At 33.6% G+C, this 57,671-nt stretch carries 43 protein-coding genes and 1 other RNA gene (1 of these 44 only partly in view); 32 read left to right on the forward strand and 12 right to left on the reverse strand.

Annotation, left to right across the window (positions count from 1 at the left end; genetic code table 11):
• Positions 1–364 precede the first annotated feature (364 nt).
• Positions 365–838, reverse strand: a complete 474-nt coding sequence (rnhA, locus tag TERY_RS07345; protein ID WP_011611240.1) for a ribonuclease HI — start codon at positions 836–838, stop codon at positions 365–367.
• An 857-nt stretch (positions 839–1,695) separates the two neighbouring features.
• Between rnhA and TERY_RS32640 the strand changes: the two genes are divergently transcribed.
• Both TERY_RS32640 and TERY_RS07350 read left to right on the forward strand, forming a co-directional pair.
• Positions 1,696–1,848 carry a hypothetical protein gene (locus TERY_RS32640; RefSeq protein WP_155994354.1) on the forward strand — a complete coding sequence of 51 codons (153 nt, stop codon included), beginning with the start codon at positions 1,696–1,698 and terminating at the stop codon, positions 1,846–1,848.
• Position 1,849: 1 nt separating this feature from the next.
• Complete coding sequence (locus TERY_RS07350; protein ID WP_011611241.1) at positions 1,850–2,194, forward strand: hypothetical protein; 345 nt, start codon at positions 1,850–1,852, stop codon at positions 2,192–2,194.
• 338 nt (positions 2,195–2,532) lie between these two features.
• Here the strand turns inward: TERY_RS07350 and TERY_RS07355 are convergent, their stop codons facing one another.
• From TERY_RS07355 to TERY_RS34745, 3 genes are all read right to left on the reverse strand, one after another.
• On the reverse strand, positions 2,533–5,667 hold the full coding sequence (locus TERY_RS07355; RefSeq protein ID WP_011611242.1) for a tetratricopeptide repeat protein: 3,135 nt from the start codon (positions 5,665–5,667) through the stop codon (positions 2,533–2,535).
• A gap of 11 nt (positions 5,668–5,678) precedes the next feature.
• On the reverse strand, positions 5,679–6,059 hold the full coding sequence (locus TERY_RS07360) for a hypothetical protein (protein ID WP_011611243.1): 381 nt from the start codon (positions 6,057–6,059) through the stop codon (positions 5,679–5,681).
• A gap of 602 nt (positions 6,060–6,661) precedes the next feature.
• Positions 6,662–6,808, reverse strand: coding sequence for a hypothetical protein (locus tag TERY_RS34745; RefSeq protein WP_196797241.1), 147 nt, complete (start codon positions 6,806–6,808; stop codon positions 6,662–6,664).
• On the opposite strand from TERY_RS34745, the gene fni reads away from it, so the two are divergent.
• Complete coding sequence (gene fni, locus TERY_RS07365) at positions 6,799–7,836, forward strand: type 2 isopentenyl-diphosphate Delta-isomerase (protein WP_011611244.1); 1,038 nt, start codon at positions 6,799–6,801, stop codon at positions 7,834–7,836. The two genes, TERY_RS34745 and fni, sit on opposite strands and share 10 nt — an antisense overlap.
• 294 nt (positions 7,837–8,130) lie before the next feature.
• A complete protein-coding gene (sppA, locus tag TERY_RS07370; RefSeq protein WP_011611245.1) occupies positions 8,131–9,957 on the forward strand; it encodes a signal peptide peptidase SppA in 1,827 nt (608 codons plus the stop codon).
• A 365-nt stretch (positions 9,958–10,322) separates the two neighbouring features.
• On the opposite strand, the gene TERY_RS07375 is transcribed toward sppA, so the two are convergent.
• Together TERY_RS07375 and TERY_RS07380 are read right to left on the reverse strand one after the other, a co-directional pair.
• On the reverse strand, positions 10,323–11,030 hold the full coding sequence (locus TERY_RS07375) for a GDYXXLXY domain-containing protein (protein ID WP_011611246.1): 708 nt from the start codon (positions 11,028–11,030) through the stop codon (positions 10,323–10,325).
• Positions 11,031–11,365: 335 nt separating this feature from the next.
• Positions 11,366–11,962 (reverse strand): hypothetical protein, encoded by a 597-nt coding sequence (locus tag TERY_RS07380; protein ID WP_011611247.1) that lies wholly within the window; start codon positions 11,960–11,962, stop codon positions 11,366–11,368.
• Positions 11,963–12,210: 248 nt separating this feature from the next.
• On the opposite strand from TERY_RS07380, the gene TERY_RS24975 reads away from it, so the two are divergent.
• The gene (locus TERY_RS24975; RefSeq protein ID WP_011611248.1) at positions 12,211–14,106 is read left to right on the forward strand and encodes an HlyD family efflux transporter periplasmic adaptor subunit; all 1,896 of its coding nucleotides are present in this window, start codon (positions 12,211–12,213) and stop codon (positions 14,104–14,106) included.
• A gap of 518 nt (positions 14,107–14,624) precedes the next feature.
• Positions 14,625–17,738, forward strand: coding sequence for an efflux RND transporter permease subunit (locus TERY_RS07395; protein WP_011611249.1), 3,114 nt, complete (start codon positions 14,625–14,627; stop codon positions 17,736–17,738).
• A gap of 247 nt (positions 17,739–17,985) precedes the next feature.
• Here the strand turns inward: TERY_RS07395 and TERY_RS07400 are convergent, their stop codons facing one another.
• Positions 17,986–19,371, reverse strand: a complete 1,386-nt coding sequence (locus TERY_RS07400; protein WP_011611250.1) for a DUF2157 domain-containing protein — start codon at positions 19,369–19,371, stop codon at positions 17,986–17,988.
• An 888-nt stretch (positions 19,372–20,259) separates the two neighbouring features.
• Between TERY_RS07400 and TERY_RS07405 the strand changes: the two genes are divergently transcribed.
• Positions 20,260–20,694, forward strand: coding sequence for a hypothetical protein (locus TERY_RS07405; RefSeq protein WP_011611251.1), 435 nt, complete (start codon positions 20,260–20,262; stop codon positions 20,692–20,694).
• A gap of 10 nt (positions 20,695–20,704) precedes the next feature.
• Complete coding sequence (locus TERY_RS07410; protein WP_011611252.1) at positions 20,705–23,434, forward strand: P-loop ATPase, Sll1717 family; 2,730 nt, start codon at positions 20,705–20,707, stop codon at positions 23,432–23,434.
• 877 nt (positions 23,435–24,311) lie between these two features.
• Here the strand turns inward: TERY_RS07410 and TERY_RS07415 are convergent.
• On the reverse strand, positions 24,312–24,872 hold the full coding sequence (locus tag TERY_RS07415; RefSeq protein ID WP_011611253.1) for a 2'-5' RNA ligase family protein: 561 nt from the start codon (positions 24,870–24,872) through the stop codon (positions 24,312–24,314).
• Positions 24,873–24,889: 17 nt separating this feature from the next.
• On the opposite strand from TERY_RS07415, the gene TERY_RS07420 reads away from it, so the two are divergent.
• The 6 genes from TERY_RS07420 (at position 24,890) to TERY_RS07440 (ending at position 29,077) form a co-directional block, all read left to right on the forward strand.
• The gene (locus tag TERY_RS07420; RefSeq protein ID WP_011611254.1) at positions 24,890–25,156 is read left to right on the forward strand and encodes a YciI family protein; all 267 of its coding nucleotides are present in this window, start codon (positions 24,890–24,892) and stop codon (positions 25,154–25,156) included.
• A gap of 23 nt (positions 25,157–25,179) precedes the next feature.
• Positions 25,180–25,276, forward strand: an RNA gene (gene ffs / locus TERY_RS26205) — signal recognition particle sRNA small type.
• A gap of 36 nt (positions 25,277–25,312) precedes the next feature.
• A complete protein-coding gene (locus TERY_RS07425; RefSeq protein WP_011611255.1) occupies positions 25,313–25,684 on the forward strand; it encodes a hypothetical protein in 372 nt (123 codons plus the stop codon).
• A 68-nt stretch (positions 25,685–25,752) separates the two neighbouring features.
• Positions 25,753–26,169 carry a hypothetical protein gene (locus TERY_RS07430; RefSeq protein WP_011611256.1) on the forward strand — a complete coding sequence of 139 codons (417 nt, stop codon included), beginning with the start codon at positions 25,753–25,755 and terminating at the stop codon, positions 26,167–26,169.
• 365 nt (positions 26,170–26,534) lie between these two features.
• Entirely contained in the window at positions 26,535–27,374 is an 840-nt protein-coding gene (gene rsmI, locus TERY_RS07435; RefSeq protein WP_011611257.1) for a 16S rRNA (cytidine(1402)-2'-O)-methyltransferase, read from the forward strand.
• Between the two features lie 440 nt (positions 27,375–27,814).
• Positions 27,815–29,077, forward strand: coding sequence for a Mur ligase family protein (locus TERY_RS07440; protein ID WP_011611258.1), 1,263 nt, complete (start codon positions 27,815–27,817; stop codon positions 29,075–29,077).
• A 187-nt stretch (positions 29,078–29,264) separates the two neighbouring features.
• Here the strand turns inward: TERY_RS07440 and TERY_RS07445 are convergent, their stop codons facing one another.
• Positions 29,265–30,542 carry an extracellular solute-binding protein gene (locus tag TERY_RS07445; RefSeq protein WP_011611259.1) on the reverse strand — a complete coding sequence of 426 codons (1,278 nt, stop codon included), beginning with the start codon at positions 30,540–30,542 and terminating at the stop codon, positions 29,265–29,267.
• 118 nt (positions 30,543–30,660) lie between these two features.
• On the opposite strand from TERY_RS07445, the gene pilM reads away from it, so the two are divergent.
• The 3 genes from pilM to TERY_RS07460 are packed head-to-tail and all read left to right on the forward strand — an operon-like array spanning position 30,661 to position 33,377.
• On the forward strand, positions 30,661–31,758 hold the full coding sequence (gene pilM, locus TERY_RS07450; RefSeq protein WP_011611260.1) for a type IV pilus assembly protein PilM: 1,098 nt from the start codon (positions 30,661–30,663) through the stop codon (positions 31,756–31,758).
• A 6-nt stretch (positions 31,759–31,764) separates the two neighbouring features.
• On the forward strand, positions 31,765–32,580 hold the full coding sequence (locus TERY_RS07455; RefSeq protein ID WP_011611261.1) for a PilN domain-containing protein: 816 nt from the start codon (positions 31,765–31,767) through the stop codon (positions 32,578–32,580).
• A 2-nt stretch (positions 32,581–32,582) separates the two neighbouring features.
• A complete protein-coding gene (locus TERY_RS07460) occupies positions 32,583–33,377 on the forward strand; it encodes a hypothetical protein (RefSeq protein WP_011611262.1) in 795 nt (264 codons plus the stop codon).
• Positions 33,378–34,117: 740 nt separating this feature from the next.
• On the opposite strand, the gene TERY_RS07465 is transcribed toward TERY_RS07460, so the two are convergent.
• Complete coding sequence (locus TERY_RS07465) at positions 34,118–35,155, reverse strand: IS630 family transposase (protein ID WP_011610086.1); 1,038 nt, start codon at positions 35,153–35,155, stop codon at positions 34,118–34,120.
• Positions 35,156–39,362: 4,207 nt separating this feature from the next.
• Here TERY_RS07465 and TERY_RS07470 point away from each other — a divergent pair.
• From TERY_RS07470 to TERY_RS07525, 12 genes are all read left to right on the forward strand, one after another.
• On the forward strand, positions 39,363–41,768 hold the full coding sequence (locus TERY_RS07470; protein WP_011611263.1) for an AMIN domain-containing protein: 2,406 nt from the start codon (positions 39,363–39,365) through the stop codon (positions 41,766–41,768).
• Between the two features lie 1,042 nt (positions 41,769–42,810).
• Positions 42,811–43,098, forward strand: a complete 288-nt coding sequence (locus TERY_RS07475) for an HU family DNA-binding protein (RefSeq protein WP_011611264.1) — start codon at positions 42,811–42,813, stop codon at positions 43,096–43,098.
• Positions 43,099–43,111: 13 nt separating this feature from the next.
• Complete coding sequence (gene cobD / locus TERY_RS07480; protein WP_044137258.1) at positions 43,112–44,182, forward strand: threonine-phosphate decarboxylase CobD; 1,071 nt, start codon at positions 43,112–43,114, stop codon at positions 44,180–44,182.
• A gap of 252 nt (positions 44,183–44,434) precedes the next feature.
• Positions 44,435–45,904: an FAD-dependent oxidoreductase gene (locus tag TERY_RS07485; protein WP_011611266.1), complete on the forward strand. Its 1,470-nt coding sequence runs from the start codon at positions 44,435–44,437 to the stop codon at positions 45,902–45,904.
• 203 nt (positions 45,905–46,107) lie between these two features.
• On the forward strand, positions 46,108–46,941 hold the full coding sequence (locus tag TERY_RS07490) for a metallophosphoesterase (RefSeq protein ID WP_011611267.1): 834 nt from the start codon (positions 46,108–46,110) through the stop codon (positions 46,939–46,941).
• A gap of 707 nt (positions 46,942–47,648) precedes the next feature.
• Entirely contained in the window at positions 47,649–47,993 is a 345-nt protein-coding gene (locus TERY_RS07495; RefSeq protein WP_011611268.1) for an NADH-quinone oxidoreductase subunit K, read from the forward strand.
• A gap of 359 nt (positions 47,994–48,352) precedes the next feature.
• Complete coding sequence (locus tag TERY_RS07500) at positions 48,353–49,810, forward strand: proton-conducting transporter membrane subunit (RefSeq protein ID WP_011611269.1); 1,458 nt, start codon at positions 48,353–48,355, stop codon at positions 49,808–49,810.
• The gene (locus TERY_RS07505) at positions 49,783–50,178 is read left to right on the forward strand and encodes a hypothetical protein (protein WP_011611270.1); all 396 of its coding nucleotides are present in this window, start codon (positions 49,783–49,785) and stop codon (positions 50,176–50,178) included. Before TERY_RS07500 ends, TERY_RS07505 begins: the two co-directional genes overlap by 28 nt.
• The gene (locus tag TERY_RS07510) at positions 50,175–50,426 is read left to right on the forward strand and encodes a hypothetical protein (protein WP_011611271.1); all 252 of its coding nucleotides are present in this window, start codon (positions 50,175–50,177) and stop codon (positions 50,424–50,426) included. Before TERY_RS07505 ends, TERY_RS07510 begins: the two co-directional genes overlap by 4 nt.
• Positions 50,423–50,704 (forward strand): monovalent cation/H(+) antiporter subunit G, encoded by a 282-nt coding sequence (locus TERY_RS07515; protein WP_011611272.1) that lies wholly within the window; start codon positions 50,423–50,425, stop codon positions 50,702–50,704. Before TERY_RS07510 ends, TERY_RS07515 begins: the two co-directional genes overlap by 4 nt.
• Before the next feature lie 175 nt (positions 50,705–50,879).
• Complete coding sequence (locus tag TERY_RS07520) at positions 50,880–51,452, forward strand: hydrogenase subunit MbhD domain-containing protein (RefSeq protein WP_011611273.1); 573 nt, start codon at positions 50,880–50,882, stop codon at positions 51,450–51,452.
• Entirely contained in the window at positions 51,452–52,114 is a 663-nt protein-coding gene (locus TERY_RS07525; RefSeq protein WP_011611274.1) for an MnhB domain-containing protein, read from the forward strand. The genes TERY_RS07520 and TERY_RS07525 overlap by 1 nt, the downstream gene beginning before the upstream one ends.
• A gap of 1,217 nt (positions 52,115–53,331) precedes the next feature.
• On the opposite strand, the gene TERY_RS07530 is transcribed toward TERY_RS07525, so the two are convergent.
• Entirely contained in the window at positions 53,332–53,955 is a 624-nt protein-coding gene (locus TERY_RS07530) for a ribonuclease H-like domain-containing protein (RefSeq protein WP_011611275.1), read from the reverse strand.
• A gap of 433 nt (positions 53,956–54,388) precedes the next feature.
• Here TERY_RS07530 and TERY_RS07535 point away from each other — a divergent pair, with 433 nt between their 5' ends.
• The 3 genes from TERY_RS07535 (at position 54,389) to TERY_RS07540 (ending at position 55,170) form a co-directional block, all read left to right on the forward strand.
• Positions 54,389–54,619 (forward strand): hypothetical protein, encoded by a 231-nt coding sequence (locus tag TERY_RS07535; protein WP_044136559.1) that lies wholly within the window; start codon positions 54,389–54,391, stop codon positions 54,617–54,619.
• A 114-nt stretch (positions 54,620–54,733) separates the two neighbouring features.
• Entirely contained in the window at positions 54,734–54,877 is a 144-nt protein-coding gene (locus tag TERY_RS32645) for a hypothetical protein (protein ID WP_155994355.1), read from the forward strand.
• Between the two features lie 89 nt (positions 54,878–54,966).
• Positions 54,967–55,170 carry a hypothetical protein gene (locus TERY_RS07540; RefSeq protein WP_044136560.1) on the forward strand — a complete coding sequence of 68 codons (204 nt, stop codon included), beginning with the start codon at positions 54,967–54,969 and terminating at the stop codon, positions 55,168–55,170.
• A gap of 878 nt (positions 55,171–56,048) precedes the next feature.
• Here TERY_RS07540 and TERY_RS24980 read toward each other — a convergent pair.
• Positions 56,049–57,671 carry the 3' portion of a calcium-binding protein gene (locus TERY_RS24980; RefSeq protein WP_011611276.1) on the reverse strand. 219 nt of this gene lie beyond the right edge of the window, so only the last 1,623 of its 1,842 coding nucleotides appear in the window; its start codon lies off the right edge, out of view; the stop codon is at positions 56,049–56,051.

Consider the following 57,671-nt stretch of genomic DNA (forward strand, 5'->3'; position numbering starts at 1 on the left):
TTAGTTGAAAAAATTTTTTATACCCTCTTTTTTTTGATAAATTTTTAATTACAATTATAGCTAAAGTTTGATTTTGCTGATATCTCTTGATGGCTTTTCTCAAAAACGAGTTAGCAAATGTGATAAGTATTAGTAGTGCTTAAGGTAAATCATGCTTTAACTATTTGAATTTATCAAGACTTATACCACTTTTAAATAATACTGTTACAGTACTAAGTTATTTTGCAGTTGAGTGTTGAGATTAATACTGTAGCTACCTTTTTTGAATTTGGTATTTTTCAATAATAATCAATAGGGTTATTGCTATAATTCAATTTTTTTATAGAAACAAAGTTTTATTTAATTATAACTCCCATAATTTGATTTATTGATAACCAAGGTCTGAGGGTAAATCAAGTTTTTGAGAAGCTTTGACCGCTAATTTATCACAGCGTTCATTTTCTATATTTCCAGAATGACCCCGTACCCAAGAAAATTCAACTTGATGTTTACTGCATAAATCTAATAATTTTCCCCATAGATCGGGGTTCATTGCTTTATCTTTTTTATTCCGTTTCCAACTGTTAGCTCGCCAACGTTTTGCCCAACCTTTTGTAACAGCATCAACTATATATTTAGAGTCAGTATATAAATTGACAATTGATGGAATTTCTAGTTGTTCTAATCCTACTATTACTGCCATTAATTCCATACGATTATTAGTGGTTAATTTATAACCTCCAGATAATTCTTGGCGTTTTTTCTCAGATAAAATAATTATACCATAACCACCAGGGCCGGGATTTCCACTACAAGCACCATCAGTATAGATAGTAATTTCGGTTCTTTTTTCTGTCATTTTAGTTACTTATTATTACGGTAAGTTTCTTCTAAAGAAGAAGGGAGTAATATAGTATTTAAGCACGTAAAGGAAAAGATGACAAATTATTTCAGAAAAAGCAGCATTAAGGAATATATTTAATAGGCTCTATTCTGACGAGAGGTTATCGTCTAGGAATAGTCTTAATTAATTCGGGCTATGGCAATAATACAAGATTTTTGAAAAAACTCGAAGACGGAAAGTTAAAATATGCGCGGAGGTATGGCTAAAAATCGAAAAATAGTAGTTAAATAAAAATCATCTCCAGAAATAAAAACTAGAATAGATGAAGCTGGCTAAAACTTTACCAACAGAATACTTTTAGCTAGTCATCTTAATTTTATAAAAACCAAAAAAAGTTTGACTCACTACATTTAAAGGTTCAATTTCACGGCTTTAAGGAGAAAGAATTTTCCCTATGGCTATGAATGCTGGTTCTATAGAGTAGGCGACATAAATTGATTATTTTATTACTAATTTTTAGAGGTTAAAGGTAACATCTCAATGGATGGTAAATACCTAAGTTAAACAGAAACTGGATAGAGGTTTTTTACTGAAAATTGCTCATTATGGTTGGGGTTAAAAGAATATCAAGTAAGAGATAAATGGAGTCTAGAATGACATTTTATCTTAGTATTTTTTGCTTAGATTTTTATCACTTGGTATAAGCTAACTGGAGGATTACAAAGGCAATGGGGGAATAAACTTTTGAAGATATTTACTGTGGACGCGCCAGCGGCTTCTCGAAGAGTAGCTTTAGAAGCTTTTTTGTAGGGCTATATAATTGGTGTCTAGTTGCCCCTAAAGTAGAGGTTTTTTCTGGTGAGGTGAGAGGGGTGTTAGTTAGCTTAATTAATATTAATTGTTCTAAAGAAGAGACTATTAAATTAGTTTTTGGTTGTGCTAAGTCTGGTAAGTCTAAATCGTGGAAGGTGGCTTCTTATTGGTATGAGGAATTAAAGCACAAATACGATGATTTAGGAAGGTAAAATGGCTATGGATATAAAGAAGAAAAGACTATTTAAATTAGATGGATTTATTAAGCTATTAAAATTTATTAGTTTTGGGGTTGGAGTTTTTGCGATCGCAGGAATAGCAATCTATCCTTTAATAGGCAATAAACCTGTAGATGAAGTCAAGGATAAAACAGAAGAAACTACTAGTGTTTTACCTCCTGCTAACTATACAATTATTATGGGTAAACAGGAGAATGAAGTAGTTATAAAGTTCCACAAACAAGCTTCAGAATTACACCTAAAGAATATATCTACTAAAGAGTCTAATTGCTTGCTCAATGGCGGCAGATTAAATTGTGTTTTAGCTACAGCTTACTAACCTAAATCAGAAGCAACTGAAAAGCAAGTTAAAACTACTCCTAAAGATGAATTTAAACACCAATTCTATAAGATTCCAGATATAGAAATTAGTAGTGATATGATGGAGAATATTATGGTTTTTGGTGGTGTAGTTCTAGGTATTTTAGTTATCAGCAGATTCCGTTCCAAATGATTTCTATCTCTAAAAGTTACATCGCTCTACAACTTAATTCTAGGGTGATTTTTTTATAATGACGAAGAAGGATAATTATGGGATAAGGCTAGAGTTAACTATTATCTGATAAAAAAAGATTTTTGATTTTCTTTTGCATATATTTCTGGCACAAAGCATAAAAACTAATATTTATCTTGATTTTGTTTTGATTCATTTTTCTCATTTAAAAATATTTGATAGTTTTTCAGAACTGTTTGAGTGTTGGGATGTTCTTCACCTAATGATTGTGTAAATATTTCAATAGCTTGTAGGTACAAAGGTTCAGCTGCTTCGTATTTTCCTTGTTCACGATATAATTCTGCCAGGTTGTTGAGGTCTCTTGCAAGAGATGGATGATTTTCAGGGAGGGCGATTTTGTCGATTTCTATTGTTTGTAGATACAATTGTTCTGCAGCTTCGTATTTTCCTTGTGCATGATATAATCCTGCCAGGTTGTTGAGGTGTGTGGCTAATTGTGGATGATTTTCTGGGAGGGCGATTTTGTCGATTTCTATTGCTTGTAGAAACAAAGGTTCTGCAGCTTCGTATTTTCCTTGTGAATGATATAATAATGCCAGGTTGTTGAGGTCTGTGGCAAGAGATGGATGATTTTCAGGGAGGGCGATTTTGTCGATTTCTATTGCTTGTAGGAACAAAGGTTCTGCAGCTTCGTATTTTCCTTGTTCACGATATAATTCTGCCAGGTTGTTGAGGTCTCTTGCAAGAGATGGATGATTTTCAGGGAGGGCGATTTTGTCGATTTCTATTGCTTGTAGGAACAAAGGTTCTGCAGCTTCGTATTTTCCTTGTAACTTATATAATGCTGCCAGGTTGTTGAGGCCGCTGGCTATATTTGGATGATTTTCAGGGAGGGCGATTTTGTGGATTTCTATTACTTGTAGGAACAAAGGTTCTGCTGCTTCGTATTTTCCTTGTACACGATATAAATTTGCCAGGTTGTTGAGGTGTGTGGCAATACCTGGATGATTTTCAGGGAGGGCGATTTTGTGGATTTCTATTGCTTGTAGGTACAAAGGTTCTGCTGCTTCGTATTTTCCTTGTGCACGATATAAATTTGCCAGGTTGTTGAGGTGTGTGGCACGTTGTGGATGATTTTCAGGGAGGGCGATTTTGTCGATTTCTATTGCTTGTAGGTACAAAGGTTCTGCAGCTTCGTATTTTCCTTGTAACTTATATAATGCTGCCAGGTTGTTGAGGCCGCTGGCTATATTTGGATGATTTTCAGGGAGGGCGATTTTGTCGATTTCTATTGCTTGTAGGAACAAAGGTTCTGCAGCTTCGTATTTTCCTTGTGAATGATATAATAATGCCAGGTTGTTGAGGTCTGTGGCAAGAGATGGATGATTTTCAGGGAGGGCGATTTTGTCGATTTCTATTGCTTGTAGGAACAAAGGTTCTGCAGCTTCGTATTTTCCTTGTAACTTATATAATGCTGCCAGGTTGTTGAGGCCGCTGGCTATATTTGGATGATTTTCAGGGAGGGCGATTTTGTGGATTTCTATTACTTGTAGGAACAAAGGTTCTGCTGCTTCGTATTTTCCTTGTACACGATATAAATTTGCCAGGTTGTTGAGGTGTGTGGCAATACCTGGATGATTTTCAGGGAGGGCAATTTTGTGGATTTCTATTGCTTGTAGGTACAATTGTTCAGCTGCTTCGTATTTTCCTTGTGCACGATATAATGATGCCAGGTTGTTGTAAATAGCTGCAATATCAGAATTATTTTTATCTAAACGTTTTTCAGCTATTTCTTTACCTTTCTCTAACCAAGGTTGTGCCAGTGGGTACAATCCTTGACCTTGATAAAATGAGCCTAAGCTTGTAAAAGGTATAATCAAATCATCATCGCTCAAATATTCAGCCAAATTGTCTGCTATTTCTGTAATATGAGGTATATCAATCTCAACTTCTTTAACTTGTTCTACTGTAATGTCATTGTTATAAGGAATTTTCTCTGCCGCACCTACAATTACCCGACAAAACTGAGACTTCAACTGTTCTACTTCCTTCATTGCATTCAACTTATCTTGAAAATATCGACGTACTAATTGATGCAATTCATAAGTTCCCTGTGTTGTCTTTTGAATTAAATTTAAATCTAACAAAGTATCTTCCCTAATATCTTCCCAAGTTCTTGAATCTAATACATCAACTTTTTTTGGAGGCATCAATAATAACCATAAACGTGAAAAAGTAGGAAACCACCTTTGTATAATTCCTTTCTCCTGACTTTCATCTTTAGACAAACATTTTTCCACCAAATTCCAAGGTATAGGAGCCAATGCAAAAAGACTCAACAAACAGCCCAAATACCTTCCCCTTTCATCTAATTCATTCCAACTCAATTCAAAAGCAGCGGCTACTCCACGCTGTGCTGTCATTTCTCCCTGTGGTGGGTTCTGTAGCACCGAGAAATTTAAAGCTTGTTTTTCCAACTCTTGTATCATTCTTTCCAATGTCCATTCAGACCGCCTCTTCAGAAATCGCCCCACCAACTCTAATCCCAAGGGTAAATATCCCAACCATTCACAAAGTTGCTTTGCTTCCTCTATTTGTGTCCCTAAACGAGAATTGCCAATTAAGACCTCTAATAATTCTAAAGCAGAATCTTCATCCAAAACCTCCAAACGTAACTGTGAAAAAGATTCTGACAACCAATATTTACGAGTAGTAATTAATAATTTAAAACGTTGTTTTTGTGGAGGTAAATACTGCTCAATTTCTTCATATTTATTAACATCATCTAGAACAATTAAAACATCTCCAGGTGGTTGCCAATTTGACCAACAAAAGCTAATTCTTTCTTCTAAACTCCAATCTTCAGCCGGAAATAATCCTAATTGAGTTTGAGCAAAGCTTAATAACTGTTCTCCCACACTTCTTTCCCTAACATTTATCCAACAAATACCACCAGGATAATTCAACTCCTTTTCAGATAAAAGAGAATATTGAAGTGCTAATTCTGTTTTCCCAACGCCTGCCATACCTGTAACTACTGCTGTAATAGATACACGCTCTTTTTCCTGAAGTTGTTCATGTAAATTTTCGATATCTTTATCTCGACCAACAAATTTAACAGCACCAGTTCGTAATATATTTAAATTATTAGGAAACTCTGCTGGCTCACCCTTCCATGAAACATTTTTTGTGTCATTAATAATTGTCTTAGCAAAAGTTGAATTTACAATATTGCCTGAATTAACACCAACACCATGAGTCTCCTTAATATCAACTTTATCCTCAAAATTATCTGACATATTAACCTTGTTTATGATTTGGATTTTTGCCAATCTTCCAAAGCTGCAATAACAAAGCTACTAGCAGGATGATTAAGTAATTGTTCAACAGCAGCAACTCCACCAGCTTTTATAGCGCTAAATATTTTTTGTGCCTTAGTCGGATGATTATCAATATGTGTAATTACCTCTGTAGCAATTTTCATTCTGTCCATTGTTGTTTCTGACGGATAAGTTTTTTCTAGTTGCTCTAGTAATTCTTGAATATCTCTTGCTGCTTCTGTCAAGTTTTGTTGTTGAGATTCATAAATTGTCATTGTCTTAGCAAATTTTGAGGTATTAATATTTCCCTTGTTAATACCTACACCATAAACTTCTTGAATAGAAACTTTATCCCCGGAATTTTCTGACATATTTGTACCTAATTTAGAATTTGATATTTAATGGGCTTTTTAACTCTCCCACATATTAACTTAAAAAAGGAATAGCGATCGCCACCAAAGCAAACTCAACAGACTCCATTTTAAACTTCCCTAGCTAATATAGTTGTCCAAACATTATACGAAGCTACAAGGAAGTTAACAAAAACCAACAAAATACTCACTTAAATTTTTCAACATCTATGCAACGAACCCAACAATTTAGTAATCACAAATACATCCCAATATTGCCAGAGAAAACGGGAATATTGACCGAAATGGGTCAAAAGCAGTATTCAGTAAATTTATTTAATATATATAAAAATATTATCTATAGGTAAATCCTGTCCAGTTATCCGAAATGCCAATGCCCAACCTACTAACTACAATACATATAGCAGTCCGTTGGGGGTTGCGACAAATCAAAAAGTAAATAAAACCTTTAAAACTCTTACCTATTCTCTGTTCCCTCTTCCCTGTTCCCTAAAAAGCAGTAGGATTTTTGCCATGAACACTCATAGGATTGCTATAGTAGAGTTGTTTAGAAATAAAAATTTAAAATCCTCAAAAGTTTACTCTATAAAGTATTCATAATTTTAGGCATCAATAACACTATAAACCTTGACTGATAATCGTTCCAGCCATTTTTTGGCCTGAATTCCCCACAACTCTAGTATATTGAGATAAACAAGTTTTTGATAAACTTCTGTGTGAATCTGTAATAATAAAACTGATGAACTCAATATCACAAACTCAATCCCGCAAAGCAGATCATCTAAGAGTTTGCTTAGAATCAGATGTCCAATTTAACAACAAGACCAATGGATTAGACAAATACCGTTTTACTCACTGCTGTTTACCAGAACTAAACCGCAGTGAAATAGATACTAAAACTACATTTCTTGGGAAGCAACTGGGCGCGCCATTATTAATATCTTCGATGACAGGTGGCACTGAGCAAGCTAAAATGATTAATTATCGGTTAGCCAAAGTTGCCCAACACTATAAAATAGCCATGGGAGTTGGTTCCGAACGAGTTGCGGTAGAAAATTCCCAAGTGGCTGATACTTTTGCTGTGCGATCGCTTGCTCCTGATATTCTATTGTTTGCCAACCTAGGAGCTGTCCAACTCAACTATAATTATGGCATTGACCAGTGCCAACGAGCGATTGATATTTTAGAAGCAGATGCCCTCATTTTACATCTCAATCCTCTTCAAGAGTGCATTCAGACTGAAGGTGATACTAATTTCCGAGGTATCCTTGACAAAATATCAAAATTGTGCTATTCGCTGTCAGTGCCAGTAATTGCTAAAGAAGTAGGTAATGGGATTTCCGGTTCAATGGCCAAAAAGTTAATTGATGCTGGAGTAGGAGCGATTGACGTTGCAGGAGCTGGAGGGACTTCTTGGGCAAAAATTGAAGGGGAGCGGGGGAAAGACCCACTTCAGCGTCGGTTAGGAAATACTTTTGGGAATTGGGGTTTACCTACTGCAGAATGTATTAGCGCTATCCGCACCCTGAATTCAGACATTCCTCTAATTGCTTCTGGAGGGTTACGAAATGGGTTAGAAGTAGCAAAGGCGATCGCTCTTGGTGCAGATCTAAGTGGATTAGCTTGGCCATTTCTTCAAGCAGCAGTCAAATCAGAAGAATCTCTCAATTTATTAGTAGATATATTAATAGCAGAAATAACGACAGTTCTATTTTGTACAGGCAATGCCAATTTATTAGAACTGAAAAAATCTCAGGCTTTAGAAAAATTAACATAAAAACAAAGTATTAGTCATGGCATCAATTCAACAATTAAAAGTGCTTTGTTGCCATAATTAATTTCAAACCATAGTATAAATTTAAATTGCGACTAGTAAATACTGTTGAGTTATCGTTTCTAAAAAATATTTTTTTCAACTCAACTTGTAAATTGATTCTTTTTCCCAAAATCTATTTCACAGCTTTAGTTGAGACAGTTCACTACAGTTTCAAACTTAGCAAATTCAAATAGTAGGTGATAATTAACTAATACCAAATAATTAACTTCCTAAAAAGGAACTCCCACTAGAAACATGAAAGACTTTTTCAAATACACCTTTGCCAGCCTAATTGGCAGCATACTAGGAATTACTTTAATAATCGGTGTCGGATTTGGCGGATTAATATTTTTTGTCGTTTCCATAGCCAGTCAAACCAAAGATCTAGGTCCACAAGTTGAAGACAAATCAATCTTAGTTTTCGACCTTGCTACAAGTATTACAGATAGTCGACCCATTTCCTCAACTGGGGAAGCACTCCAAGAAGCCCTATCTAGCGACCAAGCTACAACCATAACCCTCCGAAAAGCAATTAATACTCTCAATGCTGCTGCCAAAGATAAAAAAATAATCGGCATTTACATTAAAGGTAGTAATGCTCCAGGGGTAACAGGACTAGCAAACCTACAAGAAATAAGACAAGCACTTCAACGGTTCCGAGAAACAGGCAAAACTATTATTGCTTATGATATGGACTGGACAGAAAGAGAATATTACCTAAGTTCAGTAGCAGATGAAATTGCAATTAATCCTTTGGGTGTTTTAGAGTTCAATGGTTTAAGTTCTGAAACTATGTTCTTGAGTGGTGCATTAGATAAATTTGGTATCGGGGTTCAGGTAACAAAAGTTGGTAAATATAAATCTGCCACTGAACCTTTTCTCCGAGAAAAAATGAGTCCGGAGAACCGACAGCAAACTCTTCAATTGTTACAAGATATTTGGGGTCAATATCTGCAAACAGTTGCTACAAGTCGAAAGTCTACAACAGAGCAGTTACAGGCGATCGCTGATAATCAGGGAATTTTGATGGCGAATAATGCTTTACAGAGTAAGTTAGTAGATAGAGTTGTCTACTACGATGAAGTTCTGAAAAAACTTAAAGAACTAACAGGTATTGAAGAGGACGATAAAAGTTTCACACAAATTAGTCTGAACAACTATAGCAAAGTACCAAGAGTTGCAAAAACTCTTAGTAAGAATATTAAAAGCAACAATAAAATTGCTGTAGTCTACGCTCAAGGAGAAGTAGTTAATGGTAGTGGTACTTCTAGACAAATAGGGGGCGATCGCCTAGCAAAGAAATTACGACAACTACGACTTGATGAAAAAGTGAAAGCTGTGGTTTTACGAGTTAATAGTCCAGGGGGGAGTGCTTCAGCATCTGAAGTTATTAGTAGGGAAGTAAAACTTATGAGTGAGGAAAAACCTGTAATTGTATCTATGGGTAATATAGCTGCTTCTGGAGGGTATTGGATTTCTATGAATGCAGATCGGATCGTTGCTGAAGTCAATACTATTACAGGTTCTATAGGAGTTTTTGGTGTGTTGTTCAATATTCAAGAAATAGCTAATCAAAATGGAATTACTTGGGATGTGGTTAAAATTGGTAAGTTTGCAGATTTGAATACTACTTCTCGCCCTAAGACTGAAGATGAGTTAGTTTTGATTCAAAAGATGGTAGATTCAATTTACGAGCGGTTTATTAAAAATGTAGCGACAGCCCGTAATTTAGCACCCGAAAAAGTAGAGGAAATTGCTCAAGGTCGAGTTTGGTCTGGTGCCAACGCTCAAAAGTTAGGTTTAGTTGATGAAATTGGTGGGATAGAAACTGCTATTAAAGTTGCTGCAGAAAAAGCTGAACTGGGAGATAGTTGGAAAATTGAGGAGTATCCTAAGTCTCGTAGTTTGGAGCAACAGATTTTTCGTAGTCTTTCTGGTATGGAAGTTGATATACCTACTATGCCTTTAGATCCGTTAGCGACAGAATTTAAAAAGTTGCAAGAGGAGTTAGCTAGTTTGAGAGCGATGAATGATCCTTATGGGGTTTATACTCGTTTGCCGTTCAACTTGAGAATAGATTAATTTAGGAGTCATAACTCATAGTTCATCTATTTCTAAAACCTAAAATTTTATAAGTCTTCCCAAATCTTTTTTGAGATGAGAATTAAGGGATATGAGCAAAAATTGAATTGATAAATAAATAAAAAAACAACTGGTTTGCTATCAAGAAGTTTATTAGGGTTTGAGGGAGTAAATTGGCGATCGCCAACTTACTCCATATTTTTAAGAATTACAAGTTTGCTGAACAGCTTAATTAACATTTGTAGTCAGCATTCTACCCAACCAAAGTTCCCTTAAAACCAATGAGTCCTTAAGCAAGATAAGTTTCGATTTTCAAGTTAACTTGTGATAATATTAGGGCTAAAACTTCATGAAAAATAAGAATATTAAAACATATAATTACGCTCTCTAACCCACAAACTCACAGGTACAGCCTTACCTTGAGAATTGACTTTTGCTTCTATAACAAAAGGTATGTCTTCTTCTGAATTAACACTATCTTGTACTTCCTGAATATCTTGATTAATTTTTTCTCGTCTATCCTCTGGCATAAAATAAGTTTCTAAGCCATATTTAACTCTCCCACCATCAAATTTTCCTTGAATAGCTATTTGGTTATCTGGCAAATTTTCTGGCATTTTTGAACTTATACCTATAGGTTGCCAAGCTTTAGGTATTTGTGAATTTTTTATTTTTTCAGGTTCAGCTAAAATTACATAAATATTAGTTTTATTTTCCCCATCAAATCTGCCTGAAGTTTCAAAATCAAATTGATGCCAACCCGGAAGTTTACTCAAGTTATCTTTGCGGGAAATATCATAACTTAAAACTTGATAATAACCGCGCAAAAAATCATAGGGGTCTACAGGTGCAGTTTGTAAAATAACTGTTCTACCTGTAATGTGAGTATAAATAGCTTGGGCAGAAACTGATAAAATTAATGCTAATTGCAAAGTTAAAGGCAAAACAAACCGCCAAATAGGTATTTGCTTTGTCAAAGATTTATTTTGATTAATAAGTAAACTAATGTCTTCAGTCTTATCATGATTTTTATCAGACAACTTTTTTTGAATAAAAGGCTTATAAAATTTCATTTTATCTCTCCATTTATTAATATTTTTATGGCAAAAATTTTGGTACTAAAGTAATTTAGTTAAATTATTTTATATCTATAGTTTTAAGGGTAAATATTCAGAGGTATTAGCCTCCAAAAATAATTAAAATTCTGACAGAAAAAAGATATTCAGCTTTACTTCATATTTTTGCAGATTATGACCAAGAAAAAGAGCTATATCTGACTCCTAAAGTGCTTAATTTTTACATCTAAACTTTTTCTGAATATTTATTTTTATAGTTTTTTTTATTTATAAAATTGGTATTTTGTGAATTAAATTATAATCTTCATATATTTCATAAATTATTGATTATACTAACTAACAAAACTAATTAAAACTCCTAAAAGTTTCGGTAAATTTTTGAGGGAATATTCCTCTAAATCTAATACTACATTTTCACCTTCTAACTCTAAAAATTGCCAAGCAGTTCCAGTGGTAATAGCACCATAAATTTGAGAAATTTGATTCCCTTTATTTTTGTTAAAAATTTGAGCTGCAACCATTTCCGCCAGACATTGACCAAAACCAGATTTTATATTATCATTTTTCGCCTCTACTAAGGTAACTACTGGTGCTTTAATTATGGTTTGTAGGCTAGAAAGACTAATAATAAAATCGCAAAAACCACTTAATCCTAATTCAATATTGACATTAAATTCTATACCAGAAAATAAACTTATTTGTTTGTTTAAATGTTTTCTAACTGCCACTAAAATTGGCGATACTATTAATTCTGAACGAGCTTTTTCAGTACCAATCGCTACTGCTAATGGTATATTGTCTTCTAAGGTTTCTTCTAACAGTTTACTAGGAGCTACGTCTGGTAAATTATTAAATTTCCCTAAGTTTTCGACTAAAGTTAAATTGAACTTAGTTAAAACTTCTTCTAAAGTGAATTTACTGTACGGCATTATGTAAATTTTTGAGCAATTTTTGAGCAATTTTTGAGCAATTTTTGAGCAATTTTTGAGCAAATAAAGAACTTTAAAATATCATACCACTTTATAGCTAATTATCCTTGAAATCCAAGTAAAATCAATCAACGCCTTTGGTTAACTGAAAAAATGACTGACCAAATGGAGCAGCCTATAGGGCGACGCAGTAGAAGCAGGAAGTAAATCTGATAACATTACTAATTATAACATTTTATATCGGTTTTATGAAGCAGAAAAAATTGTTAGACTCTAAATCTGATCAAACAAATGGTACAGTAGAAACCTTAACTGATAAGATAGAAGCTGTATCAATTCAATCTGAGACAGCTTTGTTCAAGTCGAAAGGCAAAAAAAAGAAATTGACCTGGGTTGGTCTCCTAGTAGTTATTTTAGCAACAACTTTTGGCAGCCTAAAATTTCTCATCTATCGAAAGACTTCTCTCAAGCGAACCTCAGAAAGTTCTCTAGCGAATATCCTCTCTGTTCAAGCTACCCCCATAAAATTAGTCAACTCCTACTCAGTTTCCCAAAGTTATACAGGAGTTGTAGAAGCCAAAAGAACAAGTGAACTTGGTTTTGAGCAATCAGGTTTACTTAAATTCATATATGTAGAAGAGGGTAAAAAAGTAGGCAAAGGAGAAGCGATCGCTCAACTGGATACCAGTCAAACCCAAGCCCAAAAGTCAGTATTAATAGCTCAGAAAGAAAGAGCGATCGCCACCCTCAAAGAACTGCAAACAGGACCCAGAGTAGAAGTCATTGCAGCCACCCGAGCATCCCTAGCTCAAGAAAAAGCAAAATTACAAGAATTGCAAACAGGACCCAGGGTAGAAGTAATTGCAGCCACCCGTGCATCCCTTACTCAAGAACAAGCCAAATTACAAGAACTACAAACAGGACCCAGAGTAGAAGTAATTGCAGCCACCCGTGCATCCCTTACTCAAGAACAAGCCAAATTACAAGAACTGCAAACGGGAACCCGCACCGAAGATATTGAAGCAGCTCGTTCAGTAGTTCTAGACTTAGAGGAACAAGTAGAATTAGCTCAACTTCGAGAAAAAAGACGTGAAGAACTTTATAAACAGGGAGCAATTTCTCAAGAACAACTAGATGTTGCTTCTACTGAGACCGATACTCTCAATGCCAGACTGAAAAGAGGGCGGAGTGAACTAGAAAAATTACAAACAGGAACTCGCCGCGAACAAATAGAAGCTCAAAAAGCTAGAGTTCGTCAAGTGCAAAGTCAATTAGATGAACTGATAGCCGGAACTCGCCGCGAACAAATAGAAGTTCAAAAAGCTAGAGTTCGTCAAGTGCAAAGTCAGTTAGATGAACTGATAGCCGGAACTCGCCGCGAACAAATAGAAGCTCAAAAAGCTAGAGTCCGTCAAGTGCAAAGTCAATTAGATGAACTTATTGCCGGAACTCGCTCCGAACAAATAGAAGCTCAAAAAGCAGAAGTTAAACGTTTCGAGGCACAAATTTCTGAAATTGATGTTGTTCTGAGAAAAAGTATTCTCTATGCGCCTTTTACTGGCACTATTTCTGTTCGCCATTTAGACGAGGGAGTTGTCGTTAATGCAACTCAAGCTGTTGTGCGTTTAGTCGAGGATGGTGAAAGGAAAGTTCGGGTTGGGGTGCCGCCGACTCAAGCTAGTCGTTTGAGAATAGGTAGTTTGGAGGAAGTGAGGATAGCACAGAAAACTTTAAGTGCACAAGTGCTGTCAATTTTACCAGAGGTAGATTCTATGACTCGGACTCAAAGTGTAATTTTGGCACTACCTCAAGCTATAGCTCCAGGTACTATTGTCAAGTTAGAACTTAATCAAATTGAAACAGTGACAGGATATTGGTTGCCGACTTCTGCTTTGGTTTGGGGAGAGCGGGGGTTGTTGGCTTGTTTTGCTCTTGTCTCTCCTCAGAAATCAGATTTGGTGATACCTCCCTTAACTTATCAGACTGAAAAACGAATGGTTGAAGTTTTGCATACGGAGGGAGACCGGAGTCTGGTGCGAGGACTCTTAAAACCAGGAGAATTGGTTGTCACAACTGGAACTAACCAATTAGTTCCTGGTCAGTTAGTTCGCTATAGATTTTTTGGGCAGGAGAAAAACCAATAACTAATAATATTGATGTCTGGATAATAAGTCAACACGGTTTAGATAATACCAAAAATATTATGATATGGAACCATTAAATGAGCTTTTCAGATTACAGAAGCACAAAAACAATACTTAACGGATCATAAGTCATATTTTTTTTGTAGTAGGAATTGAGGGTCATCTCTTCTTAGGTTTTATAACAATTCCCATGTATTAATTCTATCCCTGTGTCAATCTTTAGTTATTAAATAATTAACATAAAGGGAATAAATTTCTTACTTTTTTTAACTTAATCAATATGAATTATTATTATCTTTGAGATAGTTTATAATGCAAATATACTAAATCCACTGCTATAATATTCTAATTTTCTAATCAAAAAAACTTGAAAAATTTTTGATAAATAGCATTAATAATATTCCCTAAATATGAAGTTTAGTGATAACTATTAAAATAGACATAATCTAAATTATAACTGATAACTCATAATTAGTAAATTATAAATTATAAATCATAACTCATAATTCATCTTTAAAATGACTACTTTATTTTATCGAAACTTTCGATTATTAATACTAGCAATACTAATAATTGTAGCCTGGGGAATATCATCATGTTTCACATTGCCACGACTAGAAGACCCAGAATTAGTTTCCCGTTTTGCCAGTATCACAACTTTTTGGCCAGGAGCTGATGCCCAACAAGTAGAAACATTAATCACAGAGAAAATAGAAGCAAAACTATCTGAAATTGAAGAAATTGAAACCTATGATTCAACTTCTAGGGCGGGAAGTTCAATTATTAATATTGGACTATTAGAATCAGTTGAAGAAAGAAAAGCTGATACAGCTTGGTTAAGAATTAAAGAGCGATTAAATCAAGCCACAACTCAATTACCTGCTGGTACAAGTAAACCACGATTAGAGGAAGTTGAAGTTAAAGCTTATGCCATGATTACTGCTTTAACTTGGGAACAAGATACTGAGCCTAATTATGCAATTATCAATCGTTTATCTAAATTATTAAAAGATAAATTATTAGCATTGCCAGGAACACAAAAAGTTGCCAAATTTGGTATTCCTCAAGAAGAAATATTAGTAGAAATTAATCCTACTGATTTAGCTAGTCTTGGTCTGACCGCTCAACAATTATCAGCACAAATTCAACAAAGTGATGCCAAAGTTTCATCCGGTAAATTTCGGAGTCAAAATAATGATTTACTCCTAGAAGTTGATTCAAATTTAGATTCCCTGAATAGGATTCGGAATATTCCAATTAGCTTTAGTGATAGAGGTCAATTTACTCGACTTGGTGACATTGCTAAAGTCAGAAAAACAATTGCTGAACCACCAAATGAACTTGCATTAATTAATGGTCATCCTGGTTCTGCTTTAGCTATATTTGTCGAATCAGATTATCAAATAGACCTCTGGGCAAAATCAGCAGAATCAGCCATAGAAAAATTTCGCAAAGAACTAGGTATTGGTCTAAAAATTGAGATAATTTTTAATCAAAGTAATTATATTCAAACTCGCTTAAAAAGTATGATTTGGAATCTATTAATGAGTGGCATACTGGTATTTTTGATGACAGTATTTTTAATGGGTTGGAAATCTGCAATTGTTGTTGGTTTGGTATTGCCTTTGTCAATTTGCATGGTTTTAGGGATGATGAGATTTCTCAATGTTCCTCTACATCAAATGTCAATAACTGGATTAATTGTAGCTCTAGGATTATTAGTTGATGTGACAATTATTATTGTTGATCAAATTAGTAAAAGTATGGTTTCTGGATTAAAAGCTGAAACTGCTATTACTAAAGTAATTAATCATTTATTTCTGCCATTAACAGCATCAACTTTAACTACAGCTCTAGGGTTTTTATCAATGCTTTTAATCCCTGGTGAGCCAGGAGAATTTCTTGGTGGTCTTGGCATTAGTGTGATTTTATCTGTTATTTCTTCATTATTATTATCCCTGACTATAGGTTCTGGCTTAATAGGCAAACTATATCATATTTATTATCATCATAATAATTCCCAGAATACTCAACAAAATTTTTGGCAAACCGGATTTACAAATTCCTCTTTAACGAAACTTTACCAAGTTAGTCTACGAAGTATATTTAGCAATCCTTGGTTAGGAATATTATTAGGTTTAATTTTACCAATTACTGGTTTAATTCAAGTTAGGAATCTCCCTGAACAATTTTTTACTCCAGCATCCAGAAACCAGCTTCAAATAGAATTAGAATTACCTGCTTTAACCTCTATTGAAAAAACAAAAAATACGGCTATAAAAGTCAGAAACTTAATCTTAAAGCATCCAGAAATTCAGGAATTGCAATGGTTTGTAGGACGTAGTTCCCCTCGATATTACTACAACTTAAGAGCAACTAAACAGCCAGACTCCAATTATGCTCAAGGATTTTTACAATTAAATTCAATTGCTAACTCAGAATTAGTTAACAAACTCCAAGGCGAAGTTGATACTGCATTCCCTGGAGCTCAAGTCTTGATTCGACAATTAGAACAGGGGCCTCCCTTTGATGCACCAGTAGCAATCAGAATTTATGGTCCTAACTTAAAGCGTCTACAAGAATTAGGAGAACAAGCCAGAAGCCTTTTAGCTCAAGTCCCTAAAGTCACTCACACCCGGGACACTTTAAGCGAAATTCGACCCCAACTACAACTACAACTAAATGAAGAAGAAGTTCGTTTAGCCCAATTAGATCATGCTAATCTTTCACAGCAGTTAGAGAGCTTACTGGAAGGGAATTTAGGAGGATCAATTATTGAAGATACTGAAGAACTACCAGTGCGGGTGCGAGTATCGAATGCTCAACGGGGAGACATTAGCCAAATTACATCCTTAGACTTACAACCATTAGGTTCGAGTCTAAATCAAAATCGATTTAGTTCAACTGATACAATACCCCTGTCAGCTTTAGCAAAAGTAGAATTAAAGCCAGAATTTTCAGTTATTAGAAGAAGTAACGGCAGACGGGTAAATTTAATTCAAGGTTTTATTGCTGCTGGGGTTTTACCTTCCGAGGTTCTCAAAGGTTGGCAACAAAGGTTAAATGATTCAAATTTTGAGTTACCATCCGGGTATTGGTTGGAAATTGCTGGAGAGTCAGAGAAACTAGGTGAGGCTAAAGCAGTTTTGCTTGCTACAGTGCCTCTTATATTTTTATTAGCAGTTTCAGTTTTGGTCTTATCCTTAAATTCTTTCCGAGCAACTGCCATTATTGGAATAGTTGCTATTTCTGCCATTGGTTTAGGATTTTTTAGTTTATGGTTATTTGGGTATCCCTTGAGTTTTATGAGTCTGGTCGGTACATTTGGTTTAGTGGGAATTGCTATTAATGATTCAGTAGTAGTTTTGGCTGCTATCCTCCAAGACCGGGAAGCATGCACTGGTAACCGTCGAGCTACCCGTCAAGTTGTCATGGGTTCCACTCGTCATGTAGTTGCCACAACTTTAACTACAATGATCGGGTTTGTTCCTTTGTTGGTAAAAGGTGGTGGCTTTTGGCCGCCTCTAGTTATAGCGATCGCTGGTGGTGTTGGTGGTTCCACACTGGTCGCTCTCTACCTTGTTCCCTGTTGCTATTTACTTGTGGCAAATTTTGGTAGGGGAAAAGAGTAAAACTTCAGTAAATATTACAGGTTAGTCTGGCTCGCGTCATGGTAGATGGGGATGAGAACACTTAATAAGGGAGTAATATGTTCCCACTCCTATTCCCCGTCAGCCAAAAGAATTACAATAAACCATCATGACAATGCACCACCACCATAAATGATTTCACATCCTCCCGATACATGCATCACAAATTATCGTGCAGGGCATCGTTGTAAGAAAGATTCAGATCTGCTTGACACATCATTGCTATCAACTACTTTTTGACAAGACGTTCATACCACAAACCAGCAGCTATAACTCCTAAACCACATAAAATAAACACTAAAGACTTTAATAATAATCCAGTATTATACTCAAAAGTACGACTAACAATTTGTAAAGTCAACAATATCAAACCACCCCAAAAAGTACTTTTAATTCCTTGTACTAATCCAATCCTAATTAAACCTGTTGCCAAAATAAACATTTCTATATTTATGATCAAAGTAGCTATTTCTGAAATTTTATTAATACTCAAATGCCAGAAACATAATATGGCTGTTACAACAATAAAACCCAAAACCATACCACTCACAGAATCTAATCGCCAACTCTGAACATCTCTTTTATTTTGCCTTGCTAAAAACAACCATTCCCAGATAGTTAATCCCACAAAAAATAAAACTTCAACTAAAGTGAACCATTGAATTTTTGATGATGTACCATAAAAATTTTCTAATAAAAAATCCTGCCAAAATATTTGATAAGATAAACAAAAAAATCCAATACTTAAATACCAAATAGCTAAATTTTTTGCTAGAGATTGAAAAATTCTGCTATCTACTTTATGCCAGACAATATCATCATATCCCCACAATAAAGCAGGAGGTAAAGTTAAAGCGATCGCTCCCCAAACACCATTATTTGATAAATTAAAAACTCGGAACAGACTAATTTCTAAAGCTAGTAATATTATCAATGTAGCTACAAAGAAAATTACTCGAGAATTGCACCAGTAAGCTAGGGGAATAAACAACAATACCCCCACCAAAGACATATATTCTATTATCAACTGTAACCAGGAAACTTCTCCCGGGTAAAATAAACTTGATAACCCTATTAAATAGCCTAATCCCATCAATAAAATAGCAATAACTCCAAGAGAAGCTAGTTGTAAACTATAAGCCATTACCAAAACTCCTAATCCCCAAACAATATATAATCCGTAGGGAGAGTCGCCAATATGAAACATTTGAGCCATTAGTGTTATATTTGCCCCTAAAATTAAGGCTCCAAATATTAAGAGTCCGTGACCTAATCTTTGTTTTTTATTGCTAGTATTTGCCAGAGTATTTGGCTGTCGCCATAAATAAAAACCAGTCGTATTAACTCCAATAAATAAAGTTAACAAAATAACTATTTTTAATTCCCTTGACCATTCTTGCCAGTTAGCAGAAACAAAAGTTATCATACCTAATCCCAGGAGAATAGCACCCAGAGAAATAAGGATCGTAATAAAACGAGAGCTAGCAGTTTTTTCTAAATAATCAAATTGATAACGCTCTGATAATTGTTCATAGAGATAATTATCAATTAATCCTTCTGTTTGCCATAATTTAACTTCTTGGCGGAGTTGGTGACGAAACTTTTCTGTAATCATTGTATTGAAAAAATAAATTATAAAATCTGAACCAAGTTATAAATTATAAGTTTTTTTGATAACAAAAACTTCAGTTTTTCTTAAAAAAAATCGCTTAAAAAGTATTGATCGAGAACATTTTTTTTTGATTAATAATTGTTAGTTACTGAATCTAAATTATACCAATTTTATCAACTTAGGCTAAACTACTGATATTATACTAAAATATACAATAATTTCCTAAAACTACCGACCGCGTCAAAGCTTTTATTTTTTAAAATCTTACTTTTAACTTTCTCCTTGGGATAGGATAAATGGGTGGATAAACGAATGACTATTGTGAAAAAGTATTAGTAAATTTTTTCTTTAAATAGTAAATTCTCTCTTAGATAAAGATGCCAGTTTTTTAGTTGCTATATTGTATGATTTTTACCTCTCAAAAAATGTCCTAAAACCTGACTTATAAAGTAAGTATTAGGATATTAAATTGCTTGTTAAACTTAACTTTAGAAATTTATACTAATTAAGTAAGTCGGAGTTTAAATCTGCCGCTATGTAACAACATATAAGTTGATTTTAAATAAACTGTATCAAGCATTTTGAATTCAGTATATAAATCTTAATACAGCCAAGTTTTTTTTAATGCCTACCTACTTAGCAAAACTCATGCTATACTTAAATAGTACTTCAATTATTAAATTAATTAACAAAGACCAAATAAGTTTTTTTAATAATTATTAGCCAATTAGTATTAATCACTCTTATTTTTACCTACTAGTAGGAAATTAGTATACAATATTTATAGTTACTCCCCTACAAAAAAAATGTAGAGAAATTTTTAATAAATGGTATTATAGGCTCAGAAGTTTAATGTTAAATTAAAATTATTAAAGTTATATTTTTTTGTTTATGGAAGATTACCAAGCAGCTTTTCTAGAACGCTATTATGATACAAAAAAATTACATGAATCGGGAAGAAAAATTGCAGCCATGCATTTTGGAGGTATAACTATTGAGTGCTTATTAAAAGCAATGATTTTTGCTACTTTACCAAATAGTGCAACTAAAGAATGGAAAACATATAAAAATAATCCAGGGCATACTTTTACTAATCCAGGGCATGAATTACAAAAAGCAATAAAAAAACATCCTAAACTTAAAAGATTAATTGACCACCAGCCCCATGTCCTAGAATGGTTAGATCAAGTTGAAAACCCAATAGGTCAAAATTTTATACATATACGTTATTGCGCTATTGAAGCTGACAATATAAATTATGAAAGCTGGTTTAAAACATATACAAGGCTTATAGAATGGCTACAAAAACAAGCCACTATACTTTAAGGAGGTTGAAATGGAAGAAACCTGGCAAGTACTACTAAAGCAAAAAATAGAAAATAAATACATTCAAAACCCTAACGCTAAAGAATGGGTTGATGTAAATTTTTCCACCTCAGGTTTGCTCAATTTAACTTTAGTTAGTAATAACTTTTTTGGTTTATCTATCCCTAAACGGAAAGAAGAAATCTCCAACTTGCTAAAATCTCAAGCGCCTCATTTATCTCCTGGGTTTCTTTCCTTATATACACCTCAAGAAGCTGAATCATTAAATATTTCACCTCCACAAATCTCTGATACACTCTCGCCCATTGATTGGCAAGATTTAGCTAATCAGGCAGCAAACCCACAAGATCAACCTCAACTACCCCAGCAAGAACCCAGTACACCCAGAACAGTAACATTTTATTCTTTTAAAGGAGGAGTAGGTCGGACTACTGCATTAACTCATGTGGCTTCAATTTTAGCCATGCGAGGCCATAAAGTTGTAGCTATAGACTTAGATTTAGAAGCACCTGGGTTAACTACAGCATTTAAGCTTAAGCAACAGCCAAAATATGGAATAGTTGATTATTTCTACGAACGTTCCTACTTACCAGATGAAGTAGACCCCAGTGTTTTAATTACAGAAATATTTGGTGAGGCAAAAATACCTAATGCTACAGGGAGAGTATTTGTTGTTCCTGCTGGATATCTTAGTCTTGATTATATGTCTAAAGTTGGCGATCTTTATGCCACAACTGTTATAGATGGAAATCAAAATCTTTGGTCTATTTTTAAGCAGGAAATTCAGGAACAATTAAAACCAGATTTTCTCTTAATTGACTCAAGAACTGGAATTAATCAATGGAGTGCTTTATCATTAATTCAAGCTGCTGATGAAGCAATTATTTTTCTTTTCCCTAACGAACAAAACAAACAGGGAATGGAGTTAATACTAAAATCTCTTCAAAGTCTGAAAAATCTATCCATTAATTTTGTTTTTTCCCCTGTACCTGATGTAGCAAAAAGTGGTTTAGATAAAGTTAAAAAAATTTGGAATTTTTTGCTTGAAAGCATACAAAATCCAAAAGATGAAAAGTATGATACTGATGATGATGATGATGATGATTCAAATACAACTAATGACATATCAGAAAATAACGATGAATTATTAGTAGTGCCTTACCTTGAAACAATTGCTTTAGCTGATAGCTATCCCATACCACATATACAGAATTACTATAGTAAAATTGCCAATCTAATTGATGCCAAAACTAATGAAATTAAACGCAGCAGTATTTTTAATACTAGTGAACAAAGATGGCAAATTATTGAAAGTCTCGAGTTTGCTGAAGTAAATGCGGCTGACCAGAAGCAGGACCTAGGATTATTGTTTCAACGTACTACTGATTTTGACAAATTTTTAGACGATACAACCTGTCTAATTAGAGGAAAAAAAGGAACAGGTAAAACTGCTCTATATTGGCTATTTTTACAACATCAAGAAGTCGCTCAAAAATTAGCTTACAGAGGGTTAGATAATATTAATACTAAATTTGAATTTTTCTCAGGACACGGTAGATTTCAAAAAAGTCGTCCAACCCGTGATGAATTTCAATATATTCATCAAAAATTGCAGGAAAATAATGGGACATGGGAAGCTTTTTGGAGAGCTTATTTACTATTTAGATGTTATCAGGAAAGATTACTAAAATTTCCCAGAGGTAAGAAAGGAGAAAAGTTTAGTGAGTTAAAAAAAATCATAAATAATTTACCAAAAGATAGATGGGAGGCGCAATCAACAACTGAAGCTTTATTAGAATTATCTACCAACTCTCAATTGATACTTACAGTCAAAGAAGCAATAGAGATTATTCTTAATCAAGAGGCGAAAAAAAATTCTAAAAAATACTGGTTTCTTTATGATGACTTAGATGAAGATTTTCCAAAAGCAGAAGAATTAGGACAACAAGCATTAACTGGATTATTTCAATTAGTTCAGTCTTGTGATGCGAGTAGACTAACAGAAATTAGATTTAAAATTTTCTTGAGAGAAGATATTTGGAATCGTTTAATTTTTGATAATAAAAGTCATTTTACGGGAAGGGAGATTATTTTACAGTGGAGTTCAATAGACTTTTTACGTTTAGCCCTTCGTCAAGCAATACAATCTAAAAAATTCAAAGATTTAGTTGACCGAGTTTATCCTGTTGCTATTGACAGAATAGATCAAGCTAGTGAAGAAGAGCTTGAGCAAGCATTAGAATTACTTTGGGGAAGTCGTCGCCGACGAGGAAATAGAGCGAAAAAAGTATCTCAATGGGTTTATGAAAGATTAACAGACTTAAGTGGCACGACTTTTCCTCGGAGTTTAAGTATATTACTTAAAGAAGCAAAAGAAAAAGAATTAAGTAATAAAGGAAAGTCATCAACTAAAATTCGTACAGACCGTCTCTTTCAAGGAAAATCTCTAGAATTAGGGTTAAAAAAAGCATCAGAAAAGCGATGTGAAGAAATTAAAGAGGAATATCCAAACTATATTAATTTCTTTGATTCTCTTAACGGAAAACTAGCTTTGTTAAAAAAAGAAGAATTGAAAGCAATATGGAAGGATTCGGCAGAGGATATTGTCGGAAATTTTGAAGAATTTGCTTCTTTGTTAAGTGAAATAGGTATGATTGAATTTCGGGAGAAAGAAGAATGCTATAAATTTGCGGATATATATATTTATGGTTTTAATATGATTCGTAAAGGAACAATATAGAAATTTGTAAGCAAGCACACAAAATTAATTACTCCTATATGTAAGATTGAACTTTTTATACTATAAACTATCATTCAAAATAGAGTAGGTAAATAACAACTGTAATGGTACTTATTAAGAATAGAGTAGTTGAAAATGTTGAAAATATAGTATATCTAAATTATAGCTTACTGAAAAAGCATTTTTAATGAGTAAGAGACTCACTCCTAACCTCGACTGTAAAAAGAGAATTAGTATGGATATTTTGGTAAAAAAATATAGGTCGAAATGGGAAATTTATAGAGCAGTTATTCGATATATTTTTCCCGTAATTTTTTCTGTTATAAGAGCGCTAAAAATTCTAATAATTTTTAACTATTGAGATTGATTATTTTATTTAATAACAATTAATTAAAGAAAAAAAAGCACAGTAAGGATTTAGATATTTTTCTAAAATTGAAAATAAGTCGTTTAAATACTTAATAGCTCACCAATTATAAGATATTAATACTAACTTTTTTCAACCTTCAACAATTTAAGTAATTAACACAAAAGGAATATCATTTTTTGAAATTAATCCTCTCGAATTATGTAATTATTATCATGTTGTACAGACCTTGTATATAATATCCTTACCCTTATCAATAACAAAATAGAGTTTTTTTTTAATGAGTGCTCTAAATTCTGTTATGATTTGGGAAAAATACTAGTTTTTTTGATTCGGAAAACATTTTAGCCAATATCAGTCAGTGCTTTTATATTCAACAAGAAACTATGATGAAAATTTATTAGACTTAATAAACATAGTTTAAAAAACTATTTTTTTTGACCAAAATTTTATCTGTATACACAGATATATATCTGCCATTCGTTGTGTAATTATAATTAGTGAATTATCTTAATTTGTACTGAGAAAAGGAAACTCATTACAAATATTCCACCGCTTACCATTATGAATTAATAAAGTTAACTGAGAAGCTGTAAAATCCAAATCTAGCGATCGCTCCCGAAACTCTATCCAAGCCGCTCGAAAATTCTGTTTAGTTAAATCTCGAAAAGCTACAGTAACATGAGGAGAAAAAGGGCGAATTTTAGAAGGGGGATGTACAATTCCTAAAGTAGTTTCTGTAAATGCAATTAAGTCCCGTTGAATTTTTAATAGTTCTGGAGTCTTGACAACATTAATATAGATAACACGAGGCACAAAAGCAGCAAACCCAGATAAAGTAATGGGAAAAGCAGAGCAATGTTGAGTAAAAGCCTCTAAAGACTCCTGCAAAAGAGTTAAATTTTCAGTCGGCCATTTAAAAGGAGGTTGTAAAGTAATATGAGGCACAGATTTTAAAGCATGACTACTATTATAATTCCGAGAAAAATACTCCTTAATTTCGGTAACTTGGTTTTGAATATTTTCAGGTGGCACAAGAGCCACAAATAATAGACATTTTGATAGACCCATAAAATTCCTTAATAAAAATGCCTTGGTTTGCCAAAATAGAAAAAGGTATAGTCGAAAAAGCCATATTTGATAAATATGTACCAGGCCACATAGCCTATGTCCAAAATTTAATTGCTAAAGGACATAAAGCTAAAAGTGGTTACTGGGGAAAACTAGGAGGAGGAATGTTAATATTCGAGGCTTCATCTATGGCAGAAGCTGAAAAAATAGTAGCCGAAGACCCCCTAATTAAAAATAATTGTGTAACTTATGAAATTTATCAGTGGTACATAGTTGCAGAATAAAAAAATGTGTTATAGTAGTTAATGATTCGGACCAGCGCGATTACAACACCTAAACCTTGTCAGGACCGGAAGGTAGCAGCAACACGGGATGCTTGTAGTAGGCGTTGACTCCGGGTCACCCAACTAAAAGGAGCTCATAAGATAGGATACATATATATGGATAATTTGGGAGGAATTATTCAACGAGCTGTTTATCTAGGAGTAGGGTTAGCTTCCTATGCAGGAGAGAAAGCTAGTCAAAAATTAACAGAACTAAGGATAGAAGCTCAAAAGCTGGCAGATGAAATGGTTAAGCGTGGTGAAATGACTACGGAAGAAGGTCGTAAATTTGTGGAAGATATGATGAATAAATCAATGATGCAGGAAGCACCTGTGAATCAGTCTCCAGAAAAAGGACCTAATGAACCACGCCGTATAGAGATTATCTCGGATGATGAAGATTCATCTTCTTCAGATTCTACAGAAGTAGATAAAATGCGCCAAGAAGTACATAAGTTACAAGAGGAATTACGTCGACTACAAAAATAATAAATATATACTTATTAAGGTATATAGGTAGTCTAAGTTTTAAAGAAAAGCTAAAACATAACACTATAATGGAAGATTGGTCAAAGAACTTCTTTGAAGTAATAGAAACTGCCATGTTAGAGGTAGAAAATTTCTTTGATGAAATGACAAAAGAAGTTTCAGAAGTTTGTGATGAGTTGGGAAAGTTCTCCGAGGAAATTGCTGAGGAAATAAATATCAATATATTTGCAGAAATGGATGAGTATGTAGATCAATTGGTTGATCCGATCATTGAAGTGTACTTAGACTTCTATCCTGATATAGAGATAGAGGATGTAGACTACTATCTTGTTGATCATTTAGAACCTACCATAGAAAAACATCCAGCGTGTAGAGGATGTATACACTATCATGGTCAATTTTATGGAGGAAATCTATTAGTTTGTGCCATGCACCCTTATGGTGTAGAAGATAAAAGTTGTCTAGACTGGGAACCTGAAGAATAGTAGCTTTAACTAAAGTAAACATAAGACAGTATATAGATAAGATACAGATATTGTTGATGTCAGAAATACTTATAAGTTATCTAAGTTAAAGGTTCACTATTTATTTAGTTATAATTTTGAACCCACTTTTTTTCAGTATTTTATTAGTAACCCTCTCAATCATAAAAATCTGAAATTATACCAAATCTAACTCATGGCCAGCTATATATTCTCAAAAAATATTCTAAGTATTTGGTGAAGCAGAAATTCAGAAAATATATCAAAAATGTAATTGGTTTAAAAATCAAGCATTAATGCATAAGAAATGGTATTACTTTCCTTTATCCATAAAATATTAACGAAATAAGGAGATAGGATAGTCAAATATGAGTGAAGTAAATTCAGCAACCCTTTACATTGTTGGTACACCAATAGGCAATTTAGAAGATACAACATTTAGAGCAATTCAAACATTACAAAAAGTAGACTTAATAGCAGCAGAAGATACTCGCCACACTAGCAAATTATTACAACATTTTCATATCCGAACCCCACAATTAAGTTATCATCAACATAACGAACAAAGTCGCATACCCGAATTAATAGAAAAACTAAATCAAGGAAAAACTATAGCTTTAGTGACTGATGCTGGAATGCCAGGAATATCCGATCCGGGATATGAATTAGTAAAAGCTTGTGTCGAAGAAAATATTTCTATAGTACCAATACCAGGAGTTACTGCTAGTATTACAGCGTTATGTGCCTCTGGACTACCAACGAACAAATTTATATTTATCGGTTTTTTACCTACTAAAATTAAACTGCGGGAAGAACAGCTAGAAAAATTATCTAATTTATTAGAAACTATAGTTTTATATGAGTCTCCTTATAGACTATTACAAACTCTGGAAGATTTAGGGAAAATACTAGGGGAAAATCGAAAAATAGTTTTGGCAAGAGAACTAACAAAACTCCATGAAGAATTTTGGCGCGGTACAGTTGGAGAAGCAGTTATTCATTATCAAAATAATCAACCAAAAGGAGAATTTACTCTTGTTATTACAGGTGCTGAACCAGAATTACCAGTATTATCAGAAGATACTATTAAACAGGAGTTACAAGAACTCTTCGCCCAAGGAATTTCTCGCTCCCAAGCTAGTCGCCAACTTGCCCAAAAAATTAATTTATCCCGCCGCACAATTTATCAAATAGCTCTAAAAATATAGTTATCAACGTTCAGCTTATTCTCGAATTTTTGATATAGTAAGGTCAAAAAAAAAGACTGAAAAAAATAATAGGGCAGTTAAAATTAAACAGGCAAAAAAAGAGATTACCTGAAATAAATATTATTTGGAAAAGACAAATATTTTGAGTATAAATAGACGAGTTATACAAAAACCCAGTTTAGCCAGAAGGGTTAAAGAGGAATTTAAAAGATGCACTTTTGATAACCGCATATTTATTGGTATAATCTTGGCTGTAAAAAATGTATAAGAAAGAATACACTTGAACATAAAAATTTAAAATTTCCAAGATACTGTAAGTTTCTGTAACTAAGATCACCGAGTCTCCCCTGAAGCTCAGTTTTCAAGCAGAGAGACTGAATACTTTTGACTTTTGACTTTTGACTTCCAAGAGCTAGATAGCTAATTGCTATAAAAAAACTGTGAATTCTATAGACTCTTTCTTAAAACGCTTTGAACATTTCGGCGTTGAGCTTAGTCTCGAACGCATCTATCAACTTCTAGATAATTTAGGCAAGCCTCATCTCCAAGTACCCATAATTCATGTCGCCGGAACAAATGGCAAAGGTTCTGTCTGTGCTTACCTATCATCCATCCTCAAAGCAGCAGGATATAAAGTCGGACGTTACACTTCACCCCACCTGGTTGACTGGACAGAACGTATTTGCCTCAACGAAGAAAAAATTCCCTCAAGTATATTAGAACAATTATTGGTAGAAGTAGAAACAGCTATTCAACCAGAACAACCTTCACCTACTCAGTTTGAGGTTATTACTGCCGCAGCTTGGTTATATTTTGCTCAACAACAAGTAGATGTGGCAGTTGTAGAAGTAGGTTTGGGGGGCAGACTAGATGCTACTAATGTTTGTCACCAACCAATGGTAACTGTCATTACTTCTATTAGTTGGGAACATTGGCAAAAATTAGGTCCGACTTTGAGTCATATTGCTGGGGAAAAGGCGGGTATTCTTAAACCAAGATGTCCTGCTATAGTTGGAGTATTACCCCCAGAAGCAAAAAAAGTAGTAGAAAAACGTATTACTGATCTAGAGTGTCCTGTTGTTTGGGCAGAGCCTGCTAAATTATTGGCAGAAAGTCAGGAATATAACTCATTGCCAGTAGCTACTTATCAAGGTATTGAATATAAGGTGCCATTATTTGGAGATGTACAGTTGATAAATTCAGCGATCGCTATTGCTACAGTTCAAGTGCTAGAAACACAAGGTTGGGAGATTCCGATCACAGCAATTAAACAAGGAATAGCTGAAACTAAATGGCTTGGACGTTTGCAATGGACTACATGGCAAAATCGCCAATTATTAATTGATGGGGCCCATAATGCTGCTGCAGCCCAAGTATTGGGACGGTATGTCCGGACACTAAATTATCCATCTATAAGTTGGGTTATGGGTATGCTGTCTACGAAGGAACATTCGGAAATTTTTCGGGCACTTCTTAGACCAGGCGATCGCTTGTATTTAGTTCCTGTTCCTGACCATAGTTCGGCTGATTTGAATCAACTTAGTACCATAGCTCAGGATATATGCACAAAATTAGATTTTTGTCAAGTTTATCCCCATTTAACACCGGCTTTAGAAGAGGCTATTACTGATAGTAAAAATTTAATTGTTTTATGTGGTTCTCTATATTTATTGGGTCATTTTATCAAAATGAAAAGTAACTAAATTGTTATTGTTGGGAATTGTTCTTGAGCGTTGTTTGTGTTGGTAGTAGTGGGGTTTAATTTATCTGTTTTTATGGCTGGTATTCTAACTCTCGACTGCCTCTTTCTTCCCTAAAAATACTTTTTCAGTAAACCCTAAATAAAATCTTTGTTGGGTTTCACTTTTTTCTACATAAGCTACGAAATAATCAAAGCTTATCCCATTCAGATGCGGCATCAGCGATCGCTTGCTCAATAGTTTTTTCTGCCAACATAGCCTCCTGTAAACTTTGATAAATAATTTGTTTCAACTTATCCAAATTTTTAATAGGTGGCAGTAAAACTTCTGCTGCCAAAATTTGATTAGCACTAATAACTCGACCCCGATCTTGAGTAGAAGCATCAGAAGAAATATTTTGAAAATAACTATTTTTTAAGGTCTTAGTTGTAGAGGGTAAAACATTAGTCTCCTGAGCAAAAGCCATTTGATTTTGATAATTAGTAATAAACAAAACAAACTTCAGGGCTCCATCTGGTAATTTAGTTTTGCTAGAAATAGCAAAATTCATCAAAACTATACCCTTCTTATCAGTCTTACCTGTAACTTGAGATGTTGGGAATGATACCTTTCCAATTTCAGGTATATTTTCAGATATGGCTGTAATAAACTCTGGTCCAGAAAATACCATAGCAGTTTCTCCAGCTTGATACAAATCTTCACCTGCTTGAATTCCTTCGGTCAATACTTCCTCTGGTAATAAATCTTCTCTATATAGATCAACCCAATACTTAAATACTGCCTCACCGAGTGGAGTATTAAAAGCAGCTTTTCCATCAACATTTATTAACTCAACTCCCATCTTGCCAAAAGACTCTAATACCTCATTTCCTCCTTGTGGCGAAAAAGAAACAAAGAATGCATATTTATCAGTTTTTTCTTTAATTTGTCTAGCGACCTTAGCTAATTCAGTATAATTTGTTGGAGGTTCTTCGAGTTCTGCCTCTTTAAATAGCTCTGAATTATAAATTGTTATATTCATCGTACCATACCATGGGATACCAAGACTTTTACCATTAATCTGACTACATTGCCAAAGATTAGGTAAATATTCATTCCTCACCGAATCTGATAAAATAGTATCTAAATTTAGCCAGGCATTAGGTCGAGTTAATAAATGTGTGAAACTTGAGTTAAGATTCACAATGTCTGGAAGAGTTTCTGTGACAATAGCACTCTCAATTTTGCTTTCTATCTCCGACCAAGGTAAATCAACCCATCGCACTGATAAATCTGGATTATCTGCTTCAAAATCAGCAATTAACTGATTAAAATAATTAGTAAACTGAGGTTGAAGCTGTATTGTCCAAAATTCAATTTCTTTAGTCTTTAAAATAGGATAGGGAGAAGTGCAACCAATAAAAATTGTTATAATTAGCCCCAGAATAGTAAATATTTTAAACCTTTTCCATTTAACTATGAGAAACATTCGATAAAACCTAGAAAAATACCTTATTTGTGATTGCTATAAAACTAATTATTCAAATAAAAATAACTTTTAATTTATAGCAAATATAATTTTGAATCCAATTAAAATTAGGATAAAAATGCTTAATTACTTAAAAAACTTATTTCAAACAAAGCAGCCAGGAATAGGAATAGAAGTTAGTCCGGAAAAAATTAATCTTGCTAAGATCCAGCAACAAGGAGATCAACTAAAATTAGTAAATTTTGCTACAGCACAAGTCCCAGAAAATGTATTTTCTGAGGGTCAAATAATTGATATCCCCACAATATCAGAATTAATAGAATCAATTATTGCAGACAATAACATAAAAACTCGCAGAGTAGCAACAGCAATTTCAGCCAGAGAAGCAGTTACCCGTGTAATTCCCGTACCAGCAGAATTAAATGACCAAGAATTACAGGATTATATGAATCAAGAAGCAGGTTTATACTTACCATTCCCGAGAGAACAAGCAGATGTGGACTATCAAAAATTGGGAAATATAGTAGACTCAGATGATGACATAGAAAAAGTACAAGTAGCTTTAGTTGCAACGAGAAAAGAAATAACAGATGCCTATATAGAAGCCTTTTCAGAAGCAGGATTAGTAATAGATATTTTAGAGGTAAGTAACTTTGCCCTCATCCGCACAGTTAAAGATATACTCCAACAATATGGGCCTCAAGAAGCGACAGTAATTGCAGATTTAGAATTTGACAGTACCGAACTTGCTATCGTAGTAGATGGAATACCCCAGTTTAACCGAACAATTCCTATTGGTACTTATCAAATGCAATCTTCCTTAAATGAAGCGATGAACTTACCTCCAACCAGAGATACTACCCAGTTACTAAAGATGACTATTCCAGTGTTAGATACAATGGGAATTTCATTCGATAAAGCTGATTCTGGAACGAATGCCTTGTTAAAAGTATTAGCAGAATTAGGAGATGAGCTGCGACGTTCAATAGATTTCTATCTCAATCAATTTGAAGATTTGGAGGTGGCACAATTATTATTAACAGGGCCAGGAGCAGCAATAGGACAACTAGATGACTTTTTCATGCAACGTTTAAGTTTGCCAGCGTCTAAAGTGGATCCAATTGAAGTTTTAGGCTTAGAAACAGAGGTAGAAATTCCCCCAGAACAACGTTATGGTCTAGGAATTGTATTAGGTTTAGGACTAAGAGAGGTGTAAATTAATATGTATGGCCTAGATATAAATTTTCTTAATGATCGCCCAGAATATCAAAAAGAAGTTCCCAAGCCAGTAATTAGTGAAGTATCGCTAGAGGACTCAACACCAATTATAATTGGGGCAGCAGTAGCAATAGCAATTAATGGTTTGGTTGCAGGTGGGTGGTTATATATAAATAAGATGAATACTGGACTTCAGGTAGACTTAGACAAATTAAATGCAAAATTAACTACATTAGATGCTCAAGTTAAAGACCTTAAAGCAATCAAAGAAAAAACTCAGAAATTTGAAGCAGAAGCAAAAGCTTTAGCAACAGTTTTCGATCAAATAAAACCATGGTCGGCATTATTAGGAGAGTTGGGAGTTGTGGTACCTAAGGGGGTAATAATAACTAGTATAGAACAAAAAGAAGCAAAGGTATCAGCCTCCCCTTCTCCTCAAAAATCTGATGCTAAAAAGGATGAAGAAAAAGAGGCGCCAGAACCTCCAAAACCAACAGCAACTATATTATTATCAGGAAATTCAAATTCTTACGGCAAGATTAATGACTTTCAATTACTACTGGAAAACTCTTCCTTTTTCCAAGAAAAAAATAAACTGATTAGTACTGTGAGAAAACCTAATCCAACTAGATTAGAATTACGAGAATCAAACTTAACCTTAGCACCAGAAATACCAGAATTAAACCCAATAATTGAATATAAAATTGAAGCAAATCTAAGCCCTTTAGGTGCATCAGAATTACTGCCTGAGTTAAAAAGTCAAGGAGCAATTGGATTAGTAGATAGAATAGAAATACTAAAAGAAAAAGGAATACTTTAAAAATGGTAGCAACAAATGAGATAGATATAGACTTAGAAGAACTAGAAGAAGAAGGAGAAGAATTTCAAGTTCCTTTGCTAAATATGTCTGTCAAAGACCCGAGATTTATTGGAGGAACTATTGGTATTTTAGGCTTTGGAATAGCAGCTTTCTTAGGATATAGTCAGCTTAAACCAACTATAGAAAAAAATACTGAATTAAGGGCAGAGATAGAAGCAGCAGAAATCAAAATTAAACAGCAGAAAAAACAAATAGAAGAACGACCAAAGGTAGAGGAGGAAAACAAAAAAGCTGAAAGAAAAAGGGAAGATGTAACCAGCTTATTTGCTAGTGAAAAAACTATGAAAACTCTACTATATGATGTTAATCAACTTATCGATCAAATTAATGGCGGAATTACAGAGGAAGAAAAACAAGCAAAAATGACAAAGTTTCAACCAGTTGAGCCAAAAAATGGTAATTATATAGTTAATGATAACTCATTAGGACCACTGGTAAATGGCAAGTTAAAGCGACGAGAATTCAAAGTAGAATTTGAAGGTAGTTATCCCCAAACAAGAGCATTTATGACTGCTATAGAGAGGATGGAAACATTATTAGTAGTGAAAAACTTAATAACTAAACTCAAACAAGGAAATGAGGTTATAGAAGTTGAATGGAGGCAAAATAAATTTGTGCCAGTTAGCAAGCCAGAAAGTCGACTAATATCATCCTTTGATATGCATGCTCTATTGGCTTTAAGTGAAAAAGAGTCATTGGGTGTAAAAGGTTCTACAAAACAAGAAGAAAATAAGTAACATCATCTGCCAAATAAATGTTATTTTTTCAAAGAAATTAGGTTTAAAATTTCATCTTTATTTGACCTTATTTTTTCCCTAAAGCTAGGGTGAAAGTAGATAGTGAGTAGGAAGATAGAGAGGAGAAAAGATGGGGAGTATTTTCCCGTTTCTAAATGCGATCGCAGAAGGTTAAAAGGTTACTTTACCTAACTTTGAGCATAATAATTCTCTTGTCTGCAAGGATTAAAGTCTGTTAAGAAAGTATCTATTTCTAATCATTATTGATTATGCTTTTTTCAAATCTCAAGCATCATAGTATGTTTGACAGAAAATAAAATAATTCATTATTTTGTCGGGAAAATTAAACTTGAATTCAATCACAAAAATGGCTAGATTTTTTTCATAAAAAAATATTTTATCTGTAATAAATTATGACTTTTATCAACAGCATACGCCTGAAAGATTATTCGATTTATGAGGGTTACAATATTTATAAGTTATTGCTAAGTTATTGCTAAATTTAAAGGATAATAAGTTACTTTAAATACTGTAATTATATTGAAATATGATTTTCAAAAAAACTAAAAATCATAGAAAGATTTGTAAAATATTTAAAATATTTTCAAGATTATTGTCATCTATATTATGTAAATTAGTCAATTTATTAATTATTTTACAAAGACTTTGTAATATTATTTTAGGTTATTAATATATTGACAAATTACGAGAATTTAAGTTACACATAATATATAGCAATCCTAAGTAGGTTGCGGCAAAATTTCATACTGAAAAAGTTTTGGGAAATTGAATATTTGACCATCCGCAAAAAACTTAAATAGCCACTTAACTACTTTAAAAGAACTGCAAAGATGATAAAAAGTAATACTGAAATTTTTGGTTTGTAACCAAATATCTTCAACAGGATTTTGCTCCGGAGCATTGGGAGCAAATCTTGTACAATTTATCAACAATTCTTCTTCTGATAAGTATTGATTAATTGTCATTAAATATTCTCGAAATTCTTGAGAGTTATGGTAAGTTGCCCCATCCCAAAATATTGCCAATTTGTTGCCCGGTCTTTGCTTCTGCAAATATTTAATAAATTCAATAGTATTTTTAGTATTTCCACTCTCATATTCTTGCACAAGAAATTCCTTGGTTTTATAGTCTAAAGCTCCATAATAAGTCTGTCTTTCTTTTTCATTTTTAATTGCAATTTCTATTCTTTCATCTGTTTTTCCCCAAGCATAACCTAATATGTCTCCCCATAGAAGATGACATTCATCAATCATAAACACTGTAAGCTTTCCAGTTTCTATTTCTGGTTGCCATTTAGCTAAAAATTCCTCTATTTCTTTTCTTTTAACTTCTACTAATTCATCATTTTTAGCAGGATTCTTTTTTTGAGTTTTTTTCCAACTTATGCCCGCTTCTTTAAACAAGTTATAGTAACTTTGATTAGACTCAAAAACCACATCATATTGCTCCTGTAAGTAGTTTTTTAAATCTGATAACCTAAGATAATCTTGTGCTCTCAACCACTCAATTGTTTTCTCTTTTTCGACCGTTTTTAAGTAACCTTGTCTCCCTTGATACTGAAGCCTTAAACTTTCTACACCATGAAATAATGCTTGGTTTTTCCATTCACTAATAAAACTGTGAGAAACATTTAATAATTCTTTGACTTCATGGTAGGATTTTCCTGACAAGGTCATTTTTACGGCCAAGGCCCTTTTAATTTCTTTAGACTCTTTTGTTTGATTAATAAAATCATTTAGTTTATCTATAATATTCATTTTTTGTCTTTTTCTTAGATCTGTTATTCTTACTATTATATCTGTTGCGACCAATATGGGATTGCTATATAGATATATTCTTATAAAAGACTAGATTTTGCCGAAAAAAAATAGTAAGCATTACCAGGTAAAATTACTCTAAATTAATGAAAATATAATCCTAATACTATTACTGAGAAAAGCTAAAGTTTTTATCATCAATTTGCCGAAAAAAAATAGTAAGCATTACCAGGTAAAAGTACTCTAAATTAATGAAAATATAATCCTAATACTATTACTGAGAAAAGCTAAAGTTTTTATCATCAAATAGAACTTTGAGTATTCGAGAGTGGAACAACTTTTGTTGAGATATTTCTCAAGTATTATCAAACATTTTCCCAAAAGATAATCTTAGATTCAGATGTAATTTATCTACCAAACTTTACTAGAATATGCTGCGTTTTAGAAATCCCTTAGTCTCGAATTTAAGAAATTACTGATACTGAATAATTTTTATAGTTTAAATATCAGTAAAAAAAAATTTAAGTATGAAACATTACGGCTCAAATTTACGGCTCAAACAAGTCAGTATGTTTTGAGATTTATTTTCTTATTTATTGACTTAATTTAATCTTACTAATTACTCAATTTTTAGCTAAACTCTTATATTGAGTTTTTTTATCATTAAACTAGAATTTTTATCAAATTTAAAAACTTATTGATTTTTAGTGGTACTCAGCAGGATATAAAATTAATTTTTGAGAAATGCGGGTAGTCCTTTGACCTGCATTAGATAACTTAGCATTTATCAAATAATTACAGTTCACAACCAAAATACTTCTAAGTATCAAAAAAGTACAAAGTCAAACTTGAAATGTCAAAGATCAAGAATTACTGAGAAAAGCTAAAGTTTTTATCATCAAATAGAACTTTGAGTATTCGAGAGTGGAACAACTTTTGTTGAGATATTTCTCAAGTATTATCAAACATTTTCCCAAAAGATAATCTTAGATTCAGATGTAATTTATCTACCAAACTTTACTAGAATATGCTGCGTTTTAGAAATCTCTTAGTCTCGAATTTAAGAAATTCCTGATACTGAATAATTTTTATAGTTTAAATATCAGAAAAAAAAATTTAAGTATGAAACATTACGGCTCAAATTTACGGCTCAAACAAGTCAGTATGTTTTGAGATTTATTTTCTTATTTATTGACTTAATTTAATCTTACTAATTACTCAATTTTTAGCTAAACTCTTATATTGAGTTTTTTTATCATTAAACTAGAATTTTTATCAAATTTAAAAACTTATTGATTTTTAGTGGTACTCAGCAGGATATAAAATTAATTTTTGAGAAATGCGGGTAGTCCTTTGACCTGTATTAGATAACTTAGCATTTATCAAATAATTACAGTTCACAACCAAAATACTTCTCAGTATCAAAAAAGTACAAAGTCAAACTTGAAATGTCAAAGATCAAGAATTACTGAGAAAAGCTAAAGTTTTTATCATCAAATAGAACTTTGAGTATTCGAGAGTGGAAAAACTTTTGTTTAAATATTTCTCAAGTATTATCAAACATTTTCCCAAAAGATAATCTTAGATTCAGATGTAATTTATCTACCAAACTTTACTAGAATATGCTGCGTTTTAGAAATCTCTTAGTCTCGAATTTAAGAAATTCCTGATACTGAATAATTTTTATAGTTTAAATATCAGAAAAAAAAATTTAAGTATGAAACATTACGGCTCAAATTTACGGCTCAAACAAGTCAGTATGTTTTGAGATTTATTTTCTTATTTATTGACTTAATTTAATCTTACTAATTACTCAATTTTTAGCTAAACTCTTATATTGAGTTTTTTTGATCATTAAACTAGAATTTTTATCAAATTTAAAAACTTATTGATTTTTAGTGGTACTCAGCAGGATATAAAATTAATTTTTGAGAAATGCGGGTAGTCCTTTGACCTGTATTAGATAACTTAGCATTTATCAAATAATTACAGTTCACAACCAAAATACTTCTAAGTATCAAAAAAGTACAAAGTCAAACTTGAAATGTCAAAGATCAAGAATTACTGAGAAAAGCTAAAGTTTTTATCATCAAATAGAACTTTGAGTATTCGAGAGTGGAAAAACTTTTGTTTAAATATTTCTCAAGTATTATCAAACATTTTCCCAAAAGATAATCTTAGATTCAGATGTAATTTATCTACCAAACTTTACTAGAATATGCTGCGTTTTAGAAATCCCTTAGTCTCGAATTTAAGAAATTCCTGATACTCAATAATTTTTATAGTTTAAATATCAGAAAAAAAAATTTAAGTATGAAACATTACGGCTCAAATTTACGGCTCAAACAAGTCAGTATGTTTTGAGATTTATTTTCTTATTTATTGACTTAATTTAATCTTACTAATTACTCAATTTTTAGCTAAACTCTTATATTGAGTTTTTTTATCATTAAACTAGAATTTTTATCAAATTTAAAAACTTATTGATTTTTAGTGGTACTCAGCAGGATATAAAATTAATTTTTGAGAAATGCGGGTAGTCCTTTGACCTGCATTAGATAACTTAGCATTTATCAAATAATTACAGTTCACAACCAAAATACTTCTAAGTATCAAAAAAGTACAAAGTCAAACTTGAAATGTCAAAGACAAAGAATTACTGAGAAAAGCTAAAGTTTTTATCATCAAATAGAACTTTGAGTATTCGAGAGTGGAACAACTTTTGTTTAAATATTTCTCAAGTATTATCAAACATTTTCCCAAAAGATAATCTTAGATTCAGATGTAATTTATCTACCAAACTTTACTAGAATAGGCTGCGTTTTAGAAATCCCTTAGTCTCGAATTTAAGAAATTCCTGATACTGAATAATTTTTATAGTTTAAATATCAGTAAAAAAATATTTAAGTATGAAACATTACGGCTCAAATTTACGGCTCAAACAAGTCAGTATGTTTTGAGATTTATTTTCTTATTTATTGACTTAGTTTAATCTTACTAATTACTCAATTTTTAGCTAAACTCTTATATTGAGTTTTTTTTATCATAAACTAGAATTTTTATCAAATTTAAAAACTTATTGATTTTTAGTGGTACTCAGCAGGATATAAAATTAATTTTTGAGAAATGCGGGTAGTCCTTTGACCTGTATTAGATAACTTAGCATTTATCAAATAATTACAGTTCACAACCAAAATACTTCTAAGTATCAAAAAAGTACAAAGTCAAACTTGAAATGTCAAAGATAAAGAATTGATGTATAATCAAACATCAAGTTATAAAATAGCTGTAAAAAAATCAGATTAAAAAAGAGATAAGAGGAGATAGGGATACTAATGCTTATTGTTTTACCTTCTTCTCGTATTACGTATCCGATGCTATGAATACTCAATTTGTGCCCTTGATGAATCAACCTATTAAAATCTGAATTTGGCCAAACTCAAAATTATTTTTTTTAGTTAATAGTTAGGCGATCGCTATTTAGGTGTTAAATACTAGGTTTTAGGTTTTAGTTCTAAAAATTAATAAGTTGATAATATCTTACTACCAAATCTATTGATTTTGGCCCGTTAAATCTCGATAACTTTTTACTTCAATCATTTTCTATCTTTGCTATCTACCACTAAACCACCAAAGCTACTAACTATCTTTGCTATCTACCACTAAACAACTGAACCAGTAAGCTTAATAAAACTTAACATATTTGGCAGTACTAATGGTTAGTTAGCAAAACAATAACACTTAGTAAAACTATGTATTGAAAAAGAATAACTAAAAAATTCTCTGATAGCAGTCGAGGCTTTAAACCCAATTTTTCAGTAAATAATACTATTTCGGAAAAACTCTTCTATCTGTACTATTTATTGGGGGTAAAGATATTGCATAGATCATCGAGTTGGGTTGTGGGAGTAGGGAAATTGGATAAAGACATCCGGACAACTTAATAATAATTAATATACTCGGGGGAGTGCTAGCTACTAAAAAAGTTGTTTGGTCTGTATTAATTACTTAATAATTACAAAGTAACCTGACTGTAGCATTATTTTCAGGAATTGATGTAACAAAGTTTATTTTTACCCAGGATGACTAACATTGAAAAAAAGAAAAACTTAAAGTATGGTAGCCTGAAAGCTGTATAAAAATCCCTATACTCTAGCCCAAGACTAACAGATGAATTAATAAAAAAGCTCAGTGTGGAGTCAAGAAAGTGAAACAGCAAATTCAATTTAGTGGTGGACTTTTGACTGGAGTTGCGGCTATAATTATGGCCCAGACCCCAGCTTTTGCAGTAACCAAAATAACCCAAGTTAAGTTAAATTCAGTAGATGGAGGAATTAATATCCTCTTATCTACTAGTAATGGCGATCGCCCGGAAGTATTCTCAGTCAACAGAGATAACTCTTTTGTGGCAGACATAATTAATACTCAACTAACCCTACCCCAGGGCAATAAATTTCGGAAAGATAATCCAGCTCCTGGTATAGAATATGTAGAAGTAATACAGGTGGATGCTAATAGCGTGCGGGTAGTTATCCGAGGTACAGACAGTCCTCCTAGAGGTAGAATTATCCAAGGAGCAGGCCAAGGAATTATTCTTAGTGTGGCTGCTAGCTCAGGAGAAATAGCTCAAAGACCTCAACCTAATAGTTTTCCCCCTCCCGATCAAGTAGCACCTCCTCCCTTAGAACCCCCAAATTTACCTGTACAACCTGAAAGAAATTTAGCACCGCCAAGAGAAACAGTTAGAACCCAAGAAAAAGTATTATTACCAGATTCAGGACTAACTGGAGATGGTTTTCCTAATCTACCAGGACAACCATCCCCCAGTCAAGTACCACCTTTTTTGCCACGAGCAGTAGCACCACCAGTAGGAGATATAGCAATATCTAATATCAACCCTTCGGTAGAAGTTATAGATTTAAGTACCCAAGAAAAAATACCTCGTTTAGTATTGCGAGATGCTCCAGTTAGAGATGTTTTGGCTTTACTAGCTAGGGCAGCAGGATTAAACATTGCTTATAGTTCAGGTAAAGAAAAACAAGCAGGAGCAGAAGAGGAACAGACTATTTCTCTAGATATTGAGAATGAGCCAGTTCAAGATGTTTTTAATTATGTTTTACGTTTAAGCGGGTTAGAAGCAAACCGAGTAGGTAATACAATATTTGTGGGGCAAGAGTTACCAACACAAGCTAGAAATGTTGTGGTTCGTTCCTTCCGTCTAAACCAAGTTACTGCAAAAGCTGCAGCAGGTTTTTTAGTCAGTCTAGGAGCAGAAAGTGCCTCTGTAACAAGCAAAACTGTAACTGAAACTGACGAAGTTGAGATTGATGATAAGAAACTTAAAAAGACTAAAATCACTGAAGATACAGTTGTTGAGCCACTACGCTACGAGCCCAAAGATGCCCCCCCAATATTGAAAGGTTTACAAGTAGCGACTGATGATCGACTCAACAGTATTACCTTAGTTGGTTCGCCGCAAAAGGTAGAAATAGCAGCAGCCCAATTAATTCAATTAGATTTAAGACAACGGCAAGTAGCTGTAAATGTCAAAGTTATAGATATTAATTTAGTAGCGGAAGAAAATTTTAATAGTAGTTTTTCTTTTGGAGTGAATGACACTTTCTTTATTAACGATAATGGGGCAGCATCTCTAAATTTTGGCAGTCTCCAACCGGCTACTCGAGCACAGCAGACTACCAGTTTTCCTCTGGCTCGTCCTGTTACTGGTAACCCACTTGTTGGAGACCCTTTCTATGATAGCCAACGTAGCTTTGAGGTCCCATCAACGGGTTTCCCTAATGTTAATCAGGGTAGAGGTACTTTTCTCAGACCAATAGCTCCTACAACAGGGGAACCTACAAGAGTTGGTATTAGAGATTATACACCATCAGACGTAGGTGTTAATCCTACTAATGGACTATTAGACGTAACACCAGGAAATGCAGACTTTGGTTTGTTCCCCCAAATTTTGTATCCTAAAAGATTCCTCTCCCAGTTGCGGGCTACTATTGTAAGTGGTAATGCTAAAATTCTTACCGATCCAACTTTAGTGGTTCAAGAAGGGGAAGTAGCTAGTCTCAAACTTGTAAATAATATCGTCAGAAGTATTGACAGTAATTTTACAGATGATGGGGGTACGAGTCGAGAAACTAGAACTGTTCAGTTTGAAGATGTAGGTTTGAACCTCGTTATACAGGTGGAGAGAATAGACGATAATGGCTTCGTAACTGTAACGGTAAATCCAGAAGTAAGCTTTATTTCGGACAGGGTACGAACAGATGCTAATAATTCAAGTGAATTTGGTACAGAAATTGCCAGCCGTAAGGTACAATCTGGTAGAATTCGTCTACGGGATGGACAAACTCTAATTATTTCTGGCATTATTCAAGAGCAAGAAAGAACAGCAGTAACTAAGGTACCTCTTTTGGGAGATTTACCAATTATTGGTGCTCTCTTCCGCAGTAGTCAAAATCAAAATGAACGAGCAGAGACAATAGTGCTACTCACACCTCAAATACTCGATGATGGCGATCGCTCCTCTTGGGGCTACCGATATAACCCAAGCCCAGATGCTTTGCAAATGATGGAAAGGGGGCAGCCCAGACCACGCTAAAGTTAAATGTAAGGGATGGTCTATGTTGCTCAATTTGAACCATCTCATTTGACTTTATTTCCCAAAAAAACTAAGACGTCTTAGTTTTTAGTCACTATCTCAGGACACTAAACTCTAATGGTTAACTAATTTCTATTTTTGATTATATATTAGCAAACAGTTAAGGCTAAACAGCCTTGACTAAAGAACTGCTTCTAACTCAGTTAGTATGAATTTAGGTAAAACTTTTACTAAAAATTTAGTTTTAAAACCTCTATCATAAGCAAAAAAATTTATCCTTGTCTTTTTTTAGTTTATATGTTAGTTTAAACTACTATTTTTTCTCTAGCAAGGGTAGTCTGGGACAAAAAAACAGACAAACATTGTAAGGGTAACCCAACTCTTTAGTTGCCCTCGACTTAACTCCTAAGAAGCTGAGTGTAATGTTTTACTTATGAGAAAAACTAAGACGTCTTAGTTTATAGTCACTCTCTCAGGATACTAAACTCCAAAATTAACTGATAATCAATTTTTAGCTCTTAACTATAATGATAAGTTATTCATTCCCAAAATAAATATTAATATGTAGAGCTCAAGAAAATGAGTTTTGACACCCTACAAAAATCTAGAATCTAGTAAAAAAAAGTCCTTTAATCAATCAACAACAGTCTTGAGAGGCCAAAAATATCATTAAAAACTAAATAAAAACCAAAGAAGTCTAGAAATCTAGATAAATTTACATATTTCATGACTCCATATCACCCAAGTACAGATTAGAATAAACCAGTGAAAGCTAGACATTATAGGGTTTTCAGCAAAAATATTTAGATGTTATCCTTATTCCTGTTGGTTATTATTAGCAAGAGGATACGGGAAAGCATTATGATTCAAAGAGTCTGAGGTTTTTTTAAGAGAAAACAAAGGTTGAAGTTAATCAAAAAAAAGCCTAATAGTTGAAAACCTATTTATGGTATGTAAAGACCTGACATGCTTGAATTATGCATTTACTGATAACTAAACCCTGCTAGAATATCTTGTCCACTATAAAAAAAGGAGTATCTCAATGAACAAAGGTGAATTAGTTGATGAAATATCAAAAAAAGCTGAAGTCACGAAAAAGCAAGCCGATGCTGTACTAAGTGCAGCCCTAGAAGCTATAATGGATGCTGTGGCTAGCGGGGACAAAGTTACCTTAGTTGGTTTTGGTTCATTTGAATCTAGAGAACGTAAAGCCAGAGAGGGCCGTAATCCCAAAACAGGTGACAAAATGGAAATACCTGAAACTACAGTGCCTGCTTTTTCTGCGGGCAAATCTTTCAAAGAGTTAGTTGCCGAAAGAAACGGTAAATAATTATTATCCAGCTTTGAGTAAACCATTACACGGAGGAAACTTAGCTTGGGCGGCCACAGTAGCAGGTTGCCCGATGTCTGCTATTGTTGATTTCTCGGCTAGTATTAATCCTCTGGGGCTACCTGATTCTGCTATCCAAGCTATTCAAACTAATATCAGCAAACTTGGAGCTTATCCAGACCCTAATTATCAGGAATTAAAAAAGGCTCTTAGTTTGGCTCATCCTCCTCTGACTTCAGAGTGGATATTGCCTGGCAATGGTGCAGCCGAATTATTAACTTGGGCGGCCCTAGATTTATCAAAGCTGGAAGCTGTTTATTTACTAACTCCCGCTTTTGGTGACTATAGACGCGCTTTAAAAACTTTTACAGCTAATGTAATTGAATGTCCCCTAAAAGTTGGGGAATCGAAATTAACTGAATTACAAGAATTACAGATAGAAATTGACACAGATAAAGGACTACTGCTCAATAACCCTCATAATCCTACGGGATTATTGATGGAAGTGGAAACAATAGTCCCTTTTTTAGAAAAGTTTGGTTTAGTAGTGGTAGATGAAGCATTTATGGACTTTTTACCACCACCCCAAGCTCAAAGCTTGGTGCCACTGGTAACTAAATTTCATAATTTGGTTATTTTACGCTCTCTGACTAAATTTTACAGTTTACCTGGATTAAGGCTAGGTTATGCAATTTCTCATCCTGAACGCCTTCGGAAATGGCAAAAGTGGCGAGATCCTTGGCCTGTAAATACTTTAGCTATAGCTGCTGCCCAAGCAGTTCTAGAAGACCAAGTTTTTCAACAGCAAACTTGGGATTGGTTAGCAGATGCTCGTCCTCAACTGTTCCAAGGTTTGGCAGAGTTACCTGGTTTACAGCCATGTCCTGGTGCAGCTAACTTTTTATTAGTCCACTCGGAAAAGTCTGTTGATTGGCTACAGACAACATTACTGAAAAAGCATAGAATTTTAATTAGAGATGGGTCCAGTTTTCCAGAATTGGGCGATCGCTATTTTCGAGTTGCTGTTCGTACCCAAGAAGATAATCAAAAGTTAGTTGATGCTTTGGGACAAATTTTGAAGTAATTGAAATAAGTTTTAGGTAAGTAGGTAGGTATAAAGAAATCTGACAAATAAAAAAAATCGGAAAAAGAACTTAGAAGTAACTTTTTAAATGATTCTCACCTTGTGGGAATTGACCTTACTATTTGATAGATGATTAAACCTACTTATTAAGTAGGTTTTGAGTATTAGGTTAGTACCTAGGGATGCTTTGAGATTTTTAAGTTCAAAAATAGCTTAAAACTCAATAGGGACAAAGAAAAAAAATTATAGATTATGCTGGATTACGATGTAGTAATTGTAGGTGGAACAATAACAGGTATTTATGCAGCTATCACTGCAACAAAACTTCAAGGTCGTGTTGCTCTTATACAACCTCCTCCTACGGAAATAAATACAGTTACTTCCCCAATTTTTAGTAATACTCAAGGATTTAATCACAACAAAATTATCAGTAAAATAGCAAATTTTGTCGAACAAATACACCACAAAAAACAGTTTGGTATTTATGAGGGAACTGATGATTCTGGAGAAGTTTGGGTAAAGTTTCAAGAAGCTAAAAAGTATGCTGATTATGTAGTGAATAATCAATTAGCTAAATATGAACCAGAAGTTTTAGCAACTTTAGGAATAGACGTGATTTTTGGTGAGGGAAAGTTTGTCGATCGCCCAAAACTTGCTTTTGTTGTTAAAGGAAGACATCTACGCTCACGCAAATATTTATTAGCTACTCCATCTCAGCCTATAATACCAGCAATTCCTGGATTAATAAGTACTGGATTTATTACTCCCGAAGAAATTCAAGAACTATCAAAGGTTCCCGAAACTTTAGCTGTTATTGGTGGGGACCCCAGCGGAATAGAAATAGCACAAAGTTTTTCTCGCTTAGGAACTCAAGTAACTATAGTAGTCAAAAATTCTCATATTTTAGGTAAAGAAGATTCAGAAGCAGCATTTTTAGTTCAAGCTCAGTTAGAAGCTGAAGGTATTAGAATATTAACTCAAACAGAAGTATCTCAAGTGAGAAAAATTAAGAATAAAAAATGGATTTTAGCAAGAAATGAAGCTATAGAGGTAGATGAAATTATCTTGGCAGCAGGTAATAAAGCAAATCTGCAAACTTTAAATTTAGAAGCAGTAGGAGTCAAGTTTAATGGTCATAAATTGTTATTAAATAAAAAGCTACAAACTAGCAATTATCGAATTTATGGTTGTGGAGATTTAATGGGTGGATATTCATTTCGCCATGTTGCTAATTATGAAGCTAGAGTAGCAATAAAAAATATTCTCTATTTACCTATTTTTTCAGTTAATTATAGTGGTATTCCTTGGGCAATATTTTCAGATCCACAATTAGCAAGAGTTGGTTTAACTGAGCAACAAGCTAGACGACGTTATGGAGAAAATGTATTTGTTCATCGGCAATATCTCAAACATCAAGATTGGGCACAAATTTTAAATAAAACAACAGGATATTGTAAAATAGTAGGTCATAGTAATGGTAAAATTTTAGGTGTTTCAGTGGTAGGAAATCAAGCAAGTGAGATAATTCATGTGATGGCATTAGCTATTCGTGAAGGAATAACAATAGAAGCGATCGCTGACTTACCTCATATTTGGCCAACAGCATCAGAGATTAATGGTCAAACAGCAACAGTATGGTTAAGGCAAAAACGAGAGAATAATAAAATAGTTAAAGATTGTTTGTTAAATTTATTTCATTGGCGACGTTCCTTGATAGAATAGTTAGCTCAGGAGTTAGGAGTTAAGGTATTAAAGTGTAAGATTTAAATAGGGTAAATATCACAGGAATGATAGGATAAATAATATTGAAACTCTAATTTTTCTGAAATACTAAGGCATAACTTTTAAGGGTATTTCAAACTCCACAACTAATATTTTACCTTGCTATGCTTAAGGGACCTAAGTGTAGTCACAGTTTATAAACTATGCACAGGATATTAACAGGCCCATTACAAGTAGATCGCTTAACCCTAAAAATTAATGGGTTGCCTCAAAATTTACAAGGGACAAAACTCGTACAACTGTCAGACTTCCACTATGACAGAAAGCGACTATCTGAATGGTTACTTACTAGAGCGATCGCTATTACCAATAAAGTTGAACCAGATTTAATTTTACTGACAGGAGATTTTATCACTGATGAACCTACACCTGTAGATGATCTGGTATTGCGGTTGAAAGATCTTAAAAGTCGCGCTGGAGTTTATGCTGTCCTTGGTAATCATGATGAAGAATATCCAGGTGCTAGGGATAAAGTTATAGAAGCTTTTACTCGTGTTGAGATTCCCATTCTACTGAACCAAGTCGTTTATCCTCTGGGTTCAGGTTTAGCCTTAGTGGGGTTAGAAGATTATTGGTCTGCTAACTTCCAACCATTTCCAGTCATAGAGTCTATAAATAAAACAGTTCCTCGGATTGTTTTATCTCACAATCCCGACACAGCTAAAGTATTACAAAAATGGCGTATTGATCTACAGCTATCAGGTCATACTCATGGAGGTCAGATTAGACTACCATATCTCGGACCTCTAGCTCAGTTTAGAGAACCTATTCGTAAATTAATCCCCAAATTTCTACAGCCTGTTGTACCATTTATCGGAAAATGTGAGAAAATAGTTAAGTATTGGGAATGGTCTCAGGGATTGCATCAAATTGGAAATAACTTTTTATATGTGAATCGTGGTTTAGGAACTTATTTTCCAGGGAGATTATTTTGTCCTCCAGAAGTGACAATAATCACGTTAGTAACTAATTATTAAGGTTTGTAACTATTGTCTATAATTTTGACCTAGAGATCTCCAAAATCAAAAATCATTACAAATTATAGTAGTTAACTATTTAAATACAATCCCAATTTGAATCAACTTTCACAAATATCAATATATCAATGACTATATAACTATATGAGCATATAAAGTTGCAAAATGCTATGAATTTTAGAGTTTTTTATTCTAAAAAAGAGTGCTAAAAATAAAAAAAAATGGGTAAAATATATGCAGTATATATATTTCAGCTAATTACTATAGGTGCAAAAGTCAAATGAAAGAAATAACTTTAGTGGCCATGCCCTCTTTTTTCCATATAAGTTAGTATCGCCTTAGTCATATATTTAAAATATTCATATTACAAAACAGGTGTTAGATACTATTATAAAAGCAACTTCAAGAGGCATATAATTTTGGTATTTTGTGCTGATAAACTTATCATTTTTTTGCATTGCTTAAGTGGGGGTAGAAGTAGTGGTTGGGTTAACAAAACTTTAGAGGTATTTCGTAGATCTATCTCTGAGAATTTTGTGGTATTGGTTAAATAAAAAAAAATTGAAGTATTTGCCCCTAATAAAGAGAATTGAGGATAGGTTTAGGTTGACAATTTGCTAAAGTCTTATTAATAGATTATTTGGTTATATTGCCTTGTAAGATATAAATATTTAAACCAATTATTAACTACTAAATACTGAAATTATATGTTAAGATTAGAAGCTTTGATACTTTTCACCGTATTATGTGGATTTTTCGGCATTATATTTAAGAAAAATTTGGTGATGAAAGTCATGTCAATGGATATTATGAGTACAGGGGTTATTGCTTATTATGTGTTGGTGGCATCACGAGATGGTGTATTCACTCCTATTATAAGTGAAAGGGAAAATGTTGTTGCTTATTCGGATCCTGTGCCTCAAGCGGTTATATTAACTGCCATTGTTATTGGTTTTTCAATTCAAGCTTTAATGCTGGTGGGTGTGATCAAGTTGTCAAAGGATAATCCTACTCTAGAAGCTAATGTGATCGAAAAAAACAATCTGCCATAACAATTGATAACTAAAGTGACCAATATGACAATTGCTTGGATGGCGTTGCCATTTTTTTGTGGGGTTAGTTATCTATCTACATATCCAAACTTTATGGCTTTTTAGTATCAGCAGTAGGATCATTGCTGTATGCTAAGTATGTCTTGATGATATCAGTATTATCAAGCTAAAGTACAGTTAAGAAAAAAAAAAGAAGGAAAAAACTTAAATGAGATGAAATAGGGCTATACAGTTATCGGATTTACTATTTTCCATCAAGAAAAACTATACTCAGTAGACTCTGAAAGGATTGGCTGAAATCTATCTTTTTTTTCTTAATGTATGACTTTTAAATGCATTATTTTTGACTTTTATGTTTTATGGCTAATTTGACAGTTGCCTGGATGGCATTACAATTTTGTGTTGGTTTCATTATCTATTTACTACCCAAATGTTCTCGCTTTCTGGCACTGGGAGTAGCATTGCTTTCTGTTAACTATGCTTTGATAATATTTGCAGACCCATCGTTTCTTTTAGAAATAAAGTTACTTGATAATTTTGGTGTAACTTTAACTATTGACCAAATAGGTGGCTTTTTTATTATCACTAATGCTCTAGTAACAACAGCAGTAATATTTTACTGTTGGGATAGCAATAAAACAGCTTTTTTCTATATGCAATTAACGATTTTGCATGCTAGTGTTAATGCTACTTTTATTTGTACAGATTTTATTAGTTTGTATGTAGCTTTGGAAGTAATTACTATTGCTTCATTTCTACTGATAACTTATAGTCGTACCGATAGGTCTATTTGGGTAGGGTTACGCTATTTGTTTGTGGGTAATACAGGAATGCTGTTTTATCTTTTAGGGGCAGTTTTAGTATATCAAGCACATCATTCCTTTGGTTTTGAAGGTCTGCGGGGTGCGCCTCCAGAAGCTATTGCGGTGATATTTTTGGGATTATTGATAAAAGGTGGTATATTTGTATCTGGGTTATGGTTGCCCTTAACTCATTCTGAGTCAGAGAGTCCGGTATCGGCAATATTGTCAGGAGTGGTAGTCAAGGCAGGAGTTTTTCCATTAGTGCGTTGTGCGCTAATTGTAGAAGAAATAGAGCCGATAGTTAGACTTTTTGGAATAGGTACGGCCCTTTTAGGAGTTAGTTTTGCCATATTGGAAAAAGATACTAAGCGTATGCTGGCATTTCACACTATTTCTCAGTTGGGTTTTATACTTGCTGCCCCAGTAGTAGGAGGTTTCTATGCTTTGAGTCACGGTTTGGTTAAATCTGCTTTGTTTTTAATTTCAGGAGTTTTGCCTAGTCGTAATTTTAAGGAATTACAGAATCATCCTATTGATAATAGAATTTGGGTAATTTTAGCGATCGCTAGTTTTTCTATTTCTGGTTGTCCATTACTTGCTGGTTTTGAAGCCAAGGTATTAACCTCGAAAAATTTATTATCCTGGGAGGTTATTGCTATCAATATTGCAGCAGTAGGAACGGCAATTTCTTTTGCTAAATTCATTTTTCTGCCTCACCAGAAAAATGAGGAACCAATCAAAGTTAATTTGAGTTTTTGGTTTGCGATAGTACCATTGATCGGTGGTTTGATAGTGGCAAATGGTTTTTATTCTGAAGCTTACAACATTGAAAATATTACTAAAGCATTGATAACTATAACTATTGGTTGGGTAATATATATATGTATTTTTCAGAAATTGGCGATTAAGTTACCAAGGTCGATGGAAGAATTTGACCATCTGATTGGGTTTATGAGCCTAATGTTAATTTTACTATTCTGGATGATATGGACGCAACTGCCCTTTTTAACATAATATTACGACTGGCAATTTGGTTTTTACTCACCACCGACTTAAGTTGGGAAAATACGATTATTGGTGTTAGTGTTGCTTGTTTATTGCCCCATAAAAAAACATCTCTGGGATTATTAAGTGATTGGCTGCGAGTCATATGGGAAATTATCGTCGCCATTCCTCAATCTTATATTGAAGCAATACAAATGATGCTTCATCCCCATGATGAAGAAGTTGTGGTTTGGGAACATCTTAAAACACAACGAACACCTCAATTGATTTTTCTAGATATATTTTTGATTACCTTTACTCCCAAAACTATTGTCTTTAAATATAACGAAGGGGGGTGGTATGAAGTACACCGAGTGAAACCGAAGAGAAAAAAATGAAGTATATTTTAATTGTTATGAGTTTGTCTGTGCTCATACCCATTTATGAAGCCTGGCAGGATGACGATATTTGGCAGAAAATGCTGGCTTTTAGTAGTATTGCTACTAAAACCTCTATTATGATATTAGTTGTGTCGGTTTTACGCAATGATTGGTCTATTGGGGTAGTTGCAGTAATTATTTTGGCTGTAGGTAATGCGGCATTAATGCTACTAGCACATTTAATTAAAAGTTTAAACAAGGTATGATTGACATTTTAAGTTATGGTTTAATAGTTGTGGGAGTGTTCTTCTGGTTTTGGGGAACATTTCCTCTAGTTGGTCACAGATCGGTTTTATATAAGCTCCATAGTTTGTCGGTGGCTGATACCCTGGGTTCAATAAGTATTGTTGTGGGTTTACTCCTGAAAATACCTAGAGAATGGCCTTTATTGCTATTAGCAATTATTACTTTGGCGATTTGGAATACACTTTTAGGATACATTTTGGCATATTGTTCTAGTGTTGATACCGATATTGAAAGTTAAAAGATAGATGTCTATTATTCTGTTCGGTTGAATGCTTATAATTAAGCTTGTAGTTTTGTTGTAGCTTCTCAAATATTTATAGCCGGGCTAAAGCCTAGGACAGAAAAAGGCTTATAGTAGCTCTTCTGGAGGATGCATATAATATTTCTTAATGATTATTTCTTGACTAATACCAATGAATGATATTGATATTGATATTTATGTTTATGTTATCATCGGGCTTTTACCATTGGCCGCCTTGATACTGGTACTTCAAGTTAATCCTTATAATGGTCTTATTATCCGAGCCATTTTAGGAGAAATAGCAGCATTAGTTTATGCACTTTTGGGTGCTGCGGATGTAGCTTTAACGGAAGCTTTAGTTGCAACAATGTTAGCTGTCAGCCTTTATGTGATTACAGTTCGTTCTTCTTTAGTAATGCGTTTGGGAATACTTAAAGAAGTTGAGGCAGAAACAGAAAGTTATATGAAGGAAGTTGTCGATAATATGAGAAAAATTATTGATAAATATCATTTGCGTTTGGAATTAGTCGAATATCCAACTCAACAAGCTTTAGAAGGAGGGTTACGATCCAAAGAAGTTCATACTATTTTTGGCAAACCAGATGAATTAAAACTAGAGGGCAAACAAACTTATCAGACTACTACTAGAGTGTATCGTCTATTTGAAATTATGGAAAAGGAACTAACTTTATCAGAAACAACTGTGAGATATATAAATGTCAGTAACTTGGAGGAAAAAGATTAATGAAATTGGTTTATTTTTTAGCGGGAGTAGCATTGTTTATAACAGTGCTATTTATACCTAACCCAATGGGAGAATGGGATAGAATACCTATTGTTGAATCAATAGTCGCGGATAGTGGAGTAGCTAATGCAGTTTCTGGCATCATTTTTAGAAATCGACTTTATGACACGGTTTTTGAGGTGATAGTATTTACGATAGCTATCTTGGGTGTTCGTTTTTTATTGTCAGACGAAGAACCTACCGATAATTTTTATAGATTAAGCGATCCCACATCCAGAGTTTTAGCACGTTTAGGAGCGACTATTGCGGCGATGGTGAGTATTGAGTTATCAATTCGGGGGCATCTGAGTCCGGGGGGTGGTTTTGCTGCAGGGATAGCAGGAGGAACTGCTATTGGTTTAGTTGCTATGACTTCATCACCGGATAAGATGGAAAAGATATATCAGAGATGGAATGCTGCTATCTGGGAAAAAGTTTCAGTTTTAGTATTCATAATATTGGCAGGGATAACTATGATGGGATGGGAATTACCTCAAGGAACATTAGGAGATTTATTTAGTGGAGGAATTGTTCCGATACTGAATTTTTTGGTGGCTATAAAAGTGGCATTGGGTTCGTGGGCGGTTATTTTATTGTTTATTCGTTATCGGGGGTTGTTGTGAGGGTGTGAGGTGGATGGAGTGATGGGATGATGGGGCGGTAGCATATAGTTTTTATAGTTTGATGGTTATAGTCATAAAAATACTAATAATTTTGATTTTTTATAGGTATACTAAGTTGCTTTTGATGCTGCTATAAAAGATTTTTTAAACTTTAATGATTTTATTCTGATTATGTTTGTTCTAATTTAGCATAGCATGGAGGAGAAAAGGTGCTCAAGGTTTATTTTTATGAAGATTGAATGACGCTGAGGTTGAAGCATCAGCAAGTCTAGTTTGGCTAAAGTTTGCAGTAAATGTATATGTTTGGATATAGAAATATAAATAAAAATCTACAGTTAATATAACTAAATCTTTTTGAATATATTTTTGTAGGAATTTAGCTGAATGCTTAAATTTGTATGTGATTTCCTTGAAGTATATTAATACTACCTTCTAAATAGAAAAATTATAAATAGAAACTGTCTTTATTTCCCCTGTTTCTTAAAGTTAGGGAATCCGTATTTGGGAATATTTAAAAAGTTTTTTAATGCTCTCTGTCAATCTCTTAATGCTTGCTAAGGGAAAAATTTTACTTCATAAAACCAGAGACTTTGACTTTTAACTTCAGCAAACAAGGGGAAAATTTTACTTCATAAAACCAGAGACTTTGACTTTCTTTTAACTTCAGCAAACAAACGATTATGGAAAGTGATAGCACTAAGTCGCTTCTTGTTTGTTTGCACTCTTTGATACAAGTTTATAATTCCCATTTATAAATATGACGGGGAACTGCAGGGTGTTTTACCAGTATTGTTTTTTGTTGATTGTTAAGTTTTAACTTAGTTTCAAAGCTTTGATACAACATTTTTTATTTATTGAACAATTTGTTTATTTTTGTGGCTCCGAAAACTATATAATTTAGCTGAAAAGACTGTAATTATTTCCAACACATTATTAGCTAAATTTTATTCAAAAGTTGATTTTTTTGAGGGATTAATTATGAATAATTTACCTAAAAAATTGGTTGCCTTTTGTACACTTAATAAATTACTCATACTCTTATGAAATCCCTATATTATGTTTGATTTTCAATTAGTGTAGTTAACTTTTTTTCAACTGTTAAATTTCCCGGATAACATTGAAGTAGTGACGTTGTATGCAACGTCACTAAAGGGTGGTTCCGTGTAACACTATTAAATAAAAAAAAGATAAATATTGCCCCACAAAACCCTAGTTAATTAATGCTCAAAAATATCCTTATATTGCAACAAATCTAATCCTACAAATACGGGTAAACATTCAAAACATTGCTGTGCTAACTCCCACCTTTCTTCACGTTTCAATATTTTACTTAACTTCTCCCTGACGCTCAATAAATATCGCACATCGTTAGCAGCATAATTCAATTGTTTTTCTGTTAAATTCTCTGCATTTCCCCAGTCAGAACTTTGGGAAGATTTATCTAACTCTACTTTTTCTAACTCCATTACTAAATCTTTTAAACCATGTTTACCTGTATAAGTTCGTGCTAATTTACTGGAAATTTTGGTACAGAAAATTGGGGAAACTTTAATACCTAAATAATGTTGCAACATTGCTACATCAAATCTAGCAAAATGAAATACTTTAACTATGCTATTTGCCTCCATTAATTGTTTTAAATTTGGTGCTTCTTGTTGCCCCTTATGAATACGAATTGCTGTAACTTGGCCAAGAGGGTCACATAACTGGACTAAACATAAGCGATCGCGCCTTGGTAATAACCCCATTGTTTCTGTATCTACTGCCATACTATCAGCTTGCAAATAATTAGATAATATGTCCTTGGTTAAATCGCGATCGCATACTTGAAAATCACTCATTACTCACCTGATAATTACTAAATAATTACTAATATTTTTTCAGACTTAGTAATTATACCTTGACGGGATAATAAGTATTAAAGTATTAATTGTTAGGTGTTAGGTTTTAGGTTTTAGATATGTGGAGGGGAATTAGTTAGGGAGGTTGAATGGAACTTTCCTAAAAAGAAGCAAACATAAAAATATTTAACATACTCCTAGCTAATAATTATCAAAATGTTATTGTTATAGTTTATTAATTACTTAGTAAGTATAGCTATTGTTTATATAACTATAACTAAATACTTTAGGGCTTTTCCCTATTGCCTATTGCCTTATCGACAAAATCTAAAAATATTAAGTATTTCTGTAGAAAAAAATACTTGCTTAAATTATTGAATTTCATTTAAAGAATTTATTAGTCATCTTAATTTTTTATAGAGAAACTATTATTATGAATGATATTTTTGGAGAATCTAGTAACTTTAAACCAGAGTTTACTAACCCAATGTTAGCTGGAATAGTTGATAATGAGATTATCGCTTCTTCTTTTAACATTATTAAATTTAAAAGCACAGCAACTTTTGCTAAAACTTCAGATGAGACTTACCCGATAGTTAATAGAGACGAGAAGCTACAACTTCACAATAATAAAGGGGAAAATAATACTGACAACACTCACTAGGACTGGGATGGTGTGGCGGTGGAGTTAGTTTCAGTAGCTGGTTATCGTTTCTTACTCCAAGGTAAAAATGCCTTGAGTGGTAAAGCTTATGTCTGGAATACAAATTCTTAAGGTGTGATTAATAGGGGTTCTGGTTGGTTGGGAGGAGATCATTTGTTGCCCCTAAAAGAAGAGTTTAATATTGACCTGAATAATGATGGGAATATCTGTTTAGAGGAGTTCATAACTGTCACAGCTTTCAACGGGGGAACAGTCTAGAAACAGAAAAAAGCTACTACATTGACTGGGAGGATAATATTAGGGAGAATGTTCGTATCTATTTGTAGAAGAATGATGTATTTGATAGTATGATCTCTAACTCAACTCCTAGTGATAGCAGTTATACTTTGAGAGTGGGGACAAGTTTAGCTACTGCTAGTGATTACCAAGTGGCAATTCAGAGTATTGTTGACAGTGACCTTTTTGACTACAGCTTTGACTACAGCGACAGCAAGTTAACTATTGAAGCAGATGATTCAAATTCTGATAAATATTACTTCACCTACTTTTAGGATCTATGCGACTCCTATTATGGTTTTTTGTAGGAAAAACTAGGAACATATTCTTTAAGTGACTCATTGCTTAAGGTTCGGCTGTTTCTCAAACCGAAAATTTTATAAGCTTCCCCAAATCATTTCTGGGATTTAAATTTAGGGAGATCAGCAAAAATTTATCAATAAAAAACAACTGATTTACTATCAACAAGTTTATTAGGGTTTGAGGGAGTAAGTTAGCTATAGAAGGACCTGATACTGACACGATCGCTAACTTACTCCATTCTGCTGACCTAATTTGTAGAAAACTATATAGGGTAAAATTTATAGCTGTTTTTGCAAAGTATTCCCTAAAAATTTAAGCGGACGGTGAGTCATTATACACCAGTAATGGTCGCGAACAGACATGGGGTCTTAAGAGTGGTGTAGGTAGTAAAATGATATTGGCGATGTTTACGTTTATGACTACTACGATGAGAACTATACTGGTGAAACTTATGAACTATTCTGGGGGGCTTCGGGATTTGCATCAGGTAAAAATCTGTTAGGTAGGGAGTCTGACGAAATCTTGGGTTCCTTGGTTCTGAGTATTTTGACCCCTATAATGAAGCTGATGGTTAAATTTAGAGATTAATTTTTCTTGTGCTAAATTCAGAGGAACATTATTCGGAGTTGTTGATAGGTGGCTGTGATTTTTGGGACAGGGGCGATAGCCTCACAAAGCGATCGCTCCTCCCAAACTAACCATATTTAAGGACAGATCGCCTGCCAATATTAGAACAACGATCGCCCCACCAACAACCCATCAGTTACTAACCTCACCCACCGAACCCACTATCAACCTGATACGACTAAAGTCTTGATTACAAAAAAGCGATCGCCTTTCCCTACTTCTTCTAAATGAAAATCAACCCACTTTGAAGATCCAACACCGTGACTCCAACAACAATAGCTATTAAATCTTCATCCACAAAAATTCCTGTACCTTGATCCGTACCTACAGAAGCAGGTCCTAAAACAATTCCATCACCACCAAATACAATCATCTTATCACTTTCCAAATTATTCAAATCAGTAACTACTGCATAATCACTACTACCAGCAAAACTGTAAAAAGCAACATTGCTATTACCCAAAACAAAGGTATCAGTTCCCTCGCTACCAATCAAAAAATCAATCTCATTTTCTCCAGACTTAAGACTTGTACCAATAATAAAATCATTACCCAACTGCCCAATAATAGTATCATTGTTCATATCTCCATTGAGAGTATCATTCCCCCCACCACCAAATATTAAATCATCATCCTTACCACCAAATATTAAATCATCACCGTCTCCTCCACTCAACTGATCATTACCCAATTCTCCTAAGAGAAAATCTAAATCAAAACCACCATCAACTATATCATCACCTTTTCCTCCACGAATAGTATCATCACCTGAGTTACTCTCCAGACAGTCATTTCCTTGATTACCGAAAATACTATCATTCCCTTCATTACCAAAAATACTATCATTCCCTTCATTGCCAAAAATACTATCATTCCCTTCATTGCCAAAAATACTATCATTCTCTTCATTGCCAAAAATACTATCATTCCCTTCATTACCAAAAATACTATCATTCCCTTCATTGCCAACAACACTATCATTCCCGAACCCACCTTCTAGGCGATCGCTATTTTCATTGCCCCAAATATTGTCATCTCCGAACCCGCCTTTTATGCGATCGCTATCTTCATTGCCCCAAATACTGTCATTTCCGGGCCCACCTTCTAAGCGATCGCTATCTTCATTGCCCCAAATACTGTCATTACCAACATTGCCAAAAATACTATCACTGCCCACATTACCGTAGAGACCATCATCACCGCTCCCCCCATCTATTTCATCACTACCTGTATTACCCCGGATAGTATCATTGTCTTCACCACCACCGAGAATATCATCATCCTCATTCCCCAAAATACTATCATTACCATCTTGGCCATCAATAGTATCTATTCCGACATTGCCAAAAATAATATCATCATCTATACCCCCAACAATACTATCACTCCCCGAATTGCCAAACAGACTATCATTACCATCTTGACCATCAATAGTATCATTGCCACCAAAGCCAAAAACAGTATCACTGTTAAAAGTACCTTGAATAAATTGAGTACTATTATTACCAATAATTGAACCGGGTGGAAATTCACCATCAGGGAGAAAAGGAGGTTGAGTCGGAATATTTACACCATCTATAATCCTAGAACTATTAACATCAATTCTACCATTTTCTAAGGTAACAGAACCAGAAATTGCAATAATTTGATTTGGTTGTAAACCTAATCCTATAGCATTAAATTCATCTAATAAATTAACAAAGTATATTTGACCATTTGAGTTGAGAATAAATTGACTATCATTAACCACAAAACCAACAGTTCCAGAAATAGTTTGTATACCAAAAATTGGTAGTGGTGGTCTTGTACCATCCTGATTAATTAGAATTGTATTAATTAGGTTAAA

Origin of the sequence: Trichodesmium erythraeum IMS101, assembly GCF_000014265.1 — a bacterium.
In the GTDB taxonomy this organism is placed as follows: Bacteria; Cyanobacteriota; Cyanobacteriia; order Cyanobacteriales; family Microcoleaceae; genus Trichodesmium; species Trichodesmium erythraeum.

Bases quoted from the DNA above. Each gene is read 5' to 3' on its own strand.
- rnhA (WP_011611240.1), bottom strand. From the start codon at position 838: ATGACAGAAAAAAGAACCGAAATTACTATCTATACTGATGGTGCTTGT.
- TERY_RS07350 (WP_011611241.1), top strand. From the start codon at position 1,850: ATGGCTATGGATATAAAGAAGAAAAGACTATTTAAATTAGATGGATTT.
- TERY_RS07355 (WP_011611242.1), bottom strand. From the start codon at position 5,667: ATGTCAGATAATTTTGAGGATAAAGTTGATATTAAGGAGACTCATGGT.
- TERY_RS07360 (WP_011611243.1), bottom strand. From the start codon at position 6,059: ATGTCAGAAAATTCCGGGGATAAAGTTTCTATTCAAGAAGTTTATGGT.
- fni (WP_011611244.1), top strand. From the start codon at position 6,799: ATGAACTCAATATCACAAACTCAATCCCGCAAAGCAGATCATCTAAGA.
- sppA (WP_011611245.1), top strand. From the start codon at position 8,131: ATGAAAGACTTTTTCAAATACACCTTTGCCAGCCTAATTGGCAGCATA.
- TERY_RS07375 (WP_011611246.1), bottom strand. From the start codon at position 11,030: ATGAAATTTTATAAGCCTTTTATTCAAAAAAAGTTGTCTGATAAAAAT.
- TERY_RS07380 (WP_011611247.1), bottom strand. From the start codon at position 11,962: ATGCCGTACAGTAAATTCACTTTAGAAGAAGTTTTAACTAAGTTCAAT.
- TERY_RS24975 (WP_011611248.1), top strand. From the start codon at position 12,211: ATGAAGCAGAAAAAATTGTTAGACTCTAAATCTGATCAAACAAATGGT.
- TERY_RS07395 (WP_011611249.1), top strand. From the start codon at position 14,625: ATGACTACTTTATTTTATCGAAACTTTCGATTATTAATACTAGCAATA.
- TERY_RS07400 (WP_011611250.1), bottom strand. From the start codon at position 19,371: ATGATTACAGAAAAGTTTCGTCACCAACTCCGCCAAGAAGTTAAATTA.
- TERY_RS07405 (WP_011611251.1), top strand. From the start codon at position 20,260: ATGGAAGATTACCAAGCAGCTTTTCTAGAACGCTATTATGATACAAAA.
- TERY_RS07410 (WP_011611252.1), top strand. From the start codon at position 20,705: ATGGAAGAAACCTGGCAAGTACTACTAAAGCAAAAAATAGAAAATAAA.
- TERY_RS07415 (WP_011611253.1), bottom strand. From the start codon at position 24,872: ATGGGTCTATCAAAATGTCTATTATTTGTGGCTCTTGTGCCACCTGAA.
- TERY_RS07420 (WP_011611254.1), top strand. From the start codon at position 24,890: ATGCCTTGGTTTGCCAAAATAGAAAAAGGTATAGTCGAAAAAGCCATA.
- TERY_RS07425 (WP_011611255.1), top strand. From the start codon at position 25,313: ATGGATAATTTGGGAGGAATTATTCAACGAGCTGTTTATCTAGGAGTA.
- TERY_RS07430 (WP_011611256.1), top strand. From the start codon at position 25,753: ATGGAAGATTGGTCAAAGAACTTCTTTGAAGTAATAGAAACTGCCATG.
- rsmI (WP_011611257.1), top strand. From the start codon at position 26,535: ATGAGTGAAGTAAATTCAGCAACCCTTTACATTGTTGGTACACCAATA.
- TERY_RS07445 (WP_011611259.1), bottom strand. From the start codon at position 30,542: ATGTTTCTCATAGTTAAATGGAAAAGGTTTAAAATATTTACTATTCTG.
- pilM (WP_011611260.1), top strand. From the start codon at position 30,661: ATGCTTAATTACTTAAAAAACTTATTTCAAACAAAGCAGCCAGGAATA.
- TERY_RS07455 (WP_011611261.1), top strand. From the start codon at position 31,765: ATGTATGGCCTAGATATAAATTTTCTTAATGATCGCCCAGAATATCAA.
- TERY_RS07460 (WP_011611262.1), top strand. From the start codon at position 32,583: ATGGTAGCAACAAATGAGATAGATATAGACTTAGAAGAACTAGAAGAA.
- TERY_RS07465 (WP_011610086.1), bottom strand. From the start codon at position 35,155: ATGAATATTATAGATAAACTAAATGATTTTATTAATCAAACAAAAGAG.
- TERY_RS07475 (WP_011611264.1), top strand. From the start codon at position 42,811: ATGAACAAAGGTGAATTAGTTGATGAAATATCAAAAAAAGCTGAAGTC.
- TERY_RS07485 (WP_011611266.1), top strand. From the start codon at position 44,435: ATGCTGGATTACGATGTAGTAATTGTAGGTGGAACAATAACAGGTATT.
- TERY_RS07490 (WP_011611267.1), top strand. From the start codon at position 46,108: ATGCACAGGATATTAACAGGCCCATTACAAGTAGATCGCTTAACCCTA.
- TERY_RS07495 (WP_011611268.1), top strand. From the start codon at position 47,649: ATGTTAAGATTAGAAGCTTTGATACTTTTCACCGTATTATGTGGATTT.
- TERY_RS07500 (WP_011611269.1), top strand. From the start codon at position 48,353: ATGGCTAATTTGACAGTTGCCTGGATGGCATTACAATTTTGTGTTGGT.
- TERY_RS07505 (WP_011611270.1), top strand. From the start codon at position 49,783: ATGGACGCAACTGCCCTTTTTAACATAATATTACGACTGGCAATTTGG.
- TERY_RS07510 (WP_011611271.1), top strand. From the start codon at position 50,175: ATGAAGTATATTTTAATTGTTATGAGTTTGTCTGTGCTCATACCCATT.
- TERY_RS07515 (WP_011611272.1), top strand. From the start codon at position 50,423: ATGATTGACATTTTAAGTTATGGTTTAATAGTTGTGGGAGTGTTCTTC.
- TERY_RS07520 (WP_011611273.1), top strand. From the start codon at position 50,880: ATGAATGATATTGATATTGATATTTATGTTTATGTTATCATCGGGCTT.
- TERY_RS07525 (WP_011611274.1), top strand. From the start codon at position 51,452: ATGAAATTGGTTTATTTTTTAGCGGGAGTAGCATTGTTTATAACAGTG.
- TERY_RS07530 (WP_011611275.1), bottom strand. From the start codon at position 53,955: ATGAGTGATTTTCAAGTATGCGATCGCGATTTAACCAAGGACATATTA.
- TERY_RS07535 (WP_044136559.1), top strand. From the start codon at position 54,389: ATGAATGATATTTTTGGAGAATCTAGTAACTTTAAACCAGAGTTTACT.
- TERY_RS07540 (WP_044136560.1), top strand. From the start codon at position 54,967: ATGATCTCTAACTCAACTCCTAGTGATAGCAGTTATACTTTGAGAGTG.